The organism is Bradyrhizobium sp. LA6.8, from assembly GCF_040547935.1.
Classification (GTDB): Bacteria; Pseudomonadota; Alphaproteobacteria; order Rhizobiales; family Xanthobacteraceae; genus Bradyrhizobium; species Bradyrhizobium barranii.
The window spans coordinates 171644-229314 of sequence record NZ_JBEPQQ010000001.1 but is presented as its reverse complement, the minus strand read 5'-3'; the positions used below and the strand labels follow the sequence as shown (position 1 = coordinate 229314).

Below are 57671 nucleotides of genomic sequence, written 5' to 3'. Positions count from 1 at the left end.
GCGAATCCGTATCCGGCCGGCACGGACTGGACCGGCGCCGCCGTCATGGTGGTCAACGGGCGCGGTGCCGGCCAATACGCCAGGGTCAAAGCATTCGAGAAAAAGCCGTCCGACTTGTCGGTAGTGCTCGATCGACCGCTCGAGGTGGCGCTGGACTCGAACTCGGAGGTCACGGTTACCCAGGCGCAGCAAAACTATCTGATCATCGATAATGACTTCGAAGACACGGGCGTCGCCGCGCAGACGTACGGGACGGCGCTTGGGCATGTCATCTCCGGCAATCGATCCAACAGGACCAGCGGCTTTGCCGTCTTCGGACTGTCCTACGACAGTTTCCAGCCCGGCTGGCGGATTCAGATCCTCGACAATCACATACTCGAAGGAAACGTCTACCGGGCCGGACCCGAACGGAGCATTTTCTCCAATGAGGCTTCAATTCTCGTCCAGGCGAACCAGACCGCAAAGGCTCCAGGTCGACCGCCAATGGTGCAGGCGGTGATCGTTCGAGGCAATCGCCTCGATCAGGACGCCCACATCGAAATCAAAGGCTTTGCCGCGACCTCGCCCGGTGTCCGCGACGTGGTCATCGAAGGAAACACCATGGGACCATCACGGGTCGGTCTGATGATTGATCGCGGCGTCGCGTGGTGGCTCAGTCGAAGGAACGTCGAAGAACGGCGTATCCAAAAATAGCGCTACGAGCTACCCGCCCCTGCCTCGCACTCCCTCTCGATCAGTCACGGTAATGATAAGTTCCGTTGTTAGTTAAACCCCTGCTCTGGCTGCGATCTCCCGCTGTGGCCGAACGGAATTCCTCTCCGGCAGCCGCTTCACAACCTGAAAGACCGTACCGATGACCGCAATTCTCGGCCTCAACCTCAACCATCCCGATGCCTCCGCGGCGCTCATCATCGATGGCAGGGTGGTCGCAGCTTCGGCTGAGGAGCGCTTCGGCAAACGCATCAAGCATGACCCATCCTTCCCGCAGCAAGCAATCCAATCGGTTCTTGCCATGGGCGGCATATCGTCGAAGGATCTGGATTTCATCGCGGTCGCGCGCGATCCGTCGCAGAATCGCGCGGCCCAGGTCTCGTATGTATTGCGCAATCCGCTTTCGGGCGGCAAAGCGGCGCTCGAGCATATCCGGCGGGCCAAGGACGAGCTGAGCATCAGCGAGCAGGTCGCCGAGGCGTCCGGGCAGGCCCCGGACATGGTCAAGGCCAAAGTCGTCAACGTGGAACATCATCTGTCCCACATTGCGAGCTCCTACTACTGCTCGCCGTTCGACGGGCTGACGGCCGGCTTCTCCTATGACGGCAGCGGCGATTTCACCAGCGCGATGGCGGCGCGCTGCGAGGGGACACGGATCGACGTGCTCGACCGCGTCAACCTGCCGAACAGCCTGGGCTTCTTCTACACGGCATGCTGTCAGTTCATCGGCTTCGCCGAATATGGCGAAGAGTACAAGGTCATGGGTCTCGCGCCATACGGCGTCGACAGCTTTGCGGACACGATGCGAGAACTCGTCCAAACGCGGCCCGATGGCTGGTTCAAGCTCGCCGAGGGCTTCTTTGGCATGCACCGCGGCGGCGAAAGCGGAAAGATGGACGAGCGAAATCACGTGGAAATGCTGCGCTTGTTCACCGACAAATGGATCGAGAAGTTCGGTTCACCGCGCCAGCGCGGCCAGGAGCTGACGCAACGGGACAAGGACATCGCCCGCTCCTGTCAGGTCCGCTTCGAGGAAGTGGCGGTGCATTGCTTCAACAAGCTGCACGATCTGGTCCCGAGCAAGCAGGTCGTTTATGCCGGAGGTTGCGCACTCAACGGCGTCATGAACGCGCGCCTGCTGCGCGACACGCCTTTCCAGCAGGCATATATGCAACCGGCTTCATCGGACGACGGTCTGTGTCTCGGTGCGGGCCTGTGGACATGGCACAATGTCGCGGGCGGACGAGAACGATTCCATATGACGCATTCCTACTGGGGGCCGGCTCACTCGGATGAGACGATGCGGCGCGCAGCGGAATCGGCCAAAACTCCCATGCGCGAACTATCGCCCGGCAACGTTCCGAAGGCGGTGGCATCCCTGTTGCACGCCGGGCTGGTGGTTGGCTGGTACCAGGGGCGATCCGAGTGGGGCCCGCGCGCTCTTGGCAATCGCTCCATTCTCGCCGACCCGACCCGCGCCAACATGAAGGATGTGATCAACGCCAAGATCAAGCGAAGGGAGGGCTTCCGCCCGTTTGCTCCGACCATCTTGCAGCCGGCGGTATCGACCTATTTTGAACAGGATGTGTTCAGTCCCTTCATGATGCACGTCGTCAAGCTTCGCCCGGAATGGCAGGAAAGACTTCCCGCCATCACCCATATCGATGGCACCGGACGGCTGCAAAGCATCGCGCGGGACACCAATCCACTCTACTACGACTTGATCCACAGCTTCGGCGAACTGTCCGGGATACCGATCGTGCTCAATACCAGCTTCAATGAGAACGAACCGATCGTCGACACACCCGAACAGGCCATGAGCTGCTTCCTTCGCACCGGCCTCGACGCCATCTGCCTTGGCAGGTACCTGGTGGTGAAAGGCGAGCATGCCAAGCTGTTGTCGGACGCGTAGGCCGCTGACGCCGTGAATTGGGGCGGTTGCGACGCCCCCCTTTTCGATGTTCGGGTCAGGATATTCACGCCCAACCTTCGCGGCCGCGTGTCGGCCGCGGTCAGAACTGGAAGTAGATGAATTCGGCATGTCCAAAAATGCCGAACAGCACGACGTAATAAGCCAGCGCGACACCGGCAGCCGTTGGCAGCCAGCGCACCTCCCACAGTTCACGAAGGCGCTGCGGCCGAAACGACAGGTGGAAGTCGATCACGAGCAGCAGTGCGAGCGAGACGGCGAGCATGACCAGTTCGCCGCTCGCGAGATCGAGCATCTTCAGGGTGAAATAGGAGATGGGACCGAAGTCGCCCAGGCTCCGCAGGGCGACGATCGCATTGGCGACGCTCGTCGACCGGAAGAAGACCCATCCCACGAGCACGACGGCTAGCATCCAGGCCCAGCCGAGCAGCAGACGAGCCGGCTCGCCGAGCCACGCTTCCGGTTTTGCAAGCCTGATAAAGGCTCGTTCGACAACGAGGCAGACCCCATGCAGCGTGCCCCAAGCGACGAAATTCCACGCGGCACCGTGCCAGATACCACTGACCGCGAATACGATGATGAGATTGCGCGCGGTGGAGCCTTCGCTGCCGCGGCTTCCCCCGAGCGGAATGAACAGGTAATCGCGGAACCAGGTTGACAGGGAGATATGCCAACGGCGCCAGAACTCGTTCAGGCTGGTGGCGAAATAGGGTTGCCCGAAATTGATCATGAGATCGAAACCCATGATGCGTGCCACGCCACGCGCAATGTCCGAGTACCCCGAAAAATCGCAATAGATCTGGAGGGCGAAGAGCACCGCCGCGAGCAGTTGATAACTGCCGGAATACTGCGCCGGATTGGCGTAGATCCCGTTCACCACCGACGCGACCACGTCTGCGATGCACATCTTCTTGAACAGGCCATAGCCGACCAGCAACAGGCCCGCGGTGACATTTTGGTATGAAAGCCGATGCGTGATCCGGAACTGCGGCAGCATATGTGCCGCGCGCTCGATCGGACCGGCGATCAGTTGCGGAAAGAAGCTCACATATTGGGCGTAGGTGATAAAGTCGCGCTCAGCAGCAACCCTGCGATTGTACACGTCGAGCGTATAGCCGACCGACTGAAACGTGTAGAACGAAATGCCCAGCGGGAGGACCAGACCAAGGGCATATTCCGGCACCACATACCCGAACAGCCCGACCACGCCGAGCACGTTCGAAATCAGGAAGTCCAGATATTTGACCGTTCCGAGTACGCCCAGGTTGATCGACAGCGCGATGATCAGCGCCGCCTTGCGTCCGCCATCGGTCCGAGCCCGCGCCATCATGAGTGCGGTCGTGTAGTCCACGATCGTCGTCAATCCGAGCAGAAGTCCGAAGGAAGGGCGCCAGCTCATGTAGAAAATATAGCTGGCGATCAGCAGCACCAGCGGCTGGATTCGCCCCGGCAACGAGAAGAACACCACCAGGAACGTTACGAAGAACGCCAGAAATTCGAAAGAATTGAAGAGCATCAGTCGAATGCTCCGGTGGCCTTCAGCAATTTGGCCAGATCGGCCGTGTAGGCGCGCGCCCCAGCCGGATTCATGTGCTGCGGATCGGCAAAGAGCGCTGGCGGATACATGAAATAGTCCGGCCCAAACACCCGAATGAGGGGCCGATCCGAGATCATCATCGACCTGGCGTCGTCAGCGGCTGGCAGCGGAGCAGCCTCGCCAGCGCGGAAGAAGCCCGGAACAATCATGATCTGGAAGCCATACTGGCTCGCCAGCCGTTCGAGGTGATTACGAGAGTGAGACTTTTCAGGGATCATCCGTAGCTCAATACGTGTGGGATGATCGGTCGGCAGGGCGTAGTCATCCGGAAGGCGATCGCCCGGGTAATGGCTCTGCGACTTGATGAAGTACCAGCCCCGGTCGCGGAGCATTGCAGCGCGCTGGATCCTCACATCGTGGCGCGCGTCGGACAGTCGATCCAGATTCTGAAAAGCGAACAGCGCTGCTTCACGGGGCAAATTACGAAAAGGAAACAGCGTGCTTGCCAACAAATTGTCGTTGCGCAGGATATCAGCAAAATTATCGGATGCGCCCTTGTCGTCCCAAGGGATCGTCAACAGCACGTGCGTGGGAACGTTGCCGGCTTCCAACGCGGCTTCAAGAATCGGTAGAAAGTGAACTTCGCCGGGCAGCCCAAGGTTATACGATCGGAAGCCGGGTCCGACGGCCGCATCCAGGTCGGATGGACGCAACGCCGAGAGAAGCTTGCTGTTGCCGAAGACCATCACCCGATTGCGGTCCTGCGGATCGAACATCCGGCCCTTCACAAGAGTATCCAATTTTGCGTACGCAATAACGACCGAGCCCGGCCTGATAAAGGGCAGCATGGCGTAGGCGGTATACAGCGAGAGCCAGACCGCGCCGAACAACAGCCCGAAGACGACGACGGATTTGAGCCACGGAGCGGCGATCGCGGCCGGCTCTTCTGCATTCAAAGCCGATGCGGCCTCCGGAGATGGCAGAGGCGAGCGGACCGTGGCTGTAGCTCGTTCCGATATCTCTGAGCCCAGTGAAATCCGGTCAGAGAGTTGGCGCCGGCGAGGCTTGTACATATCCGACGGAACTCACGGGACAGAGCATTGGGATGATCGGGTGCCGGCGGTGGTGACGGGCCGTTCGCCGTGCCGAAACTGCAAGCGCGCGTTCGCCGGCCTGGTGCGTTCGGGAGCGGAGAACATGCAGCCCTGTTATCATTCTGTTATGTTTCAGCCGAGGTCCTATCAAACGAACATTACAGTTTGACGATATCGGGATCGCAGTACTCGATACGTGCAGCGCATTGCCGAAGACGGTAACATTGAGTAGATAAACCGGCCGCTGGTCCGGGCTTCCCCGTCACATTGCGCGAGTGCCTGCGCAGGGAGAACGATTCAAGGCGCCGTAACGCACCGTCGCACAATTATTATCATCGTGCATGACAACGTCCCTCGCTGACCGAAAGCTGAACCATGTGTGGAATTGCTGGCGCCTTCGCATACCGTGCCGAGGCGGCCCCCATCGACAAAGCCGAGCTGCTGCGCGTGCGTGACGCGATGCTCGCGCGCGGTCCGGATGCCGCCGGCCTGTGGATGGCCGCCGACGGGCGCGTCGGCTTCGGACATCGCCGCCTGGCCATCATCGACCTGAGCGAAGGCGGCGCGCAGCCCATGCTTGACCTCGAAACCGGCAACTGGATCTGCTTCAACGGCGAGATCTACAATCACCAGCAGTTGCGCGCCCGGTTGAACCACGACGGCGTCGCGACGCGAACTCAATCGGACACCGAAGTGTTGCTCAAGCTCTACGCCCAGCGTGGCGAAGAGATGTTCTCCGACCTTCGCGGCATGTATGCCTTCGCACTCTGGGACGCGCGTCGGCGCGAGTTGCTGCTGGCCCGGGACCCGTTCGGCATCAAGCCTCTGTACGTGGCCGACGACGGCGCCACCGTTCGCTTCGCGTCCCAGGTCAAGCCGTTGCTGCAAGCCCCGGTGGACCGGAGGCCCGAACCGGCGGGCCACGCCGGCTTCCTGCTGTGGGGGTCAGTACCCGAGCCATACACCCTGTACCGCGGCATCCGCGCGCTGCCGCCTGGGCACTGGCAGCGCTTCAGCGCCGCGGGCGCCGGACGGCCGGTCCGGTTTGCAAGCATCGTGGATGCGTTGGGTCGCCTGCCCACGGCCTCCGGCACCCGCACCGACGACGCGCTCGATCAGATCGCCGCAGCGGTCAGGGACAGCGTCGCCGCGCACATGGTGGCGGACGTGCCTGTTGGCGTCTTCCTTTCGGCGGGGTTGGATTCAACCATGCTCGCGGCCTGTGCGGCGAGCGCCGGCGAGTTGCGCACGCTGACCCTGGGCTTCAACGAGTATGCCGACGGCCCCAACGACGAGGCCGGACTGGCCGACGAAGTCGCCGGCCTGCTCCACGCAAAGCATGCGCTGCATCGGATTTCAGCCCGCGACTTCGAGTGCGACCGGCAGCACCTGATCGACGCGATGGATCAACCCTCGATCGACGGCATCAACGTCTGGTTCGTCTCCAAGGCTGCGGCCGCGCAGGGCCTGAAAGTTGCGATCTCGGGGCTCGGCGGCGACGAGCTGTTCGGATCTTACCCGAGCTTCCGGCAGGTACCGCGCCTGGTGAGCCTGATGCGGCGCGCACCGGTCGGCGAACGAACCGGGCTGCTGCTGCGGCATCTGGCCCAACCTTTCGCCTCGGCACTGCCGTCGCCCAAATATGCGGGACTCGTCGAATACGGCCACAGCCTGTCGGGGGCATATCTGTTGCGGCGAGCACTCCACATGCCGTGGGAGCTCGCGCAGCTGATGGACCCGGCCATGGCCAGAGATGGCCTGGAGGAGCTCGCGACCATGAACCGCCTCGATGCCAGTACCGAGGGCCTGGAGAGCGACCGGCTGGCGGTCTCCGCTCTCGAGATGCAGTGGTACATGCGCAACCAGTTGCTGCGCGACGCCGACTGGGCGGGTATGGCGCATTCGCTCGAGATCCGCGTGCCCCTGGTCGATCTGCAACTGCTGCAACACTTCGTGGAGCTTCCGGATTTCGACGCGAACAGCGAAAAGCGCACCATCGTCAGGCGCGTCGCGCCCGAATTGCCGGAAGGCGTGCTGAACCGGCCCAAGACCGGATTTGCGGTGCCGATCCATCAGTGGCTCAATCCGGGCGCGAGCAGCGGCGTCACGCGGCATCGCGACTGGGCGATGACGCTGTATCGACATTTTGCCGCAGCCTGAGGAGACACCAGTGAGGCTGCTTCACGTCATTTCCTCCGCCGATCCCAGCAATGGCGGGCCCATCGAGGGTGTGCGCCAGCGCGGCTTGCGACTGCTGGAGATGGGCCATGAGGTCGAAGTAGCGTGTCTGGATGATCCCAGGGCGCCTCATCTGGAATCCTTTCCGTTACCTGTGCATGCACTCGGGCCGCCGCGCGGCAGCTATCATTTCTCGACGTCGCTCCAGCCTTGGCTGCGCGCCCACGCCGGCGGTTATGACGCAGTCATTGTGAACGGTATCTGGCAGTACCACAGCTTTGCCGTTTGGCAGGTCATGCGCGAGCTGAGGCAGCCCTACGTCGTGTTCACGCATGGCATGCTTGATCCGTGGTTCAAGCAGAACTATCCGCTCAAGCATCTGAAGAAGTGCCTCTACTGGCCCTGGGCCGAATACCGGGTTCTGCGCGACGCTGCGGCTGTGCTGTTCACGAGCGAGGATGAGCGGTTGCTTGCGCGCCGCTCGTTTTGGCCCTACCGGGCGCAGGAGGTCGTGGTGTCCTACGGCACGCGATTGCCGCCGCAGGACGCGCCCCCGCTGCGAGAGGCTTTCCTCTCCGCCCATCCCGAGTTGCGCGGCAAGCGGGTGTTGCTCTTTCTCGGGCGGCTGCACACCAAGAAGGGCTGCGATCTGCTTGTCGAGGCATTCGCCCACGTGGCGGCCGAGGAGCCTCGCCTGCATCTGCTGATGGCCGGGCCGGACCAGACCGGCTGGGTCGCTCAGCTCAAGGACCGGACCCGCGCCTTGGGCGTGGCCGATCGCATCTCATGGCCCGGCATGTTGCAGGGCGACGCCAAATGGGGCGCGTTCCACAGCAGCGAGGCCTTCGTGCTGCCCTCCCATCAAGAGAACTTCGGCATCTCGGTCGCCGAGGCCCTGGGTTGCGGCCTGTCCGTGCTGATTTCCGACAAGGTCAATATATGGCGCGAGGTTCAAGCGGCCGGCGCAGGTCTTGTCGCCGAAGATTCGCTGGCGGGCACACTCAAGAACCTGCGCGCATGGCTGGCCATGTCTCCGGAAGACCGGGCAGCCATGGGCCGACGAACCCACGATCTGTTCGCGGATCGGTTCAGTGTTGACCGGATGGCGACGGCATTGATCGATGTCGTGCGTGCGGTGCAGGCCTCTCCGCGCTCGTGACGAGAGAACCCGGTATCTGGTGCGGTTCAGACGGCCGGATCGACGTCTGAAGTTGCCGATGACCCGCCCTGGCATGTCGCGATCTTTCGTCATCTGGAACGCGTGATCCAGATTGCCGAAACGCCGTAGCCGGCAGTGACGGTGCCGCCTCGCAACACCTGCGACGCCCGACTTCGCCGCCGCGATCCGCGCCCCGGCCCGATCTGGATTTGCCGCCCGCGCTGAGCCAGGCTTCCGATCGCCGTGTGTTGCACCGATCGATCCAATTCCCGGGATTGCCGCGCCACGCCGCCCCCTGTTACTTGTCGTATCGTTATTACGATAACGTCACACAAGAAATGATATCAGACATAACAATACGCAGGAGGATGCTCGCCGAGGTCGATCCTATCCAGGATCATCTCGGACTCGGCTTCACCCCCAAGACACGCTCCGGCCTGCAGGCGCCACGACCGAACCCGTAACCGGCTCGGCGGGCTGGGATTTGTCGCGGCCGCTCGAAGCCTTTCGCTTCGACCGAAAATGAGGACGGTCATGCGGGTGTTGGTGATAGGGATAAATTATGCTCCCGATCTGATCGGCGTGGCGAAATACAACACCGAATTCTGCGAGAGTCTCGCCAGTTGGGGTCACGAGGTTCGCGTCGTCACCGCCCCGCCCTATTACCCCGACTGGAGCATCCCACCGGGGTATCGTTCGAGATGGTATCGCCATCAACGTCTGAACGATGTGGACGTCGTTCGGGCGCCGATCTACGTGCCAAGCCGGCCCTCGGGTCTCAAGCGACTGCTTCACCACACCTCCTTCATGCTTTCGGCAGCCGTCCCCGTTCTGTCGAGCGCGCTCTGGTGGCGTCCCGATATCGTCTTCGTGGTGGCACCATCCCTGCTATCCGCACCCATGGCGGCATTGGCCGCCAGGATGACCGGCGCATCCTCCTGGGTTCATGTTCAGGACCTCGAAGTCGACGCAGCCTTCGAGGTCGGGCTGCTCCGCAGCGGTGTCACGCGCAAGCTGATGCGTACGGTCGAACGATGGATACTGCGTTCATTCGACCGTGTTTCGACCATCTCGATCCAGATGGTACGCCGCCTCGAGCACAAGGGCATCGCGCCTCCCAGATTACGTGAGTTCCGGAACTGGATCGATACCAGCATCGTCGTGCCGGGAAGCAATCAAACGGAGCTCCGCTCGGAACTGCAGCTGGCGCCGACCGATATCGTGGCGCTCTACTCGGGCGCCATGTCGAACAAGCAGGGGCTTGAGCTGATCATCGAAGCCGCCGCAGCATTGAAGGACAGCCAGCCCTCGGTAAAGTTCGTTCTCTGCGGAAATGGCCCAGTCAAACCGGCATTGGTGCAAATGGCTGCCGGTCTGCACAACGTCCGCTTCCTTGATCTCCAGCCGCTCGATCGGGTCTCGGAGCTGCTCAGCACCGCCGACATTCAGCTCTTGCCGCAGAAGGCCGAGATATCCGACCTGGTTCTGCCGTCCAAGCTGGCCGGCATGCTCGCGTCCGGCCGACCGCTCATCGCGATGACCGAGCCTGGTACGGGCATTGCGTCAGAGGTCGAAGGTGCCGGCCTCGTCATCGCTCCGGGCGACGCTGGCGGCCTTGCCGCGGCTGTCACGATGCTGGCCGAAGACGAAGCACTGCGGAATCGCCTCGGCGCCGTCGCGCGCGCACGCGCCGAGCAGAAATGGGATCGCATCTCGATCATCCGTTCGCTCGAACACGAATTCATGTCCCTTCCGCAGCGGGCCGCCACACCTGCTCCGCGCACTGCGCCGTTGGCGACGCCGGTTCGCTCGATCGAACATGTCACGACGGGCAGCCGCCGCCGCCCAGAGACGTCAGGGTGGCCGCCCTCAAGAGAGCCCTTGCGTCCGCGCGCCAGGGGCGTCGGCTCTGAGCATTAGCAAGACTGGACGGGGATCAGTACTGATGGCTTCCGCGCTGCCCAAGGGAGAAAGCATCTCCGCTCGGATGGAATCCGTTGAGGGCCATTCAACAGGCTTCGACTACCTCAGGATACTTCTCTCTACGGCCGTCCTCTTCATCCATAGCAAGACGTTTACGCTGGGCGCAGATGTCCAGACCTTCAAGTCGCTGGTTGACTCGACGGTCCGCGTCGGCATGTTTTCCGTGGCGCAGCCCCCGATCTACCAGCCAATTCTCTGGGCAGTGGTGCCGGCTTTCTTCGCCCTTAGCGGATTCCTTGTTTCAGGAAGTCTGCATCGTTCAAAGACGACAATCGGCTTTCTGTTGCTGAGAGTGCTGCGTATTATCCCGGCGCTTTGTGTCGAGTCGCTTCTCGCAATGCTGGTGCTCGGTCCGCTCGTGACCAGCTTCACCTTGGCCGCGTATTTCAGTGATCCCCTGTTTCGGGCATATCCTCTCAATATCATCGGCGATATCCAATATTATCTGCCTGGTGTCTTTCTCAACAACCCTGTGCCGCGTGTCGTGAATCTGCAGCTCTGGACCATTCCGGCGGAGATGTACTGCTACGCAATCCTCGCTACCGTGCTCGTCCTGCAGCTCGCACACCTGCGCCGGACCGTTCCGCTCGTCACCGTGGCGACGTTCATCTGCCTGCTGGGAATGCAGGCCTTGGGAATTCATGCGCCGGCGGACTGGTCTGCAGGCGACGGGAGAGTGCAGATCGAGACTCTCGTCCTTGCGTTCTTGATCGGCGTGTCCTTGTTCGAGCTCAAGGACAAGGTTCCGCTGCGAGCTGACCTTTTCGCTCTGTCGGTCGTGCTTTCCTACGCCCTGCTCTGGGGAGGAGCGTTGCAATATCTGGCGATGATCCCGATCGCCTACGCCACCGTCTTCGTCGGGCTTTCCAACTTCCGAGAGACGTTCGTCAATCGGACGGGCGACTACTCCTACGGAGTGTACCTGTATGGGCTGCCGGTGCAGCAGCTCCTCGTCTACCTCTTTCCGGAGAACAAGAACTGGCTGCTCAGCTTTGCCATGGCTTATGTCCTCAGCTTGGCGTTCGCGGCGTTGTCCTGGCATCTCGTCGAATCGAAGGTCCTGGCGAAGAAGAGGATCATCGTCGAGGCTGCCGAAAATTTCCTGAGGCCCTTGTCATTCCGGTTGCCATGGGGGCCTGCAGCCAAGCCAGTCTCCGCTCCCCCCATCGCGATGGTGCCGAAACCGGCCGACTTGAGCTGATAATCACAGGACGACAAGATCGGGGCTCGGCCGTCCCGGCTCGTCCCTCAGCGGCGCAGATAACGATATCCGACAGAGAGCCCAACCAGATTCAAGACGACCTCTCCCGCCACGAAAGCATAGACACCAAGCATCGAAACCAGCATGTAACTGGCCAGCATTCCCGCCGCCGAGCCGATCGCCAGAGCTCCGGCGGCGAGGCCATACGCGCCCGTCGCAGCCAGGGCCTGCATCATCATCAGCAACAGCGACATCGTGAATATCGTCGGCGCGAAGCCAGCGATGACAATCGCAGCCTGGTGCAAGCCGAAGTCCGGCACCTGCGCAGCGATGCCGGCGACGACGGTTACCCCGACTGCAAACATCGCCGCGCAATAGAGCGCCATTCTCTGCGTCCCGAGCATATTGCCGAGGCTCTGCTTTCCGGCTGCCGACAGTTTCTCGACGAGGCTTGGGAATTCCACCCTCAGCACGAACCCTACGATCTGGGTCGATGCCGTCACGATCTGCTTGGCGTACACGAAAAGGGCGGTCGTCTCGGCGCCGAGATAGACCGTGCTCAATACCAACTGAACGCGCATGTTGACCTGCCCCGGCAAGATCTGGAACGACAGGGCACAGCCGTCCGTCAGTGCCCTTGTCAGGCCCGCACGTGTCACCCTGTGAAACCGGGGGTACCAGCCCTTGCGCGCCAGCGTCGTCCATTGCGCGATCAACGTCACGAGATAGCCTATGGAAAAGGCGCCGCCCAGGATCGCGCCCGCTGCGGCAGCCGACTTGTGGGCCGCCAAGGCGAGGCCGGCGGCGGTGACCAGGTAAGCCACCGATCCCGTGATTCCGCTGATGCCACTCAGTCTCAGGCCGTCGAGCAGACCAACCCCGTTGACGGCCCACAGCAGCAATCCGGGGAGCGCAAGGGCGACGTACCATCGCGAAAACTCGTCAGTCGAGAATCGCCAGACATACAGGGCTGCAGCGGCACCGACGATCAAGGCCACCGTGATCCTTATCGCGCTCGTCTCGCAGAATATCCGCCATACCTCGCCGCTTGCCTCTCGACCGCTCGGCAAGCGGGCGACTGCCCGGGCGAGTGTCGTACTCGCACCGGCATCAACGAGGACGATGCCCAGAATGGCAAAGGAATAATGCGTGCCGAATGCTGCGAGAAGTTCGTACTCGCCTGCGGCTACGAGTACGGTCTGGACAATGAATATCGCCCCTTGACCGAGGCCGAACCCGGCGACTAGCAGCCCGATGTTGGCAATCTGCCTCCATTGGCCATGGACGGCTCTCACCCACCCGCCGGCGCGCATTTGTGCAAGCCGGTATCGAGACGCCGCAGGGCTCCGCGTTCCATCCGAGGCGTTGGAGCTCGCGACACTTGTTTCAACCATGATGTCTTCCGGGGCGGGCGTCGTTACCTGAACCTACGGCTGGCAGCGCCGATGTAGACCAATGTTACACGAATTGATACCTCGCATAACCGGTCCGACGACAGCTCGCGGATCATCGCATAGCTCGCCGCTACAGCCGCCGATGTCACAGTCTTGTGCAATTCGGAACGTAAGGAATGGGGTCGGGTCAAGCAGAGCGGGAGTTCGTCCCGGCCATCGGGCCTTTGAGGCAGTGTGCGGTTCGAGCGATGCGTGACGAGCGACGGATATTGGATCGGGCGCTGTCCTTGCATGACAAGGGGGACATCGCGGCCGCCGCCAAACTGTATCGACGCATCATCGATGCCAATCCCAATAATCTTCACGCCGTGCACTTCCTCGGCGTGGCCGAGGCAGCGGCGGGAAATATTGATCGCGCAAAACTGCTGATGACACGGTCGTTACAGTCGAAGCCGGTCAACGTGGAGTTCATTGAGAATTACGCGGCCGTGCTCCACCGGGCCGGCGAGCATGACGAGTTGGTCCGGCTGTGCCAGCACGGACTACAATTCGCGCCGACCAGCCTGGGACTTCTACATGGAAGCTCGGCCGGGCTGTTGGCTCTGAGCCGCCATTCGGAAGCCGTCGAACATCTGACACGCCTGTTGATACATCACCCCCGGCATTTTCCGGCCCACTTCATGCTGGGTTCGGCGCTGGCGAAGTCGCGCCAATATGAACCGGCACTCGCTTCGTATGACCAGGCATTGCAGTTGAACCCACAGCTCGCGGAGGCGCATCTCGATAAGGGAACGATCCACTTCGCGACCTGCCGTTACAACGACGCGCTCTCGGCCTATGACAACGCCCTCACGCTGCGGCCCGATCTTGCGGCAGCGGCACTCGGCCGCTGCTACGCCCTGATCCAGCTGGGCCGGCGCGACGAAGCTCTGGCTGCCGCGGACCACACATTGAAGCTGCAACCCGACCTCCCCGAAGCATGGGCTGGCCGCGGCAACGCGCTCCTCGATCTCGGTCGCCTCGAGGACGCTGCGGCAGCGTACGACCGTGCGCTCACCATCGGGCCGTACCTCGCGTCGGCCTGGTCCGGACACGGCAATATTCTCCTTCGATCAGGCCGTCAGCGCGATGCGGAGGTCGCGTTCGATCGCGCCATCGCTGCGGATGCCGCTTTCGCCGAGGCCTGGCTCGGGCGCGGGACTGTGTTGCTGTCCCTTGGCCGTCACCACGATGCGGCGGCGGCTCTCGACCGCGCCACAGCCCTGAATCCCGGCCTGGTGAGCGCCTGGCTGGCGAAGGGTCAGGTCGCCTACCTCGAGAAACGTTACGACGACGCCTTAGTCGCCTGGAACAGGGCTCTCGACCTCAATCCGGATCAGTCCGCCGTGGCCGCCGCCTGTTTGCGCGTCAAGTTGCATCAATGCGATTGGACGGATTTCGAGAGTGGTTGTGCCTCGGTCAGGTCATCGGTCCGAAGCGGGAAGCTCGTCTCACCGTTCATGTTCGTCGCGATTCCGTCCACATCGGCCGAGCAGCTTCAATGCGCGCGCACGTGGGCCGAGAACAACTTTCGTCTCCAGAATTCGCCGGTCTGGCGCGGCGAGCGCTACACTCACGACCGCATCCGCATCGGCTATCTCTCGGCGGATTTTCATCAGCACGCGACCTCGCAACTGATGGCGGGCGTCTTCGAACATCACGACAGGACGCGCTTTGAAATCACCGCCATCTCGATCGGCCCAAACGACGGCTCGGACATGCGCCGGCGGATCGAAGCCGCGTTCGAGCGCTTTGTCGACGCCAAACCGCAAAGTGACACTCAAATCGCCGAGCTTGTCAGGGCTCTGGAAGTCGACATCCTCGTCGATTTGAAAGGATATACCCAGGACGCGCGCACCGGCATCTTGGCCATGCGTCCCGCCCCGATCCAGGTCAACTATCTCGGCTTTCCCGGCACCATCGGTGCAGGCTTCATCGACTACATCGTCGCAGACCGAAACGTGATTCCCGAGCACGATTACGATTGCTACGCGGAGAAAATCGCCTGGCTTCCCGAAAGCTATCAGGCAAACGATCGCGACCGTGCAATTGCGGATCTGATGCCTGTCCGCGCCGAGCACGGCCTTCCGGATGACGCTTTCGTCTTCTGCTGCTTCAACGACAACTACAAGATCACGCCCGACGTTTTCTCATCCTGGATGCGGATTCTCGCCGCGGTGGAGAACAGCGTGTTGTGGCTGTTCGAGGACAATCCAACGGCTGCGGACAATTTGCGTCGAGAGGCGCAGGCAAGGGGCGTGGCGCCGCGTCGTCTGGTTTTCGCCCAACGGCTCCCCACCTCCGCGCACCTAGCGCGGCATCGTTGCGCGGACCTTTTCCTCGATACAGTTCCGTACGGCGCTCATACGACCGCCAGCGATGCGCTCTGGACCGGACTTCCGGTCGTGACCTGCCTCGGCGAAACATTCGCGGCGCGTGTCGGGGCGAGCTTGCTCAATGCGATCCGCCTGCCCGAACTGATCACGACGACGCCGGCGGCCTACGAACAATTGGCGATCGAACTGGCGAACGATCCCGCCAGGCGCGCGGCGCTGAGAGCGAAGCTGGCCCGCGATCGACTGACGACACCTTTGTACGACACGAAGCAATACACGCGTGATCTGGAGACGGCATACGCGGCCATGATGGAGCGGCACATGGCGGGATTGCCGCCGGACCACGTCCGGGTGCCGGGAACCACCGTCTGACAAGCGCACCCGCAAGAGGGACGATTTCCTTGAACCTGCCAGCATCTTTCGTCGATCGATCGACGACCAACCCGGGCAAGCACCGATTGACCGCTGGTGCTGCCGCAATTTTCCGCGCACGCAGCGTTTCGACGATTGCAGTTATCGGGTCTTTCTGGGCGTGGTGCGGCCTCCTTTCCTTCCCCATGATTGACCTGAACCCGGACTTCGCGGACGTTCCAACTTCGTTTGCCCTGGGCGGCACGGTTCTGATCGGACAGATTACCGGAATCGCGCTGTTCATCACGACGGTGTCCTTGATGCACGCTTCGCGGGCGTTCGCCAGCCTGGGGCGATTGAGCCTCGCCCAGGTCGCGATCATTGGCATCATCTACCTGTCTGTTGTCCTACAATTGCACGATGACGAGGCGGCGACGTTCGTTGGCGTTTTTTACACCATTCTGCTCATGCTGACTGCTTTGATGCTGTCTGTCGTATGGACGCTGCCACCGGACGACATCGAAACCTGCATGAAGGTGGCATCCATCATATTTTGTCTGTTCGGCATCTCCGCGCTGGCCGTCCTGGGATTACCGCAAGGCCGCAATGTCGGGGGTATTCAACCAAATCTTTTTTCCGCACCGTTACTCGCAGGCTTCATTCTGTCGCAGTTTCACGCGGGGAAAACGGGTATCGTCGTCAGGATCCTGTGCTTCTCGATGGCCGCTCTCGTCAGCTCGCGGTACGCCTTGATCGGCTGCATTTCCGCGCTTGTCGTGCATGACTTGACCTTCAATTCCCTGCGCCCGTGGAAGGTTGCCGCGGCGATCGTTGCGTTGCTTTTGTGCATATTCCTCTGGCCGCAGATTGCCACCTTTCTCGCGCTTGACGATTCAAGTCGAGATCTGTCTTCAGGATTCACAGGAAGGGATGAATACTGGTTCGCGGCCCTGGCGACGATCGTGGATCATCCGCTCGGCATCGGATTCAAGCGCGCATCAGCCTTTGAGGCCGGGCACAATGGCTACCTGAAGACGCTGGTGGAATTCGGAATCGTCGGGGGCGGATTGATAATCCTCTTTGTCGGTTGCGTCATTGCCGCTGCACGCGCCGAAGCAGTGCGATCAACGGGGAAGGATCGGCAGCAACGCCGCTTTGCCTGTGCCCGCTTGGGCGGATTGGTCGCCCTGGCGTTTGGGGCCTTCTTCCAACCCCAGTTGTTCAGTCTCGGCGACGCGTTCGGGGTCTCGCTCCTGTTGCTGCTGTTCAAACCTGAAATGAAGCCGGTATCCGGTCGCGCAGCAATTGCGTGAGCGCCCCCCGCGCAACGATCGCGAGCTGATTTCGCCTCCACCCGAGGTCGCTTCGTTCACTTCGCGTTCTGTCGCTGCGCCGAGATGCCGAGGACCAGGCGCAACTTGCTGTTGTCGGCGCTGCCCGCGATGGTCTGGACGACCAGACCATCGATGAACAGAAAGGGCATGCCGGCCTCCAAGTCATAGAGGAGCGGCTGAAGAGATGCTGAAGCGAGCTCGATGTTGAACGTCGCCGAGACGAAGCCGGATTTGGCGAGCGGTCCCTGGACATCGACCTGCGACGACAGCGTGTTGCCGTTCACCCGCTTGGTCGCCGCGAGCACCCGCTGGAGCAGCACGGCGCTTGCGACCGAAGCCGTCTGTCCTTCGAGGAACGCCGAGCCAGTGGGAACGCTTATATCGGCCCGGACGGCGGGCGGCGGCGTAGCACGCCGGGCCTCGAGCGTCTGAAGGATCTCCGCGGCTGACGCCGCAGCATCGCGGCTACCCAGGATCTCGATCACGGTCTGCACTGTCGTGAACGCGAACAACACCACCAGCGCCACATAGGCCGCGACCGCGGCGACCGGTAAGCGCGTGAGATATCCTTCGAACTTCTGCATGCTGATCATGTGCCCGGCCCGAATTGCGGCTTGATCCTGGTCTCGATGTGGAAGCGCTCGCCCGCCTCGTTGGCGGCGCGCGTCGTCGGTGCGAAGAAGGCTGCGCTGGCGAAATGCGGCGACTGCTCCAGGATCTGGATCAGCGACGGGGCGTCGCTGGTCAGACCCGTGATCTGGAGCTTGTCGCCCTCGATCCTCAGCTCGGTCGCATAGGTGTGGTCGGGCAAGAGGCCGGACAGCTCTTCCAGCACCATCACGGCCGACGGCATCGTCTGCTTGCGGCGCGCCAGGATTTCGAGGGGCGAGCTGCCCTGGCCGCCCTGCCCGCCGCGAGCGAGCGCGCGGCGTTCGGCGATCCGGCGCTGGGTCTGCTGCAGCTGGGCATCGTAGGAATCGGTGGCGACCCCGCCGAGCCCGACCGACAGCATCGCCAGTACGCCGGTCGTCGCGAGGACTGCGATCAGCGCAAAGCGGAGCCGGCTCGAGCCGCTTTGCCCGCCGACGCGCTGATGATAGACGGCGACCCGCTCCATCCCGGGCGCCGAGGTCGATATCTCGACGGCGGCCGCGCCAGCATCGAGGAGAGCTTGCGACAACGACGTCACCGCCGCGCGCGCCGTCGCCACCACCGTCAACTCGACATGGTCGTCGGCGATCGCCTGCGGCGGCGTCCAGTGAAACACCGCTTCCGCCGAGCTCCAGGGTGTCAGCCGATCGATCTGGGCACGGATGATTCCGTCGAGAAACTCGACTGCACGTCCCGGCAACTCCAGCGGACGAAATACGAAGCGCGATGGTTGAAGCGCGAGGTCGACCATCGCACCCTTCATCGCCGCGGACCATTCGCCCGACAGCGGTTCGCTGATCACGCCATCGACGACGTTGATGCGACCGGGCGGCAGATCGGCATCCTTGCTCGTCGTCGAGGCAAGGCGCAGCGTCAGAGCGCCCTCCTCGTCCTCGGTAATCGCGATCTGCCGCGCACCGCGCGTTCGTTCGAGCCGCGCGCTCACCGTGCGCGCAATGCTGTCGATCCACAGCGACAGCGCGGCTGCGATTTGACTGGGAATACTCATCGGCTCTCCCGCGGCCTTGGCCGCCCTCCTCGATCCGGATCAACCTCGTCGGTCCATGCCAGTACGCGGAAGGCCTCCTTCTCGCCCGGTCCCGGAATCCGGATCACCGCCTCGGGCGTTCGTTGCCGGCCGTCCCGTAGCGTGATCCGTATGCGCACCCGATAGGCGTCGCTCGTCGATATCGTGGCGCCGGGCTGCCGCCCGCCGAGCGCGCCGATGACGAACTCTGGATTGTCGGGCGGCAGGTCCGCGCGCTGATTGAGGAAGGCGTCGAGCCTGGCCGCCGTCATGTCCGGCAATGCCGCGATCACTTCCGGCGCGGCATCGAGCACGTTGACCTCCGCCATACCGCTGTAGACGGTCACGAAAGGCATCGCATGCTCGACCAGCGCGACCGGCAGGCCGAGCACCAGCCACAGCTCATCGGCGCTGGCGAATGGCGCTTGCCTTGGCACGTAAGCGAGGTCCGCCGCAGCATAGGCCGCCGGCTCCGTATCCCGCCCGTCCGGTCTCGGCGTGCGCCGCCAGGCGACGACACGCGCGGCATATTCGTCGGCTGCTTCCGCCGGCGCGCCGAGCGCTCTGAACAGTCCCGCGATCATCGCACGCGGCGCCATGTTGAGATTGATCCGTGCCGATTCCGACATGTACTCGACGCGCACGGAGGCATCGGCCAGGCGGAAGCCGAAGCCGCCATGGGTCGGACGCCGCATCGTCGCAGGCGCCGACAATTGGTAGGCGGCGAGCTCGACACCCGCCGAACCCAGCATCTCCCATTGCGTCGCCGCGTCCAGCGCCGAGAGCGCATTGGCCGATTGTGCGATGTAGACCGAAGCGACGGTCGCAAGCGCGGCCAATCCCGCGAGCAGCCACAGGGTGGCGACGACGATGAACCCGTCCTGCGCTGCAAGCTTGCGTCTCAGTCGAGCGGCCGGACTGGTCATTGCGTCGGCCCGTTACCGGATTGCGTCTGCGTCGCCTCCTGCTCGGTCGACGGATCCGGCCGCGGCGCGCCTGTCTCGACATGGATCCGCGCGGCGCTCGAAATCACGGTTCCGCGCTCGACATCCCTGATGTCGAAGCGGACCGACATCGGCAGTTCGCCGGAGTTGAGCCAGCGGCTGCCCCATTTGCCGTCAAGGCCGGCATAGGCGAAGCTGATGCGATATGGCAGCCGCAGCAGCACGACGGGATCGACGAACGGAATCTGGTCTGCCCTGGGATCTCCCGCCTTCAGCAGCACGAACGGCGCGCGCATGCGCACCAGTGCCGGACCGTTTCTGTCGTTGATCTCGGAGATCCGTACGATCTCCAGACCCGGCCGACCATTCGGGCCGAGCACGGAGCGAACGAACATCACGGCCTGCTCCCCGCCGCGAAACAACGGCAGATTGTCCGACCGCGTCACGTAGTCGGCCGCCGCCAGATCGGCCGTGAGCCGGTCGAGAGCGACCGCGACCTGCTCGTTACGCTGGGCACGGATGATGCCGCGGTTCCAGCTCGGCAGCCATTGCCCGGTGACCGAGGCCAGCGCGCCCATGATCAGGCCCATCAGTGCCAGCGCAACCAGGGCTTCAAACAGCGTGAAGCCGTCTTCGGCGCGCCATTGCCGGGCGTCGGTCATCAGCTCCCGCCTCTGCTCTGCAAGCGGATCGTTTCGAACGACACCATCGCCCCGCCCGGCGCCTGCACGCGCAATTCGACGCGCTGCGGGACGAACCGCGACTCCGGCACGACAGGCACATCGTCGAGGAATGGCGTCATGCGCATCTGCCAGCGGTGGCCGGCGGCCCGCCCGCGCAGATCATCAAGCATCGGCGCTCCGGCACGCGGCAAGGTGGACACCACCACGCGCGCCGCATTGACGAGGGCGGCATGCTGCTCGAGTTTCCAGGCGCCGCGCGAATTGGTCGCGACCAGCGTTCCGATCGCGGCGAGCACGATCGTCACCAGCGCGAGCGCCACGACGGCCTCGATCATGGTGAAGCCGGCTTCGCGCCGGCGGCTAGAGGACTTCTTGCGCGACAATGTCCACGCCTCCCGTCAGCCAGTTCACGCGCACCTCGACGGCGTTGCCGAGACGTGTCAGGCGGATCGTGCCGCCGCATGACATGCCGCTGGCAAAAAAGCTGATGGTCGAGAACGCCGGCCGGCCGTTGCATCGTTGCGGCAGCAGCGCGTCGAACACTACGTCCTGCGGCACCTGGATGATCCAGGGGCCCGACCCCGACCTCACGGTACGTGCCCGCGCGTCCACAACGGCGCTGACGGCGCCGTAGCGCGACAGCGCGGCGTTGCGGTCGGCCTTGAGCAGGGCCGCAACCTCGATCGCATAAGCCTCGAGCCGCGGCCGCGAGGTCTGTGACGGAAAGCGCGGCAGCAGCACCGCCGCGAGCATCGCGACGATGGCCAACACGCAGACCATTTCGAGCAGCGTGAAGCCGGCCTCGCCCGTATCAGTTCGCTCCGGAGACAAGATCAGTCGACGTTCCCGTCCCGCCTTCCTGTCCGTCGGAGCCGAGCGAGCGAATTTCGTAGGGCGCGCGTTCCGCCGGCTGCTTGTAGACATAAGGATTGCCCCATGGGTCGTTGGGAACGTTGCCGCCCTTCAAATACGGGCCATTCCAGGACGCCACGCCGCTCACGGCATGCGCGAGGGCGCCCAGTCCTTCCGAGCCGGTCGGGAAGCGGCCGGCGTCGAGGTAGAACAGGTCGAGCGCGCTGCTGAAACTCTGGATCTGTATCTTGGCCGCCTTGACGCGGGATTCGCTGAGATAGTTCAGCACCCGCGGGCCGACCAGCGCCATGATCATGCCGATGATGGTGATGACGACCAGCATCTCGACCAGCGTAAAGCCTTCCTCGCCGCGACGCCGGCGCCGCCGCCTCGGCGGAGGGAACAGCCCCTTCTTGGAAACGCGGATCATGCGAACCCTCCCCTTCTCAACCGACAACTTGCGTCACTGACAACAGCGCCGTCATGACCGACACGATCAGGCCGCCGACCACGACGCTGATGAGGATGATCGCGGCAGGCCCGATGATGGCGACGACGCGATCGAGCTGCCGCTGCAGCTTTTCCTCGTAGAACTCCGCGACCCGGCCCGACAGCGTCGGCAACTGCCCGGTCTCCTCACCGAGCCGCAGCATCCGCACCGCGACGGGCGGCAGCACGGCCGAAGCGGCCAGCGCCTCGGCGAGCCTGCCGCCATGGCGCACGCGGTCGGCCATCGCCGCCCAGGCCTGCACGTTACCGGTCGCAGTCATGATGTCGATCAGGATGCGAAGCGTCGCCGTCAGCGTCACGCCGCTGCCGAGCAAGATGCCGAGATTGCGCGAGAACAGCGCGGCGCGATGGAATTCGACCACCGTCGAGATCACCGGCAGCCGCGCGATCTGCGTCACGATGCTGGCGCGGACCGATGGCCTGCGCCACGCCAGCCAGCCGCCGATGACGGCGATGGCAACCACGGCGCCGACCTCGAACCCGTGACCGCGCAGGATGTCCGACAGCGTCAGGAACACCTCGATGACGGGATCGGTCTTGGCGTTGAAGTCGCGCAACACCGCCGAAAACTGCGGAAGCACGAATGTGACGAAGAAGATCAATACACCACCGGCCGCGAGCAGCACGAAGGCGGGATATTGCAGGGCGCCGGTTACCTTGCGGCGCAGAGCTTCCGCACGCGTACGCTCGGTCCCGATCGTCTCCAGAATGTGGTCCAGCGTGCCCGACATCTCGCCGACTCTGACCAGGGCGACATACATCGGCGGAAACAGCGTCGGCTCGCGCGCAAGCGCTTCGGCAAAGCTCTCGCCGGACATGATCGCGGTCTTGATGGTATTGACAACCGGACGCAGCCGGCTGACGTCCATGTCGCCTGCGAGCAGTTCGAGCGCATCATTCAGCCGGGCACCGGCCTTCAGGAGCAGAGCAAGGTCGCGCGTGAAGATCGTGACATCCGCGGGCCCCGGCTTCGACAACGTCAACGACGCCAGCGAGAGCGACCAGCCCTTGGCTTCTTCCTCGGGCCCGGCATCGATCGCGACCAGGCCGAGATATTCGATGCGCTGGGACACTTCGGCGAGGTTGGCCGCCGTGATCGAGCCGGAGACCACCTCTCCCTTCTGCGTCAGCGCGCGATAGCGAAAGTTCGGCATCTCGTCACCGCACGGTGGTTACGCGCAGGATCTCCGCCGCCGAGGTCATGCCCGACAGGCATTTGGCGAGGCCATCCTCGATCATGGTCGTCATGCCGTTGCGGATGGCGACCTTGTCGATGGATTCCCAGTCGGACTGCTCCTCGACCAGCGCGCGGACTTCCTCGTTCATCTCGAGCACCTCGAACACACCGATACGGCCGCGATAGCCGACATTGCCGCATCGCTCGCAGCCGACGGGTTCGAAGATGACATTGCCGACGGACAGACCGACCGCCGTGTAGCGCGGATCGGCCTCGACGTCGGCATGGGTCAGCGGCCGGCTGCTCTTGCAGCGGTCACAGAGCTGGCGGACCAGGCGCTGCGCGATCACCGCGCGCAAGGTCGAGCGCAGCAGGAACGCCTCGACGCCGAGATCAAGCAGGCGCGGCACGGCGGCCGCCGCCGTCTCGGTGTGCAGCGTGGTCAGCACGAGATGGCCGGTGAGCGCTGCGTGGATCGCGACATGAGCGGTCTCGGAGTCGCGGACTTCGCCGACCATGATGACGTCGGGGTCCTGGCGCACGAAGGAGCGCAGCGCGGTGGCGAAGGTCAGGCCGATCGAGGGCTTGGCCTGCGACTGGGAGATGCCAGGGATCTCGTATTCGACGGGATCCTCGATGGTCAGGATTTTTCGGGTCGGCTCGTTGAGCAGCGACAGCACCGTCGCGAGCGTCGTGGTCTTGCCGCTGCCGGTCGGGCCGGTGACGATGATCATGCCGTGCGGCAGTGCGAGCATGCGCCGCAATTTACCCTGGTCGCCGGCCAGGAAGCCGAGCTTGTCGATCGACAGCAGAGCGCGGTCCCGCGGCAGCAGGCGGATGACGGCGGACTCGCCATGCTGCGTCGGCATGATCGCGACGCGCACGTCGATCTCCGAGCGCGCCGCCCGCACCCGCGCGCCGCCGTCCTGCGGCAACCGGCGCTCGGCGATGTTCAGTCCCGCCAGGATCTTGATGCGCGAGATCACCGCCGCCGGGGGCACGCCGTTCGGTGTCGCGACATTGCGCAAAAGCCCGTCGACGCGCATCCGTATCACCAGCGAGGTGCGGCCGGGCTCGATATGGATATCGCTGGCGCGCAGCTCGACGGCGGTCTCGAACATGTCGTTGACGGCGCGAACGACCGGCGCGCCGCTGGCAAGATCGCGCAGATTGTCGATGTCGTCATCCTGCGCTGTGGCATTGACGGCGGTCTCGGCGCTCGCGCTCTCCTCCTCGCCGAGACGCTGGTCGAGCACGGTGGCGATATCCTCGAACGAGGCAACCTTGATGGTCGGCCCCGTGCCAAGCACGATTGCGGCCGCCTGTATGGAGGCCCGGTCCGTGGGGTCGGCCAGCACAAGCACTGGCGATCCGCCAGCGGGCTGACACGGGAACACCGCCATTTCGCGCAGGAACCGGCGCGAGAACTGCTGCGCGCGGGATTCCGTCGCCATCATCTCCTGAAGCGTGACGCGCGGAAGCTCGAAGAACAGCGACACCTCGTCGGCGAATTCGCTCGCCGACAATTCACTCATTTCCCACAGCTTACGCAGACCACCTTCGGCGGGGCGGGACCCATTCAGCCTGCCGAGCTTGTCCGCGTCCGGCTTCAGGCCAACCTTCTGGCTGAAACGAGCGACGAACTCGTGCGCATTCGGGGAGGCCATGAACGTCTACCGTAGTCACTCTGACGGCCGCAGAGCGGCGAGCGAGCCGTTTACCTTAGTTTTCCGATTGGAAATGTGACGGCATGATCGATCGCAATATCGTCCCCGGCCAGTCACAACATGATCGAACAGAACGTCCTTGATGTCCCTGCGCAATTTTCCGTCGCATCACATTCTCACAACAAGCTCGCGCGCGACGGGCGCAAGGCTAACAGAATTCGTAACACACGACTGTCATACGAGAGGGTTAAGCAAGCCGCATTCGGCCCGCCCCGCCTTGACGGGAACAACAGCGGGCGGCGCGTGAGTGAGGCAGTCCAGTGAGCCGAGCAACATTCCGGATCGGCTTGGTTGTCCAATGCGCTGCCATCTGCGTCTTGCTCGGATCGTGCAACACGGTGAGCGGCATCGCCGATGCCGACACCAAGGATCCGGATGTCTTCGACAAGGTCCGCTCGGTGGACCTGTTGCCGCGCTATCCGAACCAGTTGCCGCAGCGCGAGCTCTCGACCGGCCCCCGCGCCAAGACCGCGATCTACGCTGCGGTTGCCAGCGACGATGCGCCAACCGCCACCTCGTCGCAGCAAGCAGCGGTCAGCACCGACCGGTTCGAGCTCAATTTCGACAATTCGCCGGTCGCATCCGTCGCCAAGATCGTGCTCGGCGACATCCTCGGCGTCGGCTACGTCATCGATCCGCGCGTCCAGGGCAATGTCAGCCTCTCCTCGGGCCGCCCGATCCCCAAATCCGACGTCGTCTTCGCGCTCGAAAACGCGCTGCGGATCGGCGGCGTCGCGCTGGTGCGCGACGATACCGGCTACCGGCTGATGCCGCAGGGCGACGCGGTCGGCGTCGGCGGTGCGGACGCCTCCGATCGCATGACACCGGGCTACGGCATAACGATCGTGCCGCTGCAATATGTCTCGGCGCAGACCGTCATCAAGCTGGTCGACAGTTTTGCCACCAAGCAGGGCATGATCCGCGCCGACACCAGCCGCAACCTGATCCTGATCCAGGGCTCCGGCAGCGAGCGCCGCAACGCGGTCGATCTCGTGCTGAGCTTCGATGCGGACTTCTTGAAGGGACAGTCGGTCGGTATCTTCCCGGTGCAGAACAGCAATCCGGGACCGATCATCGCCGAGCTCGAGAAAATCGTCGATTCCGGCGAAGGCGGCATGACGCAGAACGTGATCAAATTCCAGTCGATCGCCCGGATGAACGCGGTGCTCGCGGTGACGCGGAAGCCGGAGCTGTTGAACCGTGTCGAAACCTGGATCCGCCGCCTCGACACCACCAATACAGGCCGCTCGGCGGTCCACGTCTACCGCGTGAAGTTCGGCGACGCCCGGCAGATCGCGCGGGTGCTCAACGACGTCTTCGGTTCGAGCAGCTCTTCCGGCTCGTCCGCCTCTCAGCTCGACAGCCCGGGTGGACAGGTCGCACCAGGATCCGGCCTCGCCTCGAGCTCGAGCGGCGGCTCTGCGCTCAGCCGCCTGTCGGCCTCGCCCAATCAGTCAAGCAGCGGCTTTGGCTCGAATTCAGGCGGACGCGCCGCAAGCGCGGGTGCTTCCGACGCGTCTACCGGCAATCAGGCCGCCTACGGTTCATCATCCGCTTCGCAGGGCGGCGGCAGCCTGTTCGACAACTCCTCCACAGGACAGAATTCAGGCCGCGGCGGCGCAGGTCCCGGCAACGTTCTCGACGGTGTCCGCATCACTGCCGACAGCGTCAATAACACGCTGTTGATCTATGCGAGCCAGGAACAGTACCGGATCATCGAGCAGACCATCAAGGAGATCGACCAACCGCAGCTCCAGGTCGCCATCGACGCCACCATCGCCGAGGTGACGCTGACCGACGATCTCCAATACGGCATCCAGTCCTACATCATGAGCCGCGATGTCGGCCTGAAGCCCAACACCGGCTCGGTGGGCTTTAACGGCGCAACGTCGGTCGCCGCGGCGGCAGCCGATGTCGTGCTCCAGCGCGCCATCCCCGGCTTCAACTTCCTGGTCGGCTCGGCGCAGACGCCGCGCGCCGTGCTCAACGCGCTGCATGCGATCACCGACGTCAAGGTGCTGTCGAACCCGTCCGTGGTCGTGATCGACAACCAGGTCGCGACCCTCCAGGTCGGCGACGAGATCCCGATCCAGACCGGAAGCGCAACCGTGCTGACCGGCAACAACACCATCGCCAACACGACCGACTATCGCAGCACCGGCATCATCCTGCGCGTGGTGCCGCGGATCAATGCCAACGGCAATGTCAGGCTCGATGTCGAGCAGGAGATCTCCAATCCGGTCAGCAACTCGTCGTCAGGATCGTCCTCGACGTCGACCAACTCGCTGACGCCGACGGTGTCGACCCGCAAGGTGCGCAGCTCGGTCGCGGTCGCGAGCGGACAGACGGTCCTGCTGGCGGGCCTGATCAGCGACACCCAGACCAAGAGCCGCGCGGGCATTCCGGGCCTCGACCAGATTCCCGGCCTCGGCGAAGCCGTGTTCGGGCAGACGGACAAGCAGGTCAAGCGCACCGAGCTGATCATCTTCATCCGGCCGCAGATCATCCGCGATGGCGCCGATGCTCATTTCGTTGCCGAGGAGCTGCGCACCAAGCTGCGCGGTACGATCAACGCGATCGGGCCGAGGCCCGCGCCGACGACCTACCGCTGAGCCAGTACAAATTGCCCGAGGAGCGGTTCACATGATCAGGTCCAGCAGACTCTTGATTGCCGCCATCGTGCTGGGACTTGCCTCGACAAGCATCGCCCACGCAGATTCCCTCGGCGCCGGAACCGGCGCCTTCAACCGCGGCGACTACAATACCGCTGCCCGTCTGCTGTTGCCGCAGGCCGAGCGCGGCAATGCCCGCGCGCAAGGGATGGTCGGCTTCATGTACGCGACGGGACAAGGCCTGCCGCAGGCCTATGACGCCGCCGGCTACTGGTACAGGCTGGCCGCCGAGCAAGGCGACACCACGTCGCAATATCTGCTCGGCCTCGCCTACGACAAGGGCCAGGGCGTGCCGCAGGACGACGTCGCCGCCTACAAATGGCTGAACCTCGCGGCTGCGCATGCACCGAGGAAAACCCGCGAGAATTTTGCAAAGCTGCGCAATGCGGTCGCCTCGAAGATGAGCCGCGGCCAGATCGCGGCGGGCCAATGGCACGCGTTGCGCTGGCCCGAGGAATCGCCGTTCTGATCGACGGCGAGAGCCGAAAGCTGCGGGGGAATGCCGTCATATCGATGATGTGACGGCGTAACGATTGCCTCAACGAAAATCATACCATCACCGCCGCCGGCCCGGCCGACATCGCGCGGATCGGTACAATTTGAAGCAATAGCTTAGCCGGATCGCGAGCTGTCTCTGCCAACGTCCCCTGCACAGGGAGCGTCGGGGCACGACATGGCGGGAAATCGCAACGCAAAACAGAGACTGACGACGCTGGCGGCCGCCGGCCTTGCCGCAGCCTGCCTGTCGATGGCGCTGCCGGCCCACGCTTTCCTGGCCCGCCCCACCCTGTTTGCTGCGATCGGCGCCGCGACCAAGGCCCCATCCGGATGGCAACAGTTCTGCGCCGAAAATGCCGAGGACTGCCGGCCCGGCGCTGATCAGGCCCGGGACGTCGTGCTCACGCCCGAACTGCTTCAGCAGCTCTACGAGACCAACAAATACGTCAATGATCGCGTCGCCTGGACCAGCGATGACGCGCTTTACGGCAAGGCCGAACGCTGGACGCTGCCGCTTGATCGCGGCGATTGCGAGGACATCGTCCTGCTCAAGCGCAAGATGCTCGCCAAGCTGGGCTGGCCACAGGGATCGCTCCTGATCACAACGGTCGAGGAGCCCGGTCCGGCCAAAGGTCGTCACGCCGTACTCACCGTCCGCTCCGACCGCGGCGAGATGATCCTCGACAACCAGACCCCGGAAATCCTGTTCTGGTACGAGACCAAATACCGCTACCTGTCGCGGCAAAGCGCCACCGACCCGAACGTCTGGGTGGCCTTTGGCTCGGAGCAACCGAAGCCGCCGGCTTTTCCCGTCGAGCGTTAATTCCCCGTAGAGCGACCCTGAAGACCAGCCTCTCGGCCACGGCGCGCCGCGCGGTCGCCGGTCATGCGCGACAGTCCGCATGACCTCGCAAGACGTCCGGCGTTTCGCCGCACCTTCTTGTTCTGAACATCACTATAACATTGCTCGCGCATTATGATACAAAATATATCATTAACGACGGAATGATTCCCATTCCGAGTTGTATCATCATCGCGACCATCCCCATTAGCGCTCATTTGAGGCATCAATGACCACTCAAGTTGTATTTGGCGGCACGACAACGATCTCCGCCCCCACTACCACGACCTACATCGTCGTCTCGGGCACGCTCGACGTCGCCAGCGGCGGCGTCGTGTCCGGCGCGACCGCGGTCGGCCCCGGCACTGTCATCATGATCGAGGCCGGCGGCACCGCCAACAACTCGACCATCGCCGGCGGCGTGCAGTACAATTACGGCACGGCCAACGGCGTCGTCATCTCCAACGGCGGCACCCAGCACGTCTATGGCGGCACCGCCAGTAACGTCGTGATCAGCGCCGGCGGTTACCAGGACGTCATGAACGCCACCGTCACCGGAACGACGCTCGCCGGCTTCCAGCAGGTGCATGTCGGCGGCGTGACCTATGCGACGGTCATCGTCAACGGCGGCAACGAGTTCGTGGCGACCGGCGGCACCACCAATGGCACCATCATCTCGTCGGGCGGCCTGCAATATGTCGGCGAGGACGGCACCGCCAACGGCACCGCGATCAACAACGGCGGCTATCAATTCGTGCTCGGCACCGGCAATGACACCGTCGTGTTCGGCGGCGGCGTCCAGGAAGTCGCCGGCACGACCAACAACACCACCGTCAACAGCGGCGGCATTCAGCACGTCGTGCTGGACGGCACCGCGATCACGACGACGGTCCAGGCCGGCGGCTTCCAGCAGGTCAGCAGCGGCAGCGTGCAGGGTAGCCAGGTCAGCGGCGGCCTCCAAGTTCTGGGCACCGGCAGTTCGACCGACACGGTGGTTCTGTCCGGCGGCAGCGAATATGTCGGCTCCGGCGCTTCGGCGACGGGAACGACCGTCAACGCCGGCGGCCTGCAATATGTGGACGTTGGCGGTTCGGCGGCCTCCACGACGGTCAACGGCGGCTTCGTCTTCGTGGCTGGTACGGCCTCGGGCGCGACCGTCAACAGCGGCGAGCTCGATGTGGTTGGCAGCGCCAGCAACACGCATCTCGCCGGCGGCGCCGAATATGTCTATACCGGCGGCGTCCAGAACGGCGTCGATTTCGCAGGCTCGGCTTCGACGCTCTATCTCGAGGACGCGTCCGGCCTGACCGGCACGATCTCGAATTTCGAGGTCGGCGACGTCATCGACTTCCGCAACCTCGCTGTGAGCTCGTACGAGTTCGATGGCGCGACGCTGACGCTGACCACCAGCAACGGCTCGCTCGCCTATCAATTCGCAGGCGTCGAGGCCGGCACCGCGTTGAACGTCGCCTCCGACGGTCATGGCGGCACGTCCGTGTCGCTGTCACTGCTCTCGCAGTTCTCGGCGAGCCTGGTCCCGGATGCAGGCGAAGGCGCGATCACGCAGCAGGGCTCCGATCCCGAGAGCGCTTCGCTCGTTCACGCCCAGAGCTGACCTGAGACGACATTGCTGTACCGGGACAAGTCCCGGTACAGCTTCCTCGGCTGTCGAGCCCTGCTCCGGCCAAGGCCATCGGCGCAAGCCTCGCCACGCTTCGCTCATCAAATCTCAGACGCACAGGTCGCGTGCCGTCGAGGGCACCCCGCGAGCACGTCCGTGCGACGGCGGCTCCAGTCACGCCTGCCTATGCGGGAGGCATGCCCAGCGCGAGATTGCATACCATTTGGAGCACCCGCACCGGCTGCACGCGCGGAACCCTTTCATATCATTGATATAACGTTATTCCGGACAAAATGCCGCATACCGCGCAAAAATGTATCATAAAATATCATAAATAGATCGTTTAGAGCCCGTGCAGGTTCGGCGCAGGCCTCCGCAACAGGCGGTCGCAGCGCGGAATTCAGCCCTTCAGCGCTCCTTTAGCATCACTTGAGGTATGTTATGACCACCGTCGTAAAAATAGGTACCGAATTTCAGGTCAATAGCCAGACGGCTGGCAGCCAGTGGTATCCCTCCATTACCGGCCTCACCAATGGCGGCTTCGTCGTCACCTGGCAGGACGGCCTCGCCGGCTCCACCAGCGGCAGCAGCACGCTCGGCGACGCCAGCGGCTCCGCCGTCCATGCCCAGCTCTATGCCGCGGACGGCAGCAAGGTCGGCGGCGAATTCCTGGTCAACACCCAGACCAACGGTTCGCAGGCCTCCCCGGTCGTGACCGGCCTCAGCAACGGCGGCTTCGTCGTCTCCTGGCAGGACCAGAACTCCACGAGCGGCGACATCAAGGCCCAGATCTACGGCGCCAACGGCGCCCCGGTCGGCGGCGAATTCCTCATCAACTCCGTCACCGCCAACAACCAGAATACGCCGGCCATCACCGGCCTGCCCAATGGCGGCTTCGTCGTCGCCTGGACCAACCAGGGCAGCGTCGCGCCCGACATCAAGGCCCAGGTCTATGACGCGAACGGCGCCAAGGTCGGCTCCGAATTCCTCGTCAACTCCACCAGCGCCAACTTCGATCAGGAGCGCGCCTCGATCGCAACGCTCAGCAACGGCGACTTCGTCGTCACCTGGAACGATTTCCGCACCGGCAATTGGGAAGTCCGCGGCCAGGTGTTCCACCCGGGTGCGAGCGGCGCGACCAAGGTCGGCTCCGAATTCACCGTCGACACCGCCTATTACAACAGCCGCATGGTTGCCGGCGTGACCGGTCTTGCCAACGGCAATTTCGTCATCAGCTTCGAGGACACCAGCGGCGAAATTCGCGCGCAGGTCTTCACGGCTGGCGGCAGCAAGGTCGGCTCGGAATTCCAGGTCAACACCCAGACCGGCGGCAACCAGGGCTTTTCGAGCATCACCGCACTGACCGGCGGCGGCTTCGTCGTGACCTGGTCGGACGAAGGAACGGCCGACGGCAGCGGCTCCGGCATCAAGGCGCAGGTCTATGATACGGCCGGCAACAAGATCGGCGGCGAGTACATCGTCAACTCGCAGACCAACAGCTATCAGTACTATCCGACCGTCTCGGCGCTCGCCAATGGCGGCTTCGTCATCAGCTGGCAGGACTTCAGCCAGACGCTTGGTGACAACTCCTCCTACGGCATCACCGCGCAGGTCTTCAACCTGTCGAACGCCCCGACCGCGCCGACCATCGTGTCGGTCACCGATGACGTCTCGCCCAACAGCGGCGCGCTCGCCAACGGCGCCAGCACCAACGACACCAACCTGACGGTCCGCATCGCAACCGGCAGCAACTTTGCCGGCGACGTCGTGCAGCTGTTCGACGGCCAGACCGCGATCGGCTCGGCAGTCACGCTCTCGCTCGCCGACATCGCGCGCGGCTACGTCGACATCCAGACCGGCCTGCTCGGCAACGCGGCCCACGCCATCACTGCGAAGGTCACCGATACGACCGGCGCCGTGAGCGATGCCGCCTCCGCGATCAACGTGACCGTCGACACGGTTGCCCCGGCCGTCGGCGTCACCGGCGTGACGCTCGACACCGCCAACCTGCCCACCTTCACGGTGAGCGGCACCACCGAAGCCGACCTTCTGGTCTCGGTCTATGACGGTGCGACCCTGGTCGGCACCACCACGGCTGGCGCCGATGGCTCCTGGAGCCTCGCCGGCGTGACGCTGGTGGAAGGCGCCAACAACCTGACCGCCAAGACCACCGATGCAGCCGGCAACGCCGGCACCTCGACCGTCTTCGCGGCGCCGACGCTGGTCTCGACCGGCGCGGTTTCGGTCACGGGCGCATCGACGACCTCGCAGGGCTATGTCGTGCTCGGCAACGGCACTCTCGATGTCGTCACCGGCGGTAACGTCTCCGGCCAGATCACGATCGGCAATGGCGGCGTCGTCGACGTCCTCAACGGCGCGACCACTGAGCATACCAACATCCTCAGCGGCGGCGTGCAGTACGACTACGGCACCGCGAACGACACCATTGTTCACGCGGGCGGCCAGCAGCACGTCTACTTCGGCGGCAGCGCCAACGGTTCGACGGTCGAGGCCGGCGGCTACCAGGACGTCTATTCGAACTCGACCGTCACCAACGTCAGCCTCAGCGGCAACCAGCAGGTGCTGGCGGGCGGAACGGCCATCGACACCACGGTCTATAGCGGCGGCTACCAATATGTCGGCGATGGCGGCACCAGCGCCGGCACGCTGGTCAAAACCGGCGGCTTCCAATACATCGATGCCGGCGGGTCGGCCAGCGACACCGTGATCGACGGCGGCTTCCAGTATGTCGACGGCACGGCGACCGGCGGTTCGGTCGGTGGCGGCAACTCGCTGGGCGGCGGCGTCGCGACCGGTGTGACCGTCAAGAACGGCGGCGCGCAGCACGTCTACCACGGCGGCAGCGCGACCGGCACGATCGTTGCGGCTGGCGGCTTCCAGGACGTCTACCACGCCACCGTCTCCGGCACGAACCTCAGCGGCAATCAGCAGGTGCTGGATGGCGGCATCGCCGCGAACACCGTGATCGAGAACGGCGGCAATTCGTACATTGGCGCGGGCGGATCGGTGACGGCGACCACGGTCAACGGCGGCGGCCTGCTCTATGTCGACGCCGGCGGCTCGGCCGCGTCCACGACGATCAACGGCGGAGTCGGGTTCGTGATCGGAACGGCGTCCAACACGACGCTCAACAGCGGCGAACTCGACGTCGCAGGCACCGCCGACAACACCCACCTTGCGGGCGGGGTCGAGCATGTCTTCGCCGGAGGCGTCCAGAACGGCGTCGACTTCGCCGGCTCGGCTGCAACGTTGACGCTCGAAAACGCTTCCGGCCTGACCGGCACGGTGTCGAACTTCGAACTCGGCGACACGATCGACCTGCTCAACACGTCGGTCTCGTCGTTCACCTTCGACGGTACGACACTGACGCTCGCCACGAACTCGGGCAGCCACACCTACCAGTTCGCGGGCGTTCAGTCCGGCACCGAGCTCAACGTCACCGACGACGGCCACGGCGGATCGGCGATCTCGCTGTCCCTGCTGGTGCAGCAGTCGGCGAGCATCGTCCCGGACGCCGGCGAGAGCAGCCTCGTGCCTTCGGACACGACGCAGCAGCAGCCCACGCTGGCCAGCCACGGCTGATCGGCCAACACGATCTGCGCACCGGGGTCCCCGCCCCGGTGCGTCATGCGATCGCGGCGGGAGGTGAAACTTTCCTCCCGCCGCCCCGCATCCAGCCGCAGAACGCCAAATCCGACCGTTATGTGAGCGTTCTGACATAGTTATCAAACCGTAACATAGCCGCGTTAGCTATCGGCCGCCCTGCCGACCGGCGGGACACCCGTCCGTGAAATCGTCCGGACCCGATGACCGCGGATATTTGCTTCCAATGAGCCCGAACGAGACCATTTCACGCGACCCGGCCGCCAAAGAGCTGCCGAAGGAGCCGCCGGTGCAGGCAGTGCCGAAGCCGCCGGCCGACCCCGGCCTGACCGCGCTCGTCATGATGCTCCAATTCCTCGGTGTGCCCGCCGAGCCGGAGCAGCTCCGCCATCAGCTCGGCGTCACCGTGATCGGCACCACCGAGATGCTGCGCTGTACCAGGCAGTTCAACATCAAGGCGCGCGTGGTGAAGACGAGCTGGGACCGGCTCGACAAGACGCCCCTGCCCGCTATTGTCCCCTTGCGCGACGGCGGCTTCCTGATCCTCGGCAAGGCCGGCGACGGCAAGGCCATCGTGCAATATCCAGGCTCGCCGCGGCCGCAGATGCTGACGAAGGCGCAGTTCGAGGTGCTCTGGGACGGCCGCATCGTGCTGATGACCAAGCGCGCCGGCCTCGCCGATCTGTCGCGGCGCTTCGACATCACCTGGTTCATGGGCGCGGTCAACCGCTATCGCGGCCTGCTCGGCGAAGTGCTGCTCGCCTCGTTCTTCCTCCAGATCTTCGCGCTGGTGTCGCCGCTGTTCTTCCAGGTGGTGATCGACAAGGTGCTGGTGCATCGCAGCCTCGGCACGCTGGATGTGCTGGTCGCCGGCATCGTCGCGATCTCGATCTTCGAGGTCGTGCTCGGCGCGCTCCGCACCTACCTGTTCTCGCACACGACCAACCGCATCGACGTCGAGCTCGGCGCGCGGCTGTTCCACCACCTGCTGGCGCTGCCGCTGTCCTATTTCCAGGCGCGGCGGGTCGGCGACACGGTCGCGCGGGTGCGCGAGCTGGAGAACCTGCGCAACTTCATCACCGGCTCGGCGCTGACGCTGGTGATCGACCTGTTCTTCACCTTCGTCTTCCTCGGCCTGATGGCGTTCTACTCGCCGCTGCTGACCGCGATCGTGCTGGCGTCGTTCCCGCTCTACATCGTCATCTCGGCCGGCGCCACGCCGCTGTTCCGCTACCGTCTCGACGAGAAGTTCAAGCGCGGCGCGGAGAACCAGTCGTTCCTTGTCGAGAGCGTCACCGGCGTCGAGACCTTGAAGGCGATGGCGGTCGAGCCGCAGATGCAGAAGCGCTGGGAAGAGCAGCTTGCCGGCTACGTCGCCTCGAGTTTTCGCGTGGTCAATCTCGGCAATGTTGCAAGCCAGGCCGTTCAGTTCGTCAGCAAGATCAACATGGCGATCCTGCTCTATTTCGGCGCCAAGCTGGTCATCGACGGTAACCTCACAGTCGGCGAGCTCGTCGCCTTCAACATGCTGTCGGGACGGGTCACCGCGCCGGTGCTGCGGCTCGCCCAGCTCTGGCAGGATTTCCACCAGGCGCGGCTGTCGGTCGAGCGGCTCGGCGACATCCTCAACACCGTGCCCGAGCCGACCCATCGCCCGGGTCGCGCGGCGTTGCCTGCAATCCGTGGCGACATCACCTTCGAGCATGTCGGCTTCCGCTACCGCGTCGACGGACCGCAGATTCTGAACGACATCACCCTGAAGATTCCGGCCGGCCAGATCGTCGGTATCGTCGGCACCTCCGGCTCCGGCAAGAGCACGCTCGGAAAACTGATCCAGCGGCTCTATCTCCCCGAGAGCGGCCGCGTGCTGGTCGACGGCAATGACCTTGCGGCGGTCGACCCGACCTGGCTGCGCCGGCAGGTCGGCGTCGTGCTCCAGGAGAACATGCTGTTCAACCGCTCGGTGCGCGACAACATTGCGCTGGCCGACCCCGCGCTGCCGATGGAGCGCGTCGTGGCCGCGGCAAAGCTCGCCGGCGCACACGATTTCATCCTCGAACTCCAGGATGGCTACGACACCGTCATCGGCGAGCGCGGTAGCACGCTGTCCGGCGGCCAGCGCCAGCGCATCGCGATCGCACGCGCGCTGACGACCAATCCGCGCGTTCTTATCTTCGACGAAGCAACGAGCGCGCTCGACTATGAAAGCGAGCGCATCATCCAGCACAACATGCGCGAGATCACGGCGGGCCGTACCGTGCTGATCATCGCCCACCGTCTGTCGACCGTGCGCACCGCGGACCGCATCATCACCGTGGAGCGTGGCCGCATCGTCGAGGACGGTTCGCACGACCAGCTGATCCGCAGCGGCGGCCGTTACGCCACGTTGCACCGTGTCCAGGCAGGCATCCATGAAGTCGGCTAAGGCAATGGTGGCGTCGCTGCGCAGCCCGACGCGCACGCGCGACGAGCTGGCGTTCCTCCCTGCGGCGCTCGAGATCGTGGAGACCCCGCCCTCGCCGATCGGCCGCGCCATCTCCGCGTCGATCTCGGCGGTGTTTCTGATTGCCCTGGTGTGGGCCAGCATCGGCACCGTCGACATCATCGCGACCGCGACCGGCAAGATCGTCCCCGACGGCCGCACCAAGGTGATCCAGCCGTTCGAGACCGCGGTCGTGCGCGCCATCCACGTGCAGGACGGTCAGCGCGTCAAGGCCGGCGACCTCCTGATCGAGCTCGATCCCACCATGAGCCAGGCCGAGCTCGGCCATCTCCAGAGCGATCTGCTGGCGAGCGAGCTCGACATCGCACGCCTGCACGCCGCACTTGCCGGCGGCGATCCAGCCAAATTCATCGCGCCCGCGCGCGCGACCTCCGATCAGATCCGCACCGCAAAGCGTTTCCTGGCCTCGCAGGCCGCCGAGCAGGCGTCCAAGATCACCTCGCTCGAATGGCAGGGCACGCAGAAGAAAGCGGAGCGTTCGACCAGCGAGGCCACGATCGGCAAGATCAGCGCGCTCATTCCCATCATGCAGCAGCGGGTCGATGTGCGAAAATATCTCGTCGACCGCGAGTTCGGCTCCAAACTGCAATACCTCACGGAAACGCAGGACCTGGTCGCGCAACAGCAGGAATTGCTGGTCCAGAAGAGCCACTATGCCGAGGCCGATGCCGCCGTTGGAGGCATCGAGGAGACGCTGCGGCGCACCGAGGCGGAATATCAGCGCGGCCTGTTCGACGAGCTTGCGAAAGCCGAGCAGAAGGCGGCTGGCCTGCGCCAGGACATCGTCAAGGCCGAGCAGCGCACCAGCCTGCTCCGCCTCGCCGCGCAGGAGGACGGCATCGTCCAGCAGCTCGCCGTGCACTCGGTCGGCGGCGTGGTGACGCCGGCTCAGACGCTGATGGTGGTGGTGCCCACCAGCGGCGGCCTCGAGATCGAGGCGATGATCTCGAACCGCGACATCGGCTTCGTCAACCCCGGCGAGGACGCCGCGATCAAGGTCGACACCTTCAGCTTCACCCGCTACGGCCTGCGCCAGGGCAAGGTGCTCAGCGTCTCCCAGGACGCCATCATCCGCCAGAAACCGCCGGAAAAGCCCGGCGACACGCCGGCCGGCACCGACACATCATCCAGTGAACCCAAGGGCCAGGAGCTGGTTTACTCCGCCCGCGTCTCGCTCGACCGCTCGCAAATGGACATCGACGGCCGCACCGTCAACCTCGCGCCCGGCATGGCCGTAACCGTCGAGATCAAGACCGGCACAAGGAAGATCATCAGCTATCTGGTGTCGCCGCTGATCCGGTATGGGCAGGAGAGCTTGCGGGAACGGTGAGACGGCCGCGAATCCGGCGGGATGGTATCGGGATCTCTGGCCCAGCCCAACCGGCACATTTGACCTAAATCAAGCAGGTATCGGTTAGCGGTGACAGCCTCAACCCGCCAAATGGACTGCGGGAGGTCGGAATATGAAAACCCGTTGCCGCACCCTTGCGACCACAGCAAGTGTTCTCGCCCTCGGTTGCATCTCCGCGTCGGCTCAGCAGGTCACGGGTACCCCAGGCTCGCCCGCAGCCACGACGACAATTGACGGCAAGCTGCTTCCGCCGCCGCCTCCAGAATTCGGAGGGGTCATCAACGAGAGAGCCTCGGAGTCGAAGGCGTGGTGGGCACCGCGTGTCGTACCGCCGAAGGGCGCGCCCAATCTGTTGCTCATCATGACCGACGACCAGGGTTTCGGAGCGCCGAGCACCTTCGGCGGCGTTGTCCCCACGCCCGCGATGGATCGTATCGCCGCGCAGGGCCTGCGCTACACCAATTTTCATTCCACCTCGCTGTGCTCACCGACGCGGGCGGCGCTCATCACCGGCCGCAATCATCATTCGGTCGGCTTCGGAGTCGTCGGCGAAATATCGACTGGGTTCCCGGGTTACGATTCCATTATTCCGATCGAGAAAGGCACCGTCGGCACCATCCTGAAGGCGAACGGGTACGCCACCTCGTGGTTCGGCAAGGACCACAACACACCCTCGTTCCAGTCGAGCCAGGCAGGGCCGTTCAATCAATGGCCAAACGGCATGGGATTCGAATATTTTTACGGCTTTGTCGGCGGCGACGCCAGCCAGTGGCAACCAAATCTGTTTCGCAACACGACGGCCATCTATCCCTTCCAGGACAATCCCAGCTGGAACCTGGAGACGGCCATGGCCGACGAGGCTATCCAGCACATCAAGCAGCTGAAGGAAATTGCGCCTGAAAAGCCGTTCTTTGTCTATTACGTACCTGGCGCAACCCATGCGCCACATCATCCAACACCGGAGTGGATCAAGAAGATCAGCGATATGCACTTGTTCGACGATGGATGGAACAAGGTGCGGGAGAAGATTTTCGCCAACCAGAAGCGTTTGGGCATCATGCCCGAAAACGCCCAACTGACGCCGTGGCCGAAAGAATTGCCGCAGTGGGATTCCCTGGGCGAGCTGGAGAAGAAGCTCTTCATCAAGCAAGCCGATGTCTATGGCGCCTACCTCGCTTACGCCGACAACGAGATCGGTCGGGTCATCCGGGCGGTCGAAGACCTCGGTGAACTCAACAACACCTTGATCATCTACATCGGCGGTGACAACGGTGCGAGCGCCGAAGGCATGATCAACGGTACGCCGAACGAGTTCACGACCTTCAATGGTGTCCCGGTGCCGGTGAAGGCGCAGTACCTCTGGTACCCGTTCTGGGGCTCGGACAAGACTTTCCCGCATTATGCCGCGCCCTGGGCGTGGGCGATGGACACTCCATTCAAGTGGGTCAAGCAGGTGCCGTCGCATTTCGGCGGGACCGCCCAAGGCGTCGCCATGTCCTGGCCCGGCCATATCAACGATGTGGGAGGAATCCGTCGCCAATTCCATCACGTCATCGATATTGCTCCGACCATCCTCGAAGCAACCGGCATTTCGCAACCTGACACGATCGACGGTATCAAACAGAGCCCCATGGAAGGGGTGAGTATGGCGTACACCTGGAACAAGGCGAACGCCAATGCCAGGACGACGCACACGACCCAATATTTCGAGATGCTCGGCAATCGCTCCATCTATCACGATGGGTGGGTGGCGGCCACGACGCCGATCACGCTTCCATGGGAGCTAAGCAGCGCGCCCCCGCCCGATGTGATCACGGGATACAAGTGGGAGCTCTACAACGTCCAGGAAGACCCCACCCAGTTCAATGATCTGGCCGCCAAAATGCCGGAGAAGGTCAAGGAGCTGCAAGCCGTCTTTGATGTCGAGGCGAAGAAGTACAACGTGCTGCCGCTCGATAACACGACGCTCGCGCGTTGGAATACGCCGCGCCCAAGCCTGACGGCCGGGCAGACGGTATTCACCTATTCGGGCGAACTGACCGGTGTGCCGGCTAGCGCCGCGCCGAGCATCCTCAACAAGTCCTATACCATCACCGCCGAGGTTGAGATTCCCAACGGCGGCGCTGAAGGGATGATCGTCACCGAAGGCGGACGTTTCGGCGGCTACGGGCTACTTCTAAGCAAGGGTGTGGCGGGCCTTCGGCGGGGTAAGCCCGTGTTCCTCTACAACCTGCTCAACCTCAAGCGCACGGTCTGGTCGGGACCGGAGTTGACCGCGGGCAAGCACACCATCGTCTTCGACTTCAAGTCGGATGGGCCGGGATTGGGCAAGGGCGGTACAGGCGTACTTTCAGTGGATGGCAAGGAAGTAGACCGGAAATCCATAGAACACGGTACGCCCATCACGTTCCCGGAGGACGAGACCTTCGACGTCGGCCAGGACACCCGCACCGGGGTCGCGATGCTCGAGTATCGCTACGATCCTCCGTTCAAGTTCACGGGCAAGATCAACAAGCTGACGTTCAAGCTCGGACCTGAGTTGAAGGACCCGGCGCAAGCCAAGGCAGAACTTGGACCTATGTCGGCGCCGGAGCCAGATCCCATTGAAGAGTCGAAGTCTCAAAAGCCACCCGCGAACATTGGCAAGAAATGAAAGGCGCATTGGCGTTCGCCGCCATCAGCGAAGCTGCAACGGGATTGGCGCTGCTGATCGCGCCGTCGCTGGTTGGCCAATTGTTGCTGGGCGAGCAGCTTTCCGGTGTCGCAACGCCGGTCGCGCGTGTCGCCGGCATTGCGCTGATTGCCTTGGGGATCGCCTGTTGGCCAGGGTGGCCGCCACTGCCGGGCATGTTGATCTACAACGGAGCCATCACCCTATATTTGGCCTACCTCGGTTTCGCAGGTGGATTGAGCGGCGTCCTTCTGTGGCCGGCAGTCGTCCTTCATCTAATCCTGACCACGCTCTTGATGCGCGGCGGCTCGCAAAGCCGCGACCGCTGAATTTCTCATCGACCCCGCCGTTTCCGGGGAAGCTTCAAAAATTCTTCTGGCTCAGTGCCTTGCGTATTGAAGAGCATCCAGAGCTTTAACGTATCCCATCCCGGATCATGTATCCGGCGCCGCGGATCGTGTGCAGCAGCGGCCGCTCAAAACCCTTGTCGATCTTGGAGCGCAGCCGCGAAATGTGCACGTCGATCACGTTGGTCTGCGGATCGAAATGGTAGTCCCAGACGTTCTCCAGCAGCATGGTGCGCGTCACCACCTGGCCGGCATGCTTCATGAGGTATTCGAGCAGGCGGAATTCGCGCGGCTGGAGCGTCAGCTCGTCCTTGCCGCGGGCGACGCGATGGGAGAGCCGGTCGAGCTCGAGATCGCCGACGCGGTAGAGCGTGTCCTCGGCCGGACCACCGCGGCGCCGCGACAGCACCTCGACCCGGGCCAGCAGCTCGGCAAAGGAATAGGGCTTCGGCAGATAGTCGTCGCCGCCGGCGCGCAGGCCCTTGATGCGATCGTCGACCTGCCCGAGCGCGGAGAGAATCAGCACCGGCGACGAGTCGCCCTTGTCGCGCAACGCGCCGATCAGGGACAGGCCGTCACGCTTGGGCAGCATGCGGTCGACCACCAGCACGTCGTAATCGCCGCTCTCGGCCATGGCGAGGCCTTCCTCGCCGTCGGCGGCGTGGTCGGCAATGTGTCCGACTTCACGAAACGCCTTCACGAGATAGTCGGCGGATTCGCGGTCGTCTTCGATGATGAGGAGGCGCATCGTGCGTTCGGCGGCGGTCAAGGGGGTCAACCTTTCCTGAACATGGCGCGAGCGGCAATCGCATGCAAGCCAAGCAAACGGGACTTGGGTAGGCAAAAAGGCGGGCGGTGAAGCTGGGGGGACCTCACCGCCCTAGGCCTTCCGACGGAGGGGGGCGTAATTCCACCGGAAGGTAGGCTGGGGGAGCGGGCCTTATGCTGCTCCCCCGAAGGGCGTCGGCGGCGGGGGCGACTGATGCCGGCGACACCCCTCATCTCGTAGACCTCCTGACGGCTTAGCCCTTGGCGATGGGCACGGCGACGAAGCGCGACTGGCCGCCGCTCTTCACGCGCATCAGGACGCTGTTCTTGTTGTCGGTCCGCGCCGTGTTGATGGCGTCGCGGACTTCGCCGGCGGTGCTCACGCTCTTGCCGCCGACTTCGAGAATGACGTCGCCTTCCTTGAAGCCGCGTTCGGCCGCGGCGCTCTTCGGATCGACTTCGGTGACCACGACACCTTCCTTGCCGGCGCCGGCCACTGAGTCGGCGGGCGCGACGGTCATGCCGAGCTTGGGCACGTCGGTGCCACGGCTCGCACCCTTGCCGCTATCCTTGTCGGTGTCGGCCTTGGCCTCGATCGTGTTCGGCAGCTGGCCGAGGGTGAGGTTCACGACCTTGTCCTGGCCCTTGTGCAACACGTTGAGCTTCACGGTCGCGCCGGGCGCCATGCCGCCGATGGTGCGGGCGAGTTCACGGGCGTCCTTGACGGATTCGCCGTTGACCGAGGTGATGACGTCACCGGACTCGATGCCGGCCTTGGCCGCCGGACCGTTCGCCTGCGGCTCAGCAACCAGCGCGCCTTCGGCCTTCTTCATGCCGAGGCTGTCGGCGATGTCGGAGGTGACAGGCTGAATCTGCACGCCGATCCAGCCGCGGCTGACCGAACCCTTGTCCTTGAGCTGGGCCACCACGCTCTTCACGGTGCTCGCCGGAATCGAGAACGCGATGCCGACGCTGCCGCCGGAGGGCGAGTAGATCGCGGTATTGACGCCCATCACCTCGCCGTTGGTGTCGAAAGCGGGACCACCGGAATTGCCCTTGTTCACGGGCGCATCGATCTGGATGAAGTCGTCATAGGGACCGTTGCCGATGTCGCGGCCGCTGGCCGAGACGATGCCCGCAGTCACGGTGCCGCCGAGGCCGAAGGGATTGCCGACCGCGAGCACCCAGTCGCCGATCCGCGGCTTGCTGTCGGCGAGCTTGGCGAACGGGAAGTTCGAGCTGCCCTCGACCTTGATGAGGGCGAGGTCAGTGCGCTGGTCGGTGCCGATCACCTTGGCGGTATAGGTCTTGCCGTCGTCGGTCGTGACCTCGACCTTGTCGGCGCCGTCGACCACGTGGTTGTTGGTCACGGCAAAACCGTCGGCGGAGATGAAGAAGCCGGAGCCCTGGCCCTGCACGACGCGGCCGCGGCCACCCTTCTGGCCCGGGAAACCATCCGGACCGCCGAAGCGGCGGAAGAAGCGCTCCATCGGCGAGCCCGGCTGGAACGGCGAGGAGGAATCGTCGCCATCGTCGTTGCTTGCGGTCTTCTCCTTGATGTTGACCTTCACCGAGATCACCGACGGTTTCACGCGCTCGACGATGTCGGCGAACCCGACCGGACGCTCAACCTTCCGGACCTCGTTGTTGACCTGCGCATGCGCCGGGCTGGAGAACAGCTCGCTCGGCGAGGTCGACGGGCTGAAGCCGTGGACGGCAATCCCGAGGCCAGCGACGACCGAAGCCATCAGCGCGATCCTGCGCGCGGAGAAAACCGACCGGCGGGGCGGCCGGTAGGACGGAAGGTTCGTGAGGTCGGGACGGTCGGTCATGCAGGAATCTCCAAGGCCTTGAATTCTTTCGGTGCCGGATGGCAGCACGTTACGGACATGAAGATGGGGGCTCCCGCCTTACCGTGCGCTGGCGGCGGGGTTAAACTTTTGTAATGAAGGGTCGCGCCGTTGCGGCAGTTTATCGCACGCCGAAAGTCGTGGCCTTACAGGAACTTAATCGAGTTCCCCTGACGAGCGTCGAACACGCCTTTGGCGAGATCAGCTCGCCCTCACGCTGACGATGAATTCGTCGACTTCACGCTTCAGGGTTTCGGCCTGCTGCGACAGATCGACGGCGGAATCGCGCGCTTCGGCCGCCATGCGGCCGGTCTCCGCCGACGTCGAGGTGATCTGGACGATGTGGTTGGAGACGTCCAGCGTTCCATGCGCGGCATCCTGCGCGCTGCGGGTGATGTCCTGCGTGGCGTTGCGCTGCTGGGCGGTGTCGACCTCGATGCCCGACATGATCGACGAGATCTCCGACAGCGTCTTCGAGATGCCGTCGATCGCGCCGCGCGTCTCCGCGGTGATGCCCTGGATGCTGACGACGTGCGAGGTGATCTCCTCCGTCGCCTTGCTGGTCTGGTGCGCGAGGCTCTTCACTTCGGAGGCAACCACGGCAAAACCCTTGCCGGCGTCCCCTGCCCGCGCCGCCTCGATGGTGGCGTTGAGCGCCAGCAGGTTGGTCTGCGAGGCGATCGCCTGCACGAGCTGCACGACCTCGCCGATCTTGTCGGCGGCATCCGACAGCGTGTGGATGGTGTCGCGGCTCTTCTCGGCCTGCGTCGCCGCGCCTTCGGCACGCTGCGTCGCGTCGGTGACGCGGCGGCTGATCGTGCCGATCGAGTTCGTCATCTCCTCGGCCGAGCCCGCGACGATCTGCACGCTGGCGCTGGCCTGGTTCGCCGCGCTCGCGACCGCATTGGCCTTGGAGCTCGTGTCGTTGGCCGTACGTGACAGCGTTTCGGCATTGCTCTTCAGGTGCGCGGCCGAGGACGCCACGCTGTCGACCACGCTGGCAACGAGATCGTTGAAGCGCTTGATCCGGGCGTCCAGGAATTTCGACCGCTCGGCCTGATGCTGCGCTTCGTGCAATTGCTGCTCGGTGAGGCGCCGCCGCTCCAGGCCGTTGGTCTTGAACACTTCCAGTGCGCCGGCGAGCAGGCCGATCTCGTTGGTACCGCCGAGGCCCGGAACAGGCGTCTCGAATTTCTGATCGGCGACCTCACGCATGGCGTGCACAATCGCCGCCAGCGGATTGAGGATGCCGTTGCGCACAGCGAACCAGGTGGTGAGGCAGATCGCGACAGCGACCACCGCGATCACGCCGCAGGCGATCAGAAAATAGGAGAATGCCGCCTGCGCCTGCTGGTAGATCAGCATTGCATGCTCGCGCGCGGGGCCGCTCAGCGCGGCGAAATCCGACGACAGGCTGGTGATCTCGTTGTTGAGGTAGAGCACCGCGACGAAGCCGGTGCCGCCGCCGATGCCCAGCAGGAACAATAATGCAGCGACGACGGCACCGACCAGGAAGCGGATCGTCAGATTGCTGTTCGAAAACATCGGCTGAGGACTCAAACGTCTGGAATTGAATTTCGCGACAAGCTTCCAGACAAAGGTCAACAGAGCATGAAACAGGCTGCGGCAGACGGCCTACGTATCATTACGTAGCCTAGGACGACTTCGTCTCGTCCGACATCAAGGCGGCGAGCCGCGCCTCTTCATCCGCAGTGAGCGGCGGAGCTGGTAGATCTGCACCGCTTCGCGCGCGCCGGCGGATTTGCAGCCAGAGCGCCAGGCCGCCGCCGATCAGCAGCAGCGGCGCGAGCAGCCACAACAGGATGGTCTGCCGCTCGAAGCGCGGCTTGAGCAGCACGAACTCGCCGTAGCGCGCGACCAGGAAGTCGAGCACCTGCGAATTGCTGTCGCCGGCAGCGATCCGCTCGCGCACCAGCAGCCGCAAATCGCGCGCCAGCGGTGCGTCGGAATCGTCGATCGACTGGTTCTGGCAGACCATGCAGCGCAGCTCGCGCGATAGGTCGCGCGCGCGTGCCTCCTTCGTGGGATCCGACATGATCTCGTCGGGCTGCACGGCGTGGGCGGCGGGCAAAGCCAGCAGCATGAGCGCAACGATCGTGACCATCATCCGCCGCATCGGATCACTCCGCCGGCTGAAGGCGCTGCTTGGCCCGCGCCGGCTTCGGTGCGCCGACCCGCAGGCGCCGATCGGACAGCGACAGCATGCCGCCAAAGGCCATGAGCACCGGTCCCCACCAGATCAGCAGCACCAGCGGCTTGTGATAGATGCGCACCGCAATGGCGCCATCGGCAGTCGCGTCGCCGAGGGAAACGTAGAGCTGGCTCGCGCCGCGCGTCAGCAATGCGGCCTCGGTGGTCGAGGACCCGCGCGTCGTGAAGTTGCGCTTGGACGGCGTCATGACGCTGATCTTCTCACCGTCGCGGCTGACGTTGAACTCGGCGATCATCTCGCGGAAGTTCGGCCCCTGACGCTGGGACAGGCCGTCGAGCTTGAGATCATAGCCGGCGACGTGTGCAACGTCGTTCTGCTTCATGGTCGCGATATACTCGCTGTTCCAGGTGGTCTCGCAGACGATCCCGATCAGCGCGACGCCGAGGCCCGCATGGGCAAACACAGAACCCCAGGCCGAACGCGGCAGGCCGCGGGCCCGGTGCAGCGTCGTTGCGAACGGCAGGCGGAACAAACCGATCCGTTCGGACAGATCGGTCACGGCACCGGCGATGACGAAGACTCCAAGCCCAATTGCCAATGGTGCCAGCGCACTGCCACCACGGGTCCAGGCCCAGACGATGGCGATCACAACGAGCGCGGCAACGCCCGCCGCAAGCAGCCGCTGGGTGACGCCGAGCAGATCGCCGCGCTTCCACGCCAGCATCGGCCCGAACGGCACCGCGAGCAGCAGCAACGCGAATAGCGGGGCGAAGGTGAGATTGTAGAAGGGCGCGCCGACCGATATCTTGAAGTCGAGCGCTTCCGTCGCCAGCGGATAGAGCGTGCCGAACAGCACGACCGCGCAGGCCACGCTGAGCAAAAGATTGTTCAACACCAGCGCGCCCTCGCGCGAGATCGGTGCGAACAGGCCGCCCTGCTTCAACGAGGTCGCGCGCGCTGCGAACAGCGACAGGCTGCCGCCGATGAACAGGCAGAGGATCAGCAGAATGAACACGCCGCGCGTCGGATCGGTGGCGAAGGCGTGCACGGAGGTGATGACGCCCGAACGCACCAGGAAGGTGCCGAGCAGCGACAGCGAGAAGGTCAGGATCGACAGCAAGATAGTCCAGACCTTCAGCGCGTTGCGCTTCTCCATCACCAGCGCCGAGTGTAGCAGCGCCGTGCCGGCGAGCCACGGCATCAGCGAGGCGTTCTCGACCGGATCCCAGAACCACCAGCCGCCCCAGCCGAGCTCGTAATAGGCCCAGTACGAGCCCATCGCGATGCCGAGGGTCAGGAAGATCCAGGCCACCAGCGTCCACGGCCGCACCCAGCGCGCCCACGCCGCGTCGATCCGCCCCTCCATCAGCGCCGCGATAGCGAAGGAGAACGAGATCGAGAAGCCGACATAGCCGAGATAGAGCATCGGCGGATGCACGGCGAGGCCGATGTCCTGGAGCACCGGATTGAGATCGCGTCCCTCGATCGGCGGATTGGCGATGCGCAGGAACGGATTCGATGTGACCAGGATGAAGAGATAGAACGCACTGGCGATCCATGCCTGCACGGCCAGCACATGCGCGCGCAGCGACAGCGGCAGATTGTTGCCGAAGGCGGCGACCATTCCGCCGAACAGCGCCAGGATCGAGACCCACAGCAGCATCGAGCCTTCATGGTTCCCCCACACGCCGGTGATCTTGTAGATCAGCGGCTTCATCGAATGGGAGTTCTCGTAGACGTTGGCGACGGAAAAATCCGAGTTCACGTGAAGCATCACGAGCGCGATGAACGACGCACCGACGAACAGGAGTTGCGCCAGCGCGGCGGAGCGCGCCACGTTCATCAGCGCGGCATCGCGCAAGCGCGCACCGATCAGCGGCACGATGGACTGGATCAGCGCCAGGCCAAGGGCTAGCACCAGCGCGTAGTGTCCGGATTCCGCGATCAACGCACTGCTCCCTGCGGGTTGCCCTGCGCGGTCGTCGCCGCGGGCTTGACGCTATCAGAAGCCTTGGCGCCGTAATCGTCCTTCCAATGCCCCTGCTTCTTCAGGGCATCGGCGACTTCCTTGGGCATGTAGGTCTCATCGTGCTTGGCGAGCACGGTGTCGGCCTTGAACACGCCGTTGGCGTCGAGCGCGCCTTCGGCGACCACGCCCTGCCCTTCACGGAACAGGTCGGGCAGGATGCCCTTGTAGGCGACCGGCAGCTTGGCGCCACCGTCGGCAACCTCGAAGGTCACGGCGAGATTATCGCCGCGCTGGAGCGAGCCGGGCTGCACCAGGCCGCCGAGACGAAACCGCTTGCCGGGCTCGACGTGCTTTTCGGCGACCATCGTCGGCGTCGAGAAGAACACGATGGAGTCGCGCAGAGCGTTGAGCACGAGCGCGGCCGCAAGCGCGAGCACCGCGAGGGAGCCGCCGATGATGGTCATACGTCGCTGCTTGCGCGTCATCGCGTATCCGTTCTCCGCTCGCCTCGTCCCGACATCGTCATCCGTCGAGCCCGAGAGTCTTGAGGCCTTCGTTGAGCTGGCGCAGCCGCGCGGCGTCGTTGGCGACCGCCTGTCGGGCGTCGGTCGATGCGCCCATTGCCCTGTCACGATCGCCCATCACGAGATAGGCGCGCACCAGGCGCAGCCAACCCTCGACATCATCGCCGTTCTGCTTCAGCCGGGTGGCCAGGCGTTCGACCATGCCGCGCACCATTGCGTTGCGATCGCCCTCGTTCATGTCCTTGGAGGCTGCGATCGTCTCGTCCGACAGCGCCGGCATCGTAGCGCCACCGCCGCCGACCCGCGCCAGCGAGGTCTGCACCAGAGGACGCCACGGCGCATCCGCCGGCGCTTTCGCCAGCAGTGAGCGCCAGATGTTGGCGGCGTCGTCCTTGCGGCCATCCTGCTCGGCGGCAAGCCCGAGGAAATAGTTCGCCTTGGGATCGTCCGCGTTCAGCCCATGCGCGCGCTCGAATTCGGTCTTGGCCTCGGCGGTCACCACGCCGCCGGCAGCAGCCGCGATCGCCTCGCCGAGATCGGCCCGGCGCTCCGAACTTTCGCCATTGTAGGTGAGCGAGTTGCGATAGGCGCGCACCGCATCGTCGAAGCGGCCGAGCCGCACCAGCACCGGCGCGAGCACGTTCCAGCCGCGCCCGTCGGTCGGATTCTTTTCCAGATGCTGCTCGACCTGCACGACGAGATTCTCGAGCGCCATGCCGGACCCGGCCCCGCGCTCCCGCTGCGCCAGGGGAAAGTCCTGGAGCCTGGGCGAGCCGAGCGGCATGTAGACGCCGATCGCAATGAGCGGCAGGCCGGCGAGCGCCAGCACAGCCGCCGCGCGGCGCCATTTGAGGCTCGATGTCGGTTCCGATGCAGGCTCGCTCCCGGCCGCGGCTAGCAGCCTGCGGCTGATCTCGACACGTGCGGCCTCGGCTTCCGGCGCGGCGATCAGTCCTGCGGCGAGATCACGCTCGATCTCGGCCAGCTGGTCCTTGTAAACCGCGACCTCGCTCCCCTGATTTTGCGCGCGTCCGCTGCGGCCGAGCGGCAGAAGCACGGCGAAAATCGCCGCGACCGTCATCAGCGCGAACACGAACCATAGCGTCATCTGGCAAGCTTCCGGCGGCGCGCGAACCGCGCCCATAGGTGGCTTTACACCACGGCCGGACGATGCGGCAATTGACAATTGTCAATTCGGCGCGACCGCACACAGTCCCGAAACTGTGAAAATCCAACGGCTTAACGGATCTCGAAGTCCGCGCTTTGAGCGGCGTCCTCGCCGTGCCCGTTGAAGGCCCTCAGGAAGTATGTTCCCGGCTCGATTGCTTCAGGCAATTTGATGCGCAACGCCCCGACGGGAACGGGCGATGCAACCCTGGTGACGGTCTCAGGCAGTTGGCGGCCGCTTGCCTTCTCGATCAGCACCACCTTCGCGCCAACCATCAGCCTTTGGTATTTGGCGACAATGACGCGGTTTTCAATTTCGATGGAGCTGATAAGGGGTTTCATGCGCCCACAGATAGAAATTCCAAAATCTTGCACGGCGACCGTAGGGCCCGCCACCGGCACCGTCAACCACAAATTGTGATCACAAAAAAATGCGCTTGATCAGCTTGCCCGCGACGATTTGCGCTCGCCCGTGGCCGCGTTCTCCGCGGCGCGGCTCATCAGCGACGCATAATCATCGCCGAATAGCACCTGGCAAAAGCGGATCGCGGCCTGGACCTGCTGCTGCCGATAGGTGCGGACCTTGTGATCGGCCGCACGCAGCGACTGCACCAACTGCTCGGTTGAGCGTTCGACATATTGCTGGAGATCGGAATAGGTGCGCAGCGTCACTTCGTTGATCGCAAGCTCGCTCGCGTAGTTGCGGCAGGTCGCGACGAAATCGATCAGTGCCGCGGTTTCCTCGACCTCGGTGCTGTCGATCCGCGCCCCCGGGGGAATGTCCTTCTCGGCGCGCTGGCGCAGGATGCGGCGAACGCGGCCGGGAACGCTGTCGATCTCCGATTGCAGCGCATTGGAGATGTCGGCCCGGATCGAGGTCAGCTGCTTGCCCCAGACGGAATCGTTACGCAGATCGAGCTCGGTGCGAAGACCGCGCACGCCGTCATGCAGCGCCTTGAGATTGTCGGCGACGTTCTCGAAATGGCCGCGCTTGATGTCCATGCGCAGGATCGCCGCAACGCAGGACAAATCATGCAAAGCGATCGTGACGGCCACGCCGTAGGGCGTCGCCGCGACGCGGATCTCGTCGTCGGACGCGGCAATCTTGATGGCGAGGCGGATGATCTGCCACGGCGCGGTCATCCGCTGCACGACCATCGACAGCGCGAAGGCCAGCATCTGCGGCGTCTGGAGCGCAGGAATGTTGAGCGTGGACGTCACAGATGCGATCTGGGCTTCGCCGAAGGTACGCAGGAAGCGCGGCAGCTTCTCGTTCAGCGTAGCGATGGCTTCCCGGACCTGAAGCACCGCTCCGATCGAATAGAGGTCCTCGATCACGTTGGGCGGGCCGACACGGGCGAGCGCGCGCGACTTGTCGCCGCCGCCGGGACCCGTCAACCCGAAGATGGCATCCGCGGCCACGGCCTGGAGCTTCGCGGCGAGGGCTTCGACCTGCCCTGCACTGTCTGAAGCCGGCATGCGCGCCAGCACCGCCTCGAATTCGTTGACCTTGTCGGGGGCGCCATCGCGGCCGAGCCATTGCCAGATCGGATGCAGCGACGAGCGACGGATCTGGCCGACCCTGACAGGGGCGCCCGTCTCGACCAGGAACGGTTCCAGCACCTGGAACAACAGCCGCGACAGATCGTCCGTGCGCGGCGGCGCAGCCTCGTCGACTTCGGTCTTGCGGACGATCTTGCGCAGCTGCTCGAGCACGAGGGTCGCCACCGCCGTGTCCTGGCCACGCTCAAGCGCGCGCTCGAACTCCCGCATCAGCAGCGCCTGCGACTGCGGCGGGAGCTGCGCGAGATATTCCCTCAGCCGCTCGATCGATGTCTGGCTCATGCGCCCGGGTGATGCACGATAAAATGGCAGACGTGGGATGCGTCCTGCGCGATCATAGATGGGGCCCACTTAAGAAGCCGTTTAGGAAGTCGCTTCGAAATAGCTCCGGTTTGGTCCGGATCGGTACCGGACCAGCCAAATAGTCGTGCCGGAACAAAGGATTATATTCCGGGAAGGACCAGCTCCGCCCGCAGGCCACCGGTCGGGGCGCCCGCGAGCGAGAGGCTGCCGCCATAGAGCGCAGCGAGGTCGGTCACGATGGACAGGCCGAGCCCCGAGCCGGGCTTGGACTCGTCGAGCCGCTGGCCGCGCCGGGAGACCTGGGCGCGCTCGGCCTCCGACAGGCCGCGGCCATCGTCGTCGACGATAATCCGCAGGCGCGGGCCGGCGCCCGCCTGGTGCGGCGCTTCCACCAGAACCTCGATGAAGACCTGCGAGGCCGCCCATTTGCAGGCATTGTCGACGAGATTGCCGACCATCTCCTCCAGATCTTGTCGCTCGCCGCGAAACTTTGCGGACGGATTGGCCTTGGCCTCGACCAGGATCCCGCGATCGCGATGGATCTTCTCCATGGTCCGCCGCAGCGCCTCGATGACGGGTGCGACCTCCGTCACGGTCGCCACCACCGAGACGCGTGCCGCGATGCGCGCGCGCTCCAGATGATGGGCGAGCTGGTCGCGCATCACGTCCGCCTGCTCCATCACCTTGGCTGCGAACGGCTCGGTGGCGTGCGTGCCGGCCTCGTTCACGATCACCGAGAGCGGCGTCTTGATCGCATGGGCGAGATTGCCGACATGGGTGCGCGCGCGCTCGACGATCTCGCGATTGGCATCGATCAGCGCGTTGGTCTCGCGCGCCAATGGCGCGATCTCGACCGGGAATTCGCCTTCGAGCCGCTCCGCCCGCCCGGAGCGGATGTCGGCGATGGACTCGGAGATGCGCTTGAGCGGCGCGAGACCGAACCTCACCTGGAACACCGTGGTCAGCAGCAGCACGATGCCGAGCGCGGTGAAGGTGCCGCCGAGGTAGTAGTCGAAGCTCCGCGTCTCGTCGAAAATCTCGGTGTCGTCGCCGGCGACGCTGACCAGATATTTGCCGTCCGCACCGAGATCGACCGGCCGCTCCACCATGCGGAGATTCTGTCCCTCGGGCCCGTCGACATAGGCGAGGCGAATGCCGGCTGCGGTCAGCTCGGTGCCCTGCTCCTCCAGCTTCGGCAGCTTCTTGTCCCAGAGCGAGCGCGAGGAGCGCACCTCCGGCTTCTCGGTATCGGTCCGCGTGATCTGCCAGTACCAGCCCGACAGCGGCAGCTCGAACAGGGGCTCGCCGAGCGACTGGAATTGACGGTCCGGCGGCTCGTCGGGCGTCGCGACCTCCGCGATGAGGGTGCGCAGATAGAGATTGAGCCGGCGGTCGAAGGCGCGCTCGGTGGCGCTCTTGTAGACCGACGACAGCACCACCCCGGTGATGGCCAGGATCACCACGAGCCACGCCGTCGCCGACAGGAACAGGCGGTTGGCAAGCGAGCTAGCGGGCATCGGAAGGATCCCGGCAGGCGCGGGGTGGCGGGGCGTCGGACGTCATGACCGGACCAAGGCCCCTGTTCGGCCGGCCGTCAAGTCCTGACGCCTCAAGCGCCGGGAGCAGGCGGCGGGGTCAGGAGATAGCCGAGGCCGCGGACGGTCTGGATGATGTCGACGTCGAGCTTCTTGCGGATGCGGCCGACGAAGACCTCGATGGTGTTGGAGTCGCGGTCGAAGTCCTGGTCGTAGAGGTGTTCGACCAGCTCGGTGCGGGACACGACGCGCCCCGAATGGTGCATCAGGTAGGCCAGAAGCCGATATTCGTGCGAGGTCATCTTGACGGGATTGCCGGAGACGCTGACCCGCCCGGTCCTGGTGTCGAGCGTGACGGGGCCGCAACTCAATTCGCTCTGGGCATGGCCGGTGGAGCGGCGCAGCAGCGCTCGGATGCGCGCCAGCACCTCCTCCAGATGGAACGGCTTCGGCACGTAATCGTCGGCGCCGGCATCGAACCCCTGGACCTTGTCGCTCCAGCGGTCGCGCGCGGTGAGGATCAGGACCGGCATGGTGCGGCCGTTGCGGCGCCAGGCTTCCAGCACCGAGATGCCGTCCTTCTTCGGCAGGCCGATGTCGAGCACAACGGCATCGTAGGGCTCATTATCGCCGAGATAATGCCCCTCCTCGCCGTCGAAGGCACGGTCGACGACGTAGCCGGCGTCGGTCAGCGCCTTGGTGAGCTGCCGATTGAGATCGGGGTCGTCCTCAACAACAAGCAGGCGCACGCTTCTCTCCAGAAATAGACTGCACAATCGATCGCCAGAGATGAGCAATTCCGGCGTGAACTGAATATGAACACGGGGAACCGGCCGCGTTACTTTTTGGTCATATAGAGCTTCTCAAGCGCCGACGCGACTGCGCCCGCCAGGCAGCCACCGGACGAGCCGGCAGGCGTGGCGGGCGCAATGTGCCGCGTTACGCGGCGAGTCGGAAGGTCCGAACCGTCCCGTCGATCGGCCGTCAGGTCCGGAAGAACACGAACCAGATGACGGCAAGGATCAGGATCGCGAGCCCGGTCGAGATGGTAAGCAGGGCCGCCACTGACGGCCCGGGTTCGCCCTGACGCGCCTCGGTGGCGGTTTCGACGATCTGATCGTGCTCTCGCGTGGCTGCCATAATGCCCTCAATCTCTGGATGTCGGCTGCGGTGGTCGCCCCCCCTCGCGGCCTGATGTCTTGAGCCAACGCGTGATTGGATATGATGTTCCGGCTTTTGCCGCTGCATCGGGCTGCAACCGCGCGCCGGGCGGCCGGTTAACGCAGTTGCAAGATTCCGCAATCCGCCTTGCTATGATTCGTTGTTCCCCGATGGTATCCTCGTCCTCTGTCCCCGTTGCGTTTGGAGTAGCCATGGCCCCCCGCGCCAATTGGAAGGGTTTTCTGCGTCTGTCGCTCGTGACCTGCCCGGTCGCGCTGTATCCGGCCACTTCGGATACCGAGAAGGTCTCGTTCAACCAGATCAACCGCAAGACCGGCCACCGGATCAAGTACCTCAAGGTCGACGCCGAGACCGGCGACGAGGTGACCTCCGAGGACATCGTCAAGGGCTACAAGGTCGACACGGACACCTATATCGAGGTCACCAAGGACGAGCTCGACGACATCGCGCTGGACTCCACGCACACGATCGAGATCGACGAGTTCGTGCCGAAGACCGATATCGACAGCCGCTATTTGATCCGCCCCTATTATCTCGTGCCTGACGGCAAGGTCGGCCACGACGCCTTCGCGGTGATCCGCGAGACCATCCGGACCATGGACAAGGTCGCGATCGGTCGCGTCGTGCTGACCAACCGCGAGCACATCATCGCGCTGGAGCCGCTCGAGAGCGGCCTGATGGGCACGCTGCTGCGCTATCCCTACGAGGTCCGCAGTGAGAAGGAATATTTCGACGACATCCAGGACGTGAAGCTGACCAGGGACATGCTCGACCTTGCCAAGCACATCGTCGAAAAGAAATCCGGCGCGTTCGAGCCCGAGCTGTTCGAGGACCACTACGAGACGGCGCTGATCGACCTCATCAACAAGAAGCGCAGCGGCGCACCGATCGCGGCGAAGGCCGCGCCGAAGACCGGCGGCAACGTCATCAACCTGATGGACGCGTTGAAGAAGAGCATCGCCGGCGAGAAGGACATGGCGCCCACGGCCAAGGCCGCCAAGGAGCCCGTCAGGGAGACCGTCAAGGGCAAGAAGCCGAAGAAGCGCGTCGAGGGCCAGCGCGAGATGCTGCTGCCGATCGCCGGCAAGGGCGGCAAGACTGCAGCAGCCAAGGAAGCGCCGCCCAAGAAGGCCGACAAGCCGGTCCGCGCGCCGGCGCGGGCGAAGAAGGCCGGTTAGACGCAATCCGCGTCTGCAATCGCGCCGTGATGTCTCCTCTCGCCGATCGGCCGGCCTGACATGCCCTGGTCGACGGCGTTCGACGATCCCGTTCGCGTAACTCACAAGCGCAAGCTGCTGACGCTGCAAGACGCGGCCGACTACATCATGCAGCTGCCTGAGGACGCACAGCACGAGGTGCGCTGGCAGACCGCCATCGAGACCTTGATCAACGCAGCCGAGACAGGCGGCGGCTGGGTGATGTTCGCCCGCATCGCGATGTTGCGGGCGCTGAATGCGGACGGCCGCAGCCGATGAGCGCCTTGGTTGTTATCTCTAGCAGACATCCGTGCCGACCGTGACGAACAGGCTCAACAAACCGTTAATCGGCGCCCTCGTGTCCAGCACGACAGGGTATTCCTACGGGCGACAAAATTAACCGTTGGTTCCCCTTATGCGCAGCATGGTTCCGGCTCCGATCGAGCCAAGGTTCGCGTGCCCCCGTGCAGCAGGACGTCAGAAAGAACTACATCAGCATCGTGAACGACGCGCCTGATCATGAGCAGGCGTCGAGCACGGCGCCGCGGCCGCAGCCGGGCACGATGAAGGACTTCGTCGGCCGTCTCGCGACCGTGCTGAAGCGCCGCCTCCCCGCCGCACCGGGCCCGACCATCACGCCCTGACAGGCGCACCGGCTTCCGCGTGTCGGGGGGCTGTCGATTTGAATCCATTTGGATGGATCGATGGAACCTTAATTTAATGGATGCCATCGTATGTGACGGAGGCGCGGCCGCCCGGGCTTCATTCTTCCGTCGCGCAGAAAAATCTATTCGAACTATTTACCAGTCCGAAAACGACGCTGCCACACATTGGATCGGATGAAGAGGAGTTGGCAATGACTTTGCTTAGGTCTTTCCTTGCCGATGAGACTGGCGCAACCGCCATCGAATACGGCCTGATTGCCGCCGGCATTGCGCTGGCGATCGTGACCGTCGTGAACAACACGGGCAGCCAGCTCCTCAACAACAAGTTCAACTCGATCAGCTCGTCGCTGAAGTAAAAGCCGCCTCGTAACGGCCGCCCTGGCCTGAGGCGACGTCCCTGCACGCGCCGACCCCGGCGCGGCCGTCGGCGCATGCTCCCTCCCCGATCGCGTCATTGCGAGCGAAAGCGAAGCAATCCAGAGTCCTTCCGCGGAGGAATTCTGGATTACCTCGCTGCGCTCGCAATAACGGTGGGTGGGCCGTAAAGCACTCAAAATCGTGTCCCGGACGCTACGCAACGTCCTTCAAGCAACCACATCCTCGCGCTCCCGCGCTTTGACGGCCTTTTGAGTCCTGATAGTCTTCAGCCCGTCGTGGTTCGACGGGCCATGCTCAATCATTGGACCAGAGCTGTTAGAAGGATGCGGATGAGAAGCGTGACGGTCTTGGCTCTCAGCCTCATGTTTGTCGGCGCATGGTCGCACGACAGCGCGAGAGGACAGACTTCGGTCGCGCCTCCGGTTTCGCTTGCTCCGCCCAATGTATCGCCGCCGCGCGCGAGCGCCAAAACTTCCAGAATTCCGCCGGCGACATCCGGCAGGGAGGCTTCGCCGCCTGTGATCGGCGGGCCTCCGCCGATGCCTAATCCGGCCGCCGACTACGATGGCTTCAGCGTAGGCACCGTCGACGACAACGACGCCTCAAGCCAGGTGACGCCGCCTGTGAGGTCCCGCGCAGCAAAGGGCGCCAAGTCCAATCCGGATACGACCGGGCAGCCATCGGCCGATCAGGAAGACGAGGCGTTGAAACGAAAGCTGACGATCTGCAAAAACTGCAAGTAGGACGTTTGTAGCCCGGATTGCGCTTCCGCCTTCGCTCTTCAAGCTACGGCGGACAAGTCGCTCCATCCAGGCTACGGAGCTCGCTGCATGGCTGACCTACCGCGACCGTCGCCCACCCGTGCTTTACCCTCCTGTAAATTCCTGATCCTCTCTCCCCAATCGGTCGGAGCAACCGGCCAAGCCTGAGGAGAGAGACGCCATGAAGCTCGGCACCGCCATTGCGGAAATCATGAAGCGCGAGGGGATCGAGATCCTCTGCGGCTATCCGGTCAACCATCTGATCGAGCACGCGGCCAAGGCCGAGATCCGGCCGGTGATGGTGCGGCAGGAGCGCGTCGGGGTGCACATGGCGGATGCGATCTCGCGGGTGACGTCGGGGCGTTCGATCGGCGCGTTCTGCATGCAGCACGGGCCGGGCGCCGAGAACGCGATGGGCGGCGTTGCGCAATGCTACGGCGAATCCGTGCCCGTGCTGGTGCTGCCGATGGGCTATCAGCGCAGGCTTGCGCATATCGAGCCGAACTTCAATTCCAGCGAGGCGATGAAGGCGTTTTCGAAATCGTCCGAGCCGATCATTCTCGCGGCCGAGGTCACCAACATTTTTCGCCGTGCCTTCACCAAGCTCAAGAACGGCCGCGGCGGGCCCGTCATCGTCGAGATCCCCGCCGACATGTGGAATGAGGAGGTGCCGGAGCCGCTGAACTACACG

Annotated in this window: 46 protein-coding genes and 1 pseudogene (2 of these 47 running past the window's edge); 23 read left to right on the top strand and 24 right to left on the bottom strand. The window is 64.1% G+C overall.

Features of this window, described 5'->3' with window-relative positions; translation table 11 throughout:
- Window positions 1–693: the 3' end of a glycosyl hydrolase family 28-related protein gene (locus tag ABIA90_RS00980; RefSeq protein ID WP_354116958.1), read on the top strand. The gene continues 1503 nt to the left of window position 1, outside the view; only the last 693 of its 2196 coding nucleotides appear in the window; its start codon lies off the left edge, out of view; it ends in the stop codon at window positions 691–693.
- A 160-nt stretch (window positions 694–853) separates the two neighbouring features.
- Window positions 854–2623 carry a carbamoyltransferase family protein gene (locus tag ABIA90_RS00975; RefSeq protein WP_354116957.1) on the top strand — a complete coding sequence of 590 codons (1770 nt, stop codon included), beginning with the start codon at window positions 854–856 and terminating at the stop codon, window positions 2621–2623.
- 100 nt (window positions 2624–2723) lie between these two features.
- Here the strand turns inward: ABIA90_RS00975 and ABIA90_RS00970 are convergent, their stop codons facing one another.
- Both ABIA90_RS00970 and ABIA90_RS00965 read right to left on the bottom strand, forming a co-directional pair.
- A complete protein-coding gene (locus ABIA90_RS00970) occupies window positions 2724–4109 on the bottom strand; it encodes an MBOAT family O-acyltransferase (RefSeq protein ID WP_354116956.1) in 1386 nt (461 codons plus the stop codon).
- A 47-nt stretch (window positions 4110–4156) separates the two neighbouring features.
- Window positions 4157–5134, bottom strand: a complete 978-nt coding sequence (locus tag ABIA90_RS00965; RefSeq protein WP_354116955.1) for a hypothetical protein — start codon at window positions 5132–5134, stop codon at window positions 4157–4159.
- Window positions 5135–5647: 513 nt separating this feature from the next.
- On the opposite strand from ABIA90_RS00965, the gene asnB reads away from it, so the two are divergent.
- The 4 genes from asnB to ABIA90_RS00945 all read left to right on the top strand — a co-directional run bounded on the left by asnB (window position 5648) and on the right by ABIA90_RS00945 (window position 11793).
- Window positions 5648–7432 carry an asparagine synthase (glutamine-hydrolyzing) gene (gene asnB, locus ABIA90_RS00960; RefSeq protein ID WP_354116954.1) on the top strand — a complete coding sequence of 595 codons (1785 nt, stop codon included), beginning with the start codon at window positions 5648–5650 and terminating at the stop codon, window positions 7430–7432.
- Window positions 7419–8609, top strand: a complete 1191-nt coding sequence (locus ABIA90_RS00955) for a glycosyltransferase (RefSeq protein WP_354116953.1) — start codon at window positions 7419–7421, stop codon at window positions 8607–8609. The genes asnB and ABIA90_RS00955 overlap by 14 nt, the downstream gene beginning before the upstream one ends.
- A 534-nt stretch (window positions 8610–9143) precedes the next feature.
- The gene (locus ABIA90_RS00950; protein ID WP_354116952.1) at window positions 9144–10529 is read left to right on the top strand and encodes a glycosyltransferase WbuB; all 1386 of its coding nucleotides are present in this window, start codon (window positions 9144–9146) and stop codon (window positions 10527–10529) included.
- 25 nt (window positions 10530–10554) lie between these two features.
- Window positions 10555–11793, top strand: coding sequence for an acyltransferase family protein (locus tag ABIA90_RS00945; RefSeq protein ID WP_354116951.1), 1239 nt, complete (start codon window positions 10555–10557; stop codon window positions 11791–11793).
- 47 nt (window positions 11794–11840) lie between these two features.
- Here ABIA90_RS00945 and ABIA90_RS00940 read toward each other — a convergent pair whose 3' ends face one another.
- Entirely contained in the window at window positions 11841–13187 is a 1347-nt protein-coding gene (locus ABIA90_RS00940; protein ID WP_354116950.1) for a hypothetical protein, read from the bottom strand.
- A gap of 248 nt (window positions 13188–13435) precedes the next feature.
- On the opposite strand from ABIA90_RS00940, the gene ABIA90_RS00935 reads away from it, so the two are divergent.
- Window positions 13436–15934 carry a tetratricopeptide repeat protein gene (locus ABIA90_RS00935; RefSeq protein WP_354116949.1) on the top strand — a complete coding sequence of 833 codons (2499 nt, stop codon included), beginning with the start codon at window positions 13436–13438 and terminating at the stop codon, window positions 15932–15934.
- A 29-nt stretch (window positions 15935–15963) separates the two neighbouring features.
- Entirely contained in the window at window positions 15964–17226 is a 1263-nt protein-coding gene (locus tag ABIA90_RS00930; protein ID WP_354116948.1) for an O-antigen ligase family protein, read from the top strand.
- 56 nt (window positions 17227–17282) lie between these two features.
- Here ABIA90_RS00930 and gspM read toward each other — a convergent pair whose 3' ends face one another.
- The 9 genes from gspM to ABIA90_RS00885 are packed head-to-tail and all read right to left on the bottom strand — an operon-like array spanning window position 17283 to window position 24758.
- Entirely contained in the window at window positions 17283–17840 is a 558-nt protein-coding gene (gene gspM / locus ABIA90_RS00925) for a type II secretion system protein GspM (protein ID WP_354116947.1), read from the bottom strand.
- Entirely contained in the window at window positions 17837–18907 is a 1071-nt protein-coding gene (locus ABIA90_RS00920) for a PilN domain-containing protein (protein WP_354116946.1), read from the bottom strand. Before ABIA90_RS00920 ends, gspM begins: the two co-directional genes overlap by 4 nt.
- Window positions 18904–19851: a type II secretion system minor pseudopilin gene (locus ABIA90_RS00915; protein ID WP_354116945.1), complete on the bottom strand. Its 948-nt coding sequence runs from the start codon at window positions 19849–19851 to the stop codon at window positions 18904–18906. The genes ABIA90_RS00920 and ABIA90_RS00915 overlap by 4 nt, the downstream gene beginning before the upstream one ends.
- A complete protein-coding gene (locus ABIA90_RS00910; protein ID WP_354116944.1) occupies window positions 19848–20531 on the bottom strand; it encodes a PulJ/GspJ family protein in 684 nt (227 codons plus the stop codon). The genes ABIA90_RS00915 and ABIA90_RS00910 overlap by 4 nt, the downstream gene beginning before the upstream one ends.
- On the bottom strand, window positions 20531–20935 hold the full coding sequence (locus ABIA90_RS00905) for a prepilin-type N-terminal cleavage/methylation domain-containing protein (protein WP_071915601.1): 405 nt from the start codon (window positions 20933–20935) through the stop codon (window positions 20531–20533). The genes ABIA90_RS00910 and ABIA90_RS00905 overlap by 1 nt, the downstream gene beginning before the upstream one ends.
- Window positions 20913–21383, bottom strand: coding sequence for a prepilin-type N-terminal cleavage/methylation domain-containing protein (locus tag ABIA90_RS00900; RefSeq protein ID WP_256468685.1), 471 nt, complete (start codon window positions 21381–21383; stop codon window positions 20913–20915). The genes ABIA90_RS00905 and ABIA90_RS00900 overlap by 23 nt, the downstream gene beginning before the upstream one ends.
- A complete protein-coding gene (gene gspG, locus ABIA90_RS00895; RefSeq protein WP_354116943.1) occupies window positions 21364–21834 on the bottom strand; it encodes a type II secretion system major pseudopilin GspG in 471 nt (156 codons plus the stop codon). Before gspG ends, ABIA90_RS00900 begins: the two co-directional genes overlap by 20 nt.
- A 16-nt stretch (window positions 21835–21850) precedes the next feature.
- The gene (locus ABIA90_RS00890) at window positions 21851–23068 is read right to left on the bottom strand and encodes a type II secretion system F family protein (RefSeq protein ID WP_071915603.1); all 1218 of its coding nucleotides are present in this window, start codon (window positions 23066–23068) and stop codon (window positions 21851–21853) included.
- A gap of 4 nt (window positions 23069–23072) precedes the next feature.
- Entirely contained in the window at window positions 23073–24758 is a 1686-nt protein-coding gene (locus ABIA90_RS00885; protein WP_354116942.1) for a GspE/PulE family protein, read from the bottom strand.
- Between the two features lie 398 nt (window positions 24759–25156).
- Between ABIA90_RS00885 and gspD the strand changes: the two genes are divergently transcribed.
- From gspD to ABIA90_RS00840, 9 genes are all read left to right on the top strand, one after another.
- On the top strand, window positions 25157–27430 hold the full coding sequence (gene gspD, locus ABIA90_RS00880) for a type II secretion system secretin GspD (protein WP_231144439.1): 2274 nt from the start codon (window positions 25157–25159) through the stop codon (window positions 27428–27430).
- Between the two features lie 31 nt (window positions 27431–27461).
- Complete coding sequence (locus tag ABIA90_RS00875; protein ID WP_071915606.1) at window positions 27462–27959, top strand: tetratricopeptide repeat protein; 498 nt, start codon at window positions 27462–27464, stop codon at window positions 27957–27959.
- A gap of 204 nt (window positions 27960–28163) precedes the next feature.
- Window positions 28164–28811 carry a transglutaminase-like cysteine peptidase gene (locus ABIA90_RS00870; protein WP_071915607.1) on the top strand — a complete coding sequence of 216 codons (648 nt, stop codon included), beginning with the start codon at window positions 28164–28166 and terminating at the stop codon, window positions 28809–28811.
- Between the two features lie 247 nt (window positions 28812–29058).
- Window positions 29059–30444 carry a hypothetical protein gene (locus ABIA90_RS00865; RefSeq protein ID WP_354116941.1) on the top strand — a complete coding sequence of 462 codons (1386 nt, stop codon included), beginning with the start codon at window positions 29059–29061 and terminating at the stop codon, window positions 30442–30444.
- Window positions 30445–30891: 447 nt separating this feature from the next.
- Window positions 30892–34053 carry an AIDA repeat-containing protein gene (locus ABIA90_RS00860; protein ID WP_354116940.1) on the top strand — a complete coding sequence of 1054 codons (3162 nt, stop codon included), beginning with the start codon at window positions 30892–30894 and terminating at the stop codon, window positions 34051–34053.
- A 247-nt stretch (window positions 34054–34300) separates the two neighbouring features.
- Window positions 34301–36499 (top strand): type I secretion system permease/ATPase, encoded by a 2199-nt coding sequence (locus ABIA90_RS00855; protein ID WP_354116939.1) that lies wholly within the window; start codon window positions 34301–34303, stop codon window positions 36497–36499.
- The gene (locus tag ABIA90_RS00850) at window positions 36486–37907 is read left to right on the top strand and encodes an HlyD family type I secretion periplasmic adaptor subunit (protein WP_354116938.1); all 1422 of its coding nucleotides are present in this window, start codon (window positions 36486–36488) and stop codon (window positions 37905–37907) included. The genes ABIA90_RS00855 and ABIA90_RS00850 overlap by 14 nt, the downstream gene beginning before the upstream one ends.
- Before the next feature lie 133 nt (window positions 37908–38040).
- On the top strand, window positions 38041–40581 hold the full coding sequence (locus tag ABIA90_RS00845; RefSeq protein WP_354116937.1) for an arylsulfatase: 2541 nt from the start codon (window positions 38041–38043) through the stop codon (window positions 40579–40581).
- An 8-nt stretch (window positions 40582–40589) separates the two neighbouring features.
- The gene (locus tag ABIA90_RS00840; RefSeq protein ID WP_354122417.1) at window positions 40590–40928 is read left to right on the top strand and encodes a hypothetical protein; all 339 of its coding nucleotides are present in this window, start codon (window positions 40590–40592) and stop codon (window positions 40926–40928) included.
- Window positions 40929–41013: 85 nt separating this feature from the next.
- Here the strand turns inward: ABIA90_RS00840 and ABIA90_RS00835 are convergent, their stop codons facing one another.
- The 12 genes from ABIA90_RS00835 to ABIA90_RS00780 form a co-directional block, all read right to left on the bottom strand.
- Window positions 41014–41694, bottom strand: coding sequence for a response regulator transcription factor (locus ABIA90_RS00835; protein WP_063986547.1), 681 nt, complete (start codon window positions 41692–41694; stop codon window positions 41014–41016).
- A 274-nt stretch (window positions 41695–41968) separates the two neighbouring features.
- Entirely contained in the window at window positions 41969–43546 is a 1578-nt protein-coding gene (locus tag ABIA90_RS00830) for a Do family serine endopeptidase (RefSeq protein ID WP_028149896.1), read from the bottom strand.
- Window positions 43547–43765: 219 nt separating this feature from the next.
- Window positions 43766–45109 (bottom strand): methyl-accepting chemotaxis protein, encoded by a 1344-nt coding sequence (locus ABIA90_RS00825; RefSeq protein ID WP_354116936.1) that lies wholly within the window; start codon window positions 45107–45109, stop codon window positions 43766–43768.
- Between the two features lie 109 nt (window positions 45110–45218).
- The gene (locus tag ABIA90_RS00820; protein WP_354116935.1) at window positions 45219–45701 is read right to left on the bottom strand and encodes a cytochrome c-type biogenesis protein; all 483 of its coding nucleotides are present in this window, start codon (window positions 45699–45701) and stop codon (window positions 45219–45221) included.
- A gap of 4 nt (window positions 45702–45705) precedes the next feature.
- Window positions 45706–47685: a heme lyase CcmF/NrfE family subunit gene (locus tag ABIA90_RS00815; protein ID WP_354116934.1), complete on the bottom strand. Its 1980-nt coding sequence runs from the start codon at window positions 47683–47685 to the stop codon at window positions 45706–45708.
- The gene (gene ccmE, locus ABIA90_RS00810) at window positions 47682–48191 is read right to left on the bottom strand and encodes a cytochrome c maturation protein CcmE (protein WP_063984547.1); all 510 of its coding nucleotides are present in this window, start codon (window positions 48189–48191) and stop codon (window positions 47682–47684) included. Before ccmE ends, ABIA90_RS00815 begins: the two co-directional genes overlap by 4 nt.
- Window positions 48192–48228: 37 nt before the next feature.
- On the bottom strand, window positions 48229–49338 hold the full coding sequence (gene ccmI, locus ABIA90_RS00805; RefSeq protein ID WP_354116933.1) for a c-type cytochrome biogenesis protein CcmI: 1110 nt from the start codon (window positions 49336–49338) through the stop codon (window positions 48229–48231).
- A 131-nt stretch (window positions 49339–49469) separates the two neighbouring features.
- Entirely contained in the window at window positions 49470–49739 is a 270-nt protein-coding gene (locus ABIA90_RS00800) for a hypothetical protein (RefSeq protein WP_028149902.1), read from the bottom strand.
- A gap of 99 nt (window positions 49740–49838) precedes the next feature.
- Entirely contained in the window at window positions 49839–51242 is a 1404-nt protein-coding gene (locus ABIA90_RS00795) for a hypothetical protein (protein ID WP_354116932.1), read from the bottom strand.
- Between the two features lie 161 nt (window positions 51243–51403).
- Window positions 51404–52780, bottom strand: coding sequence for an ATP-binding protein (locus ABIA90_RS00790; protein WP_354116931.1), 1377 nt, complete (start codon window positions 52778–52780; stop codon window positions 51404–51406).
- A 92-nt stretch (window positions 52781–52872) separates the two neighbouring features.
- Window positions 52873–53547, bottom strand: a complete 675-nt coding sequence (locus tag ABIA90_RS00785; protein ID WP_014496705.1) for a response regulator transcription factor — start codon at window positions 53545–53547, stop codon at window positions 52873–52875.
- Between the two features lie 235 nt (window positions 53548–53782).
- Window positions 53783–53938 carry a hypothetical protein gene (locus ABIA90_RS00780; protein WP_166351390.1) on the bottom strand — a complete coding sequence of 52 codons (156 nt, stop codon included), beginning with the start codon at window positions 53936–53938 and terminating at the stop codon, window positions 53783–53785.
- A gap of 233 nt (window positions 53939–54171) precedes the next feature.
- On the opposite strand from ABIA90_RS00780, the gene ku reads away from it, so the two are divergent.
- The 6 genes and pseudogenes from ku to ABIA90_RS00750 form a co-directional block, all read left to right on the top strand.
- Window positions 54172–55158 carry a non-homologous end joining protein Ku gene (gene ku, locus ABIA90_RS00775; protein WP_354116930.1) on the top strand — a complete coding sequence of 329 codons (987 nt, stop codon included), beginning with the start codon at window positions 54172–54174 and terminating at the stop codon, window positions 55156–55158.
- Between the two features lie 60 nt (window positions 55159–55218).
- Entirely contained in the window at window positions 55219–55455 is a 237-nt protein-coding gene (locus ABIA90_RS00770) for a hypothetical protein (RefSeq protein WP_354116929.1), read from the top strand.
- Window positions 55456–55640: 185 nt separating this feature from the next.
- The gene (locus ABIA90_RS00765) at window positions 55641–55820 is read left to right on the top strand and encodes a hypothetical protein (protein WP_354116928.1); all 180 of its coding nucleotides are present in this window, start codon (window positions 55641–55643) and stop codon (window positions 55818–55820) included.
- A 212-nt stretch (window positions 55821–56032) separates the two neighbouring features.
- Complete coding sequence (locus ABIA90_RS00760; RefSeq protein WP_014496710.1) at window positions 56033–56197, top strand: Flp family type IVb pilin; 165 nt, start codon at window positions 56033–56035, stop codon at window positions 56195–56197.
- A 351-nt stretch (window positions 56198–56548) separates the two neighbouring features.
- On the top strand, window positions 56549–56962 hold the full coding sequence (locus ABIA90_RS00755) for a hypothetical protein (protein ID WP_354116927.1): 414 nt from the start codon (window positions 56549–56551) through the stop codon (window positions 56960–56962).
- Between the two features lie 190 nt (window positions 56963–57152).
- Window positions 57153–57671, top strand: a pseudogene (locus ABIA90_RS00750) (thiamine pyrophosphate-requiring protein) (its annotated part continues 1125 nt past the right edge of the window); the annotation flags it as partial.

Excerpts from the sequence above, each read along its gene's own strand:
- ABIA90_RS00915 (WP_354116945.1), bottom strand. The coding sequence starts at position 19,851 with ATGACCAGTCCGGCCGCTCGACTGAGACGCAAGCTTGCAGCGCAGGAC.
- ABIA90_RS00950 (WP_354116952.1), top strand. The coding sequence starts at position 9,144 with ATGCGGGTGTTGGTGATAGGGATAAATTATGCTCCCGATCTGATCGGC.
- ccmE (WP_063984547.1), bottom strand. The coding sequence starts at position 48,191 with ATGACGCGCAAGCAGCGACGTATGACCATCATCGGCGGCTCCCTCGCG.
- ABIA90_RS00885 (WP_354116942.1), bottom strand. The coding sequence starts at position 24,758 with ATGGCCTCCCCGAATGCGCACGAGTTCGTCGCTCGTTTCAGCCAGAAG.
- ABIA90_RS00945 (WP_354116951.1), top strand. The coding sequence starts at position 10,555 with ATGGCTTCCGCGCTGCCCAAGGGAGAAAGCATCTCCGCTCGGATGGAA.
- ABIA90_RS00770 (WP_354116929.1), top strand. The coding sequence starts at position 55,219 with ATGCCCTGGTCGACGGCGTTCGACGATCCCGTTCGCGTAACTCACAAG.
- ABIA90_RS00790 (WP_354116931.1), bottom strand. The coding sequence starts at position 52,780 with ATGCCCGCTAGCTCGCTTGCCAACCGCCTGTTCCTGTCGGCGACGGCG.
- ABIA90_RS00855 (WP_354116939.1), top strand. The coding sequence starts at position 34,301 with ATGAGCCCGAACGAGACCATTTCACGCGACCCGGCCGCCAAAGAGCTG.
- ABIA90_RS00875 (WP_071915606.1), top strand. The coding sequence starts at position 27,462 with ATGATCAGGTCCAGCAGACTCTTGATTGCCGCCATCGTGCTGGGACTT.
- ABIA90_RS00870 (WP_071915607.1), top strand. The coding sequence starts at position 28,164 with ATGGCGGGAAATCGCAACGCAAAACAGAGACTGACGACGCTGGCGGCC.
- ABIA90_RS00940 (WP_354116950.1), bottom strand. The coding sequence starts at position 13,187 with ATGGTTGAAACAAGTGTCGCGAGCTCCAACGCCTCGGATGGAACGCGG.
- ABIA90_RS00800 (WP_028149902.1), bottom strand. The coding sequence starts at position 49,739 with ATGAAACCCCTTATCAGCTCCATCGAAATTGAAAACCGCGTCATTGTC.
- ABIA90_RS00830 (WP_028149896.1), bottom strand. The coding sequence starts at position 43,546 with ATGACCGACCGTCCCGACCTCACGAACCTTCCGTCCTACCGGCCGCCC.
- gspM (WP_354116947.1), bottom strand. The coding sequence starts at position 17,840 with ATGATCAGCATGCAGAAGTTCGAAGGATATCTCACGCGCTTACCGGTC.
- ccmI (WP_354116933.1), bottom strand. The coding sequence starts at position 49,338 with ATGACGCTATGGTTCGTGTTCGCGCTGATGACGGTCGCGGCGATTTTC.
- ABIA90_RS00795 (WP_354116932.1), bottom strand. The coding sequence starts at position 51,242 with ATGAGCCAGACATCGATCGAGCGGCTGAGGGAATATCTCGCGCAGCTC.
- ABIA90_RS00935 (WP_354116949.1), top strand. The coding sequence starts at position 13,436 with ATGCGTGACGAGCGACGGATATTGGATCGGGCGCTGTCCTTGCATGAC.
- ABIA90_RS00835 (WP_063986547.1), bottom strand. The coding sequence starts at position 41,694 with ATGCGCCTCCTCATCATCGAAGACGACCGCGAATCCGCCGACTATCTC.
- ABIA90_RS00825 (WP_354116936.1), bottom strand. The coding sequence starts at position 45,109 with ATGTTTTCGAACAGCAATCTGACGATCCGCTTCCTGGTCGGTGCCGTC.
- ABIA90_RS00920 (WP_354116946.1), bottom strand. The coding sequence starts at position 18,907 with ATGAGTATTCCCAGTCAAATCGCAGCCGCGCTGTCGCTGTGGATCGAC.
- ABIA90_RS00850 (WP_354116938.1), top strand. The coding sequence starts at position 36,486 with ATGAAGTCGGCTAAGGCAATGGTGGCGTCGCTGCGCAGCCCGACGCGC.
- ABIA90_RS00845 (WP_354116937.1), top strand. The coding sequence starts at position 38,041 with ATGAAAACCCGTTGCCGCACCCTTGCGACCACAGCAAGTGTTCTCGCC.
- ku (WP_354116930.1), top strand. The coding sequence starts at position 54,172 with ATGGCCCCCCGCGCCAATTGGAAGGGTTTTCTGCGTCTGTCGCTCGTG.
- asnB (WP_354116954.1), top strand. The coding sequence starts at position 5,648 with ATGTGTGGAATTGCTGGCGCCTTCGCATACCGTGCCGAGGCGGCCCCC.
- ABIA90_RS00760 (WP_014496710.1), top strand. The coding sequence starts at position 56,033 with ATGACTTTGCTTAGGTCTTTCCTTGCCGATGAGACTGGCGCAACCGCC.
- gspG (WP_354116943.1), bottom strand. The coding sequence starts at position 21,834 with ATGATCCGCGTTTCCAAGAAGGGGCTGTTCCCTCCGCCGAGGCGGCGG.
- ABIA90_RS00820 (WP_354116935.1), bottom strand. The coding sequence starts at position 45,701 with ATGCGGCGGATGATGGTCACGATCGTTGCGCTCATGCTGCTGGCTTTG.
- ABIA90_RS00865 (WP_354116941.1), top strand. The coding sequence starts at position 29,059 with ATGACCACTCAAGTTGTATTTGGCGGCACGACAACGATCTCCGCCCCC.
- ABIA90_RS00755 (WP_354116927.1), top strand. The coding sequence starts at position 56,549 with ATGAGAAGCGTGACGGTCTTGGCTCTCAGCCTCATGTTTGTCGGCGCA.
- ABIA90_RS00890 (WP_071915603.1), bottom strand. The coding sequence starts at position 23,068 with ATGCCGAACTTTCGCTATCGCGCGCTGACGCAGAAGGGAGAGGTGGTC.
- ABIA90_RS00975 (WP_354116957.1), top strand. The coding sequence starts at position 854 with ATGACCGCAATTCTCGGCCTCAACCTCAACCATCCCGATGCCTCCGCG.
- ABIA90_RS00780 (WP_166351390.1), bottom strand. The coding sequence starts at position 53,938 with ATGGCAGCCACGCGAGAGCACGATCAGATCGTCGAAACCGCCACCGAG.
- ABIA90_RS00860 (WP_354116940.1), top strand. The coding sequence starts at position 30,892 with ATGACCACCGTCGTAAAAATAGGTACCGAATTTCAGGTCAATAGCCAG.
- ABIA90_RS00910 (WP_354116944.1), bottom strand. The coding sequence starts at position 20,531 with ATGACCGACGCCCGGCAATGGCGCGCCGAAGACGGCTTCACGCTGTTT.